47 protein-coding genes (2 of these 47 only partly in view) are annotated in these 57,009 nt (G+C 70.3%); 21 read left to right on the forward strand and 26 right to left on the reverse strand.

The genetic code is table 11. The features are described from left to right. Positions 1–562 carry the beginning of an amino acid ABC transporter substrate-binding protein gene (locus Pmi06nite_RS12235; RefSeq protein ID WP_203953038.1) on the reverse strand. Its footprint begins 641 nt before the window's first position, so 562 of the gene's 1,203 nt are visible here — the first part of the coding sequence; it begins with the start codon at positions 560–562; the stop codon falls past the left edge of the window. Positions 563–838: 276 nt separating this feature from the next. Here Pmi06nite_RS12235 and Pmi06nite_RS12240 point away from each other — a divergent pair, with 276 nt between their 5' ends. The 11 genes from Pmi06nite_RS12240 (at position 839) to Pmi06nite_RS12290 (ending at position 13,538) form a co-directional block, all read left to right on the forward strand. Further along, entirely contained in the window at positions 839–1,762 is a 924-nt protein-coding gene (locus Pmi06nite_RS12240) for an ABC transporter substrate-binding protein (protein WP_203953039.1), read from the forward strand. Then, the gene (locus tag Pmi06nite_RS12245; RefSeq protein WP_203953040.1) at positions 1,759–2,937 is read left to right on the forward strand and encodes an MFS transporter; all 1,179 of its coding nucleotides are present in this window, start codon (positions 1,759–1,761) and stop codon (positions 2,935–2,937) included. Before Pmi06nite_RS12240 ends, Pmi06nite_RS12245 begins: the two co-directional genes overlap by 4 nt. Next, the gene (locus tag Pmi06nite_RS12250) at positions 2,934–4,013 is read left to right on the forward strand and encodes a LacI family DNA-binding transcriptional regulator (protein WP_203953041.1); all 1,080 of its coding nucleotides are present in this window, start codon (positions 2,934–2,936) and stop codon (positions 4,011–4,013) included. The genes Pmi06nite_RS12245 and Pmi06nite_RS12250 overlap by 4 nt, the downstream gene beginning before the upstream one ends. 374 nt (positions 4,014–4,387) lie before the next feature. Continuing rightward, entirely contained in the window at positions 4,388–5,158 is a 771-nt protein-coding gene (locus tag Pmi06nite_RS12255) for a GNAT family N-acetyltransferase (protein ID WP_203953042.1), read from the forward strand. Positions 5,159–5,559: 401 nt separating this feature from the next. Beyond that, positions 5,560–6,447: an NAD-dependent epimerase/dehydratase family protein gene (locus Pmi06nite_RS12260; protein ID WP_203953043.1), complete on the forward strand. Its 888-nt coding sequence runs from the start codon at positions 5,560–5,562 to the stop codon at positions 6,445–6,447. Between the two features lie 48 nt (positions 6,448–6,495). Beyond that, positions 6,496–8,214: a substrate-binding domain-containing protein gene (locus tag Pmi06nite_RS12265; RefSeq protein ID WP_203953044.1), complete on the forward strand. Its 1,719-nt coding sequence runs from the start codon at positions 6,496–6,498 to the stop codon at positions 8,212–8,214. Positions 8,215–8,400: 186 nt separating this feature from the next. Then, positions 8,401–9,468, forward strand: a complete 1,068-nt coding sequence (locus Pmi06nite_RS12270) for a glycoside hydrolase family 99 protein (protein ID WP_203953045.1) — start codon at positions 8,401–8,403, stop codon at positions 9,466–9,468. A gap of 28 nt (positions 9,469–9,496) precedes the next feature. Next, positions 9,497–10,879, forward strand: coding sequence for an extracellular solute-binding protein (locus Pmi06nite_RS12275; protein WP_203953046.1), 1,383 nt, complete (start codon positions 9,497–9,499; stop codon positions 10,877–10,879). Next, positions 10,876–11,841 carry a carbohydrate ABC transporter permease gene (locus Pmi06nite_RS12280; RefSeq protein WP_203953047.1) on the forward strand — a complete coding sequence of 322 codons (966 nt, stop codon included), beginning with the start codon at positions 10,876–10,878 and terminating at the stop codon, positions 11,839–11,841. Before Pmi06nite_RS12275 ends, Pmi06nite_RS12280 begins: the two co-directional genes overlap by 4 nt. After that, positions 11,838–12,659 (forward strand): carbohydrate ABC transporter permease, encoded by an 822-nt coding sequence (locus tag Pmi06nite_RS12285; protein ID WP_203953048.1) that lies wholly within the window; start codon positions 11,838–11,840, stop codon positions 12,657–12,659. Before Pmi06nite_RS12280 ends, Pmi06nite_RS12285 begins: the two co-directional genes overlap by 4 nt. Positions 12,660–12,719: 60 nt before the next feature. After that, entirely contained in the window at positions 12,720–13,538 is an 819-nt protein-coding gene (locus tag Pmi06nite_RS12290; RefSeq protein ID WP_203953049.1) for an SDR family NAD(P)-dependent oxidoreductase, read from the forward strand. On the opposite strand, the gene hpnH is transcribed toward Pmi06nite_RS12290, so the two are convergent. From hpnH to Pmi06nite_RS12330, 8 genes are all read right to left on the reverse strand, one after another. Next, positions 13,504–14,508, reverse strand: coding sequence for an adenosyl-hopene transferase HpnH (hpnH, locus tag Pmi06nite_RS12295; RefSeq protein WP_203953050.1), 1,005 nt, complete (start codon positions 14,506–14,508; stop codon positions 13,504–13,506). The genes Pmi06nite_RS12290 and hpnH overlap by 35 nt on opposite strands. Beyond that, the gene (locus Pmi06nite_RS12300) at positions 14,508–15,527 is read right to left on the reverse strand and encodes a nucleoside phosphorylase-I family protein (RefSeq protein WP_203953051.1); all 1,020 of its coding nucleotides are present in this window, start codon (positions 15,525–15,527) and stop codon (positions 14,508–14,510) included. The genes hpnH and Pmi06nite_RS12300 overlap by 1 nt, the downstream gene beginning before the upstream one ends. Beyond that, on the reverse strand, positions 15,524–17,572 hold the full coding sequence (gene shc, locus Pmi06nite_RS12305; RefSeq protein WP_203953052.1) for a squalene--hopene cyclase: 2,049 nt from the start codon (positions 17,570–17,572) through the stop codon (positions 15,524–15,526). Before shc ends, Pmi06nite_RS12300 begins: the two co-directional genes overlap by 4 nt. A gap of 1 nt (position 17,573) precedes the next feature. Then, positions 17,574–18,587, reverse strand: coding sequence for a polyprenyl synthetase family protein (locus Pmi06nite_RS12310; RefSeq protein WP_203953053.1), 1,014 nt, complete (start codon positions 18,585–18,587; stop codon positions 17,574–17,576). Further along, positions 18,584–19,909: a hydroxysqualene dehydroxylase HpnE gene (gene hpnE, locus Pmi06nite_RS12315; RefSeq protein WP_203953054.1), complete on the reverse strand. Its 1,326-nt coding sequence runs from the start codon at positions 19,907–19,909 to the stop codon at positions 18,584–18,586. Before hpnE ends, Pmi06nite_RS12310 begins: the two co-directional genes overlap by 4 nt. Next, a complete protein-coding gene (hpnD, locus tag Pmi06nite_RS12320; protein WP_203953055.1) occupies positions 19,906–20,754 on the reverse strand; it encodes a presqualene diphosphate synthase HpnD in 849 nt (282 codons plus the stop codon). Before hpnD ends, hpnE begins: the two co-directional genes overlap by 4 nt. Before the next feature lie 4 nt (positions 20,755–20,758). Continuing rightward, complete coding sequence (gene hpnC / locus Pmi06nite_RS12325) at positions 20,759–21,706, reverse strand: squalene synthase HpnC (RefSeq protein WP_203953056.1); 948 nt, start codon at positions 21,704–21,706, stop codon at positions 20,759–20,761. 301 nt (positions 21,707–22,007) lie between these two features. Next, complete coding sequence (locus tag Pmi06nite_RS12330) at positions 22,008–22,718, reverse strand: polysaccharide deacetylase family protein (protein WP_203953057.1); 711 nt, start codon at positions 22,716–22,718, stop codon at positions 22,008–22,010. A gap of 32 nt (positions 22,719–22,750) precedes the next feature. Between Pmi06nite_RS12330 and Pmi06nite_RS12335 the strand changes: the two genes are divergently transcribed. Then, positions 22,751–23,845 carry an MGDG synthase family glycosyltransferase gene (locus tag Pmi06nite_RS12335; RefSeq protein ID WP_203953058.1) on the forward strand — a complete coding sequence of 365 codons (1,095 nt, stop codon included), beginning with the start codon at positions 22,751–22,753 and terminating at the stop codon, positions 23,843–23,845. Here the strand turns inward: Pmi06nite_RS12335 and Pmi06nite_RS12340 are convergent. From Pmi06nite_RS12340 to Pmi06nite_RS12360, 5 genes are all read right to left on the reverse strand, one after another. After that, the gene (locus Pmi06nite_RS12340; RefSeq protein WP_203953059.1) at positions 23,799–24,689 is read right to left on the reverse strand and encodes a DMT family transporter; all 891 of its coding nucleotides are present in this window, start codon (positions 24,687–24,689) and stop codon (positions 23,799–23,801) included. The genes Pmi06nite_RS12335 and Pmi06nite_RS12340 overlap by 47 nt on opposite strands. Before the next feature lie 659 nt (positions 24,690–25,348). Further along, positions 25,349–26,179 carry an ABC transporter permease gene (locus tag Pmi06nite_RS12345; RefSeq protein WP_203953060.1) on the reverse strand — a complete coding sequence of 277 codons (831 nt, stop codon included), beginning with the start codon at positions 26,177–26,179 and terminating at the stop codon, positions 25,349–25,351. Further along, complete coding sequence (locus Pmi06nite_RS12350; protein ID WP_203953061.1) at positions 26,139–26,945, reverse strand: ABC transporter ATP-binding protein; 807 nt, start codon at positions 26,943–26,945, stop codon at positions 26,139–26,141. Before Pmi06nite_RS12350 ends, Pmi06nite_RS12345 begins: the two co-directional genes overlap by 41 nt. Next, complete coding sequence (locus tag Pmi06nite_RS12355) at positions 26,942–27,400, reverse strand: MarR family winged helix-turn-helix transcriptional regulator (RefSeq protein ID WP_239113849.1); 459 nt, start codon at positions 27,398–27,400, stop codon at positions 26,942–26,944. The genes Pmi06nite_RS12350 and Pmi06nite_RS12355 overlap by 4 nt, the downstream gene beginning before the upstream one ends. Before the next feature lie 53 nt (positions 27,401–27,453). Beyond that, positions 27,454–28,419 carry an NAD-dependent epimerase/dehydratase family protein gene (locus tag Pmi06nite_RS12360; RefSeq protein ID WP_203953062.1) on the reverse strand — a complete coding sequence of 322 codons (966 nt, stop codon included), beginning with the start codon at positions 28,417–28,419 and terminating at the stop codon, positions 27,454–27,456. Positions 28,420–28,727: 308 nt separating this feature from the next. Between Pmi06nite_RS12360 and Pmi06nite_RS12365 the strand changes: the two genes are divergently transcribed. From Pmi06nite_RS12365 to Pmi06nite_RS12375, 3 genes are all read left to right on the forward strand, one after another. Beyond that, entirely contained in the window at positions 28,728–29,690 is a 963-nt protein-coding gene (locus Pmi06nite_RS12365) for a glycosyltransferase (protein WP_203953063.1), read from the forward strand. Between the two features lie 246 nt (positions 29,691–29,936). Further along, entirely contained in the window at positions 29,937–31,127 is a 1,191-nt protein-coding gene (locus tag Pmi06nite_RS12370; RefSeq protein WP_203953064.1) for a sensor histidine kinase, read from the forward strand. Positions 31,128–31,244: 117 nt separating this feature from the next. Then, on the forward strand, positions 31,245–32,048 hold the full coding sequence (locus Pmi06nite_RS12375; RefSeq protein ID WP_239113850.1) for an SAM-dependent methyltransferase: 804 nt from the start codon (positions 31,245–31,247) through the stop codon (positions 32,046–32,048). A 19-nt stretch (positions 32,049–32,067) separates the two neighbouring features. Here the strand turns inward: Pmi06nite_RS12375 and Pmi06nite_RS12380 are convergent, their stop codons facing one another. Beyond that, positions 32,068–33,018 carry an MBL fold metallo-hydrolase gene (locus Pmi06nite_RS12380; RefSeq protein WP_239113851.1) on the reverse strand — a complete coding sequence of 317 codons (951 nt, stop codon included), beginning with the start codon at positions 33,016–33,018 and terminating at the stop codon, positions 32,068–32,070. Positions 33,019–33,254: 236 nt separating this feature from the next. Here Pmi06nite_RS12380 and pgm point away from each other — a divergent pair, with 236 nt between their 5' ends. Continuing rightward, positions 33,255–34,892 (forward strand): phosphoglucomutase (alpha-D-glucose-1,6-bisphosphate-dependent), encoded by a 1,638-nt coding sequence (gene pgm, locus Pmi06nite_RS12385; protein ID WP_203953067.1) that lies wholly within the window; start codon positions 33,255–33,257, stop codon positions 34,890–34,892. A gap of 121 nt (positions 34,893–35,013) precedes the next feature. Here pgm and Pmi06nite_RS12390 read toward each other — a convergent pair whose 3' ends face one another. Both Pmi06nite_RS12390 and Pmi06nite_RS12395 read right to left on the reverse strand, forming a co-directional pair. Continuing rightward, on the reverse strand, positions 35,014–36,861 hold the full coding sequence (locus Pmi06nite_RS12390) for an AMP-dependent synthetase/ligase (RefSeq protein ID WP_203953068.1): 1,848 nt from the start codon (positions 36,859–36,861) through the stop codon (positions 35,014–35,016). A gap of 879 nt (positions 36,862–37,740) precedes the next feature. Then, the gene (locus Pmi06nite_RS12395) at positions 37,741–38,127 is read right to left on the reverse strand and encodes a nuclear transport factor 2 family protein (protein WP_203953069.1); all 387 of its coding nucleotides are present in this window, start codon (positions 38,125–38,127) and stop codon (positions 37,741–37,743) included. Between the two features lie 131 nt (positions 38,128–38,258). Here Pmi06nite_RS12395 and Pmi06nite_RS12400 point away from each other — a divergent pair, with 131 nt between their 5' ends. Further along, positions 38,259–38,858, forward strand: coding sequence for a TetR/AcrR family transcriptional regulator (locus tag Pmi06nite_RS12400; RefSeq protein WP_203953070.1), 600 nt, complete (start codon positions 38,259–38,261; stop codon positions 38,856–38,858). A gap of 49 nt (positions 38,859–38,907) precedes the next feature. Here Pmi06nite_RS12400 and Pmi06nite_RS12405 read toward each other — a convergent pair whose 3' ends face one another. Then, positions 38,908–40,320 carry a sensor histidine kinase gene (locus Pmi06nite_RS12405; protein ID WP_203953071.1) on the reverse strand — a complete coding sequence of 471 codons (1,413 nt, stop codon included), beginning with the start codon at positions 40,318–40,320 and terminating at the stop codon, positions 38,908–38,910. 723 nt (positions 40,321–41,043) lie between these two features. Here Pmi06nite_RS12405 and Pmi06nite_RS12410 point away from each other — a divergent pair. Next, on the forward strand, positions 41,044–41,964 hold the full coding sequence (locus Pmi06nite_RS12410; RefSeq protein WP_203953072.1) for a hypothetical protein: 921 nt from the start codon (positions 41,044–41,046) through the stop codon (positions 41,962–41,964). After that, positions 41,961–43,409, forward strand: a complete 1,449-nt coding sequence (locus Pmi06nite_RS12415) for a PQQ-binding-like beta-propeller repeat protein (protein ID WP_203953073.1) — start codon at positions 41,961–41,963, stop codon at positions 43,407–43,409. The genes Pmi06nite_RS12410 and Pmi06nite_RS12415 overlap by 4 nt, the downstream gene beginning before the upstream one ends. A gap of 25 nt (positions 43,410–43,434) precedes the next feature. Here Pmi06nite_RS12415 and Pmi06nite_RS12420 read toward each other — a convergent pair whose 3' ends face one another. Then, a complete protein-coding gene (locus tag Pmi06nite_RS12420; RefSeq protein WP_203953074.1) occupies positions 43,435–44,601 on the reverse strand; it encodes a F420-dependent hydroxymycolic acid dehydrogenase in 1,167 nt (388 codons plus the stop codon). A gap of 227 nt (positions 44,602–44,828) precedes the next feature. On the opposite strand from Pmi06nite_RS12420, the gene Pmi06nite_RS12425 reads away from it, so the two are divergent. Then, on the forward strand, positions 44,829–46,799 hold the full coding sequence (locus Pmi06nite_RS12425; protein WP_203953075.1) for a S41 family peptidase: 1,971 nt from the start codon (positions 44,829–44,831) through the stop codon (positions 46,797–46,799). 156 nt (positions 46,800–46,955) lie between these two features. Here the strand turns inward: Pmi06nite_RS12425 and Pmi06nite_RS42570 are convergent, their stop codons facing one another. Both Pmi06nite_RS42570 and Pmi06nite_RS12435 read right to left on the reverse strand, forming a co-directional pair. After that, on the reverse strand, positions 46,956–47,666 hold the full coding sequence (locus Pmi06nite_RS42570) for a phage tail protein (RefSeq protein WP_203953076.1): 711 nt from the start codon (positions 47,664–47,666) through the stop codon (positions 46,956–46,958). A 127-nt stretch (positions 47,667–47,793) separates the two neighbouring features. Next, positions 47,794–48,222, reverse strand: a complete 429-nt coding sequence (locus Pmi06nite_RS12435) for a pyridoxamine 5'-phosphate oxidase family protein (protein ID WP_203953077.1) — start codon at positions 48,220–48,222, stop codon at positions 47,794–47,796. A gap of 440 nt (positions 48,223–48,662) precedes the next feature. Between Pmi06nite_RS12435 and Pmi06nite_RS12440 the strand changes: the two genes are divergently transcribed. Beyond that, on the forward strand, positions 48,663–50,588 hold the full coding sequence (locus Pmi06nite_RS12440) for a LamG-like jellyroll fold domain-containing protein (protein WP_203953078.1): 1,926 nt from the start codon (positions 48,663–48,665) through the stop codon (positions 50,586–50,588). A gap of 46 nt (positions 50,589–50,634) precedes the next feature. Here the strand turns inward: Pmi06nite_RS12440 and Pmi06nite_RS12445 are convergent, their stop codons facing one another. The 5 genes from Pmi06nite_RS12445 to egtB form a co-directional block, all read right to left on the reverse strand. Beyond that, entirely contained in the window at positions 50,635–51,681 is a 1,047-nt protein-coding gene (locus Pmi06nite_RS12445) for a serine hydrolase (protein ID WP_203953079.1), read from the reverse strand. 361 nt (positions 51,682–52,042) lie between these two features. Further along, positions 52,043–54,379, reverse strand: coding sequence for an N-acetylmuramoyl-L-alanine amidase (locus Pmi06nite_RS12450; protein WP_203953080.1), 2,337 nt, complete (start codon positions 54,377–54,379; stop codon positions 52,043–52,045). Positions 54,380–54,694: 315 nt separating this feature from the next. After that, positions 54,695–55,666: an L-histidine N(alpha)-methyltransferase gene (gene egtD, locus Pmi06nite_RS12455; RefSeq protein ID WP_203953081.1), complete on the reverse strand. Its 972-nt coding sequence runs from the start codon at positions 55,664–55,666 to the stop codon at positions 54,695–54,697. Continuing rightward, entirely contained in the window at positions 55,663–56,421 is a 759-nt protein-coding gene (gene egtC / locus Pmi06nite_RS12460) for an ergothioneine biosynthesis protein EgtC (RefSeq protein ID WP_203953082.1), read from the reverse strand. Before egtC ends, egtD begins: the two co-directional genes overlap by 4 nt. Continuing rightward, a protein-coding gene (gene egtB / locus Pmi06nite_RS12465) for an ergothioneine biosynthesis protein EgtB (RefSeq protein ID WP_203953083.1) crosses the window boundary here: on the reverse strand, positions 56,421–57,009 show its final stretch. It continues 722 nt past the right edge of the window; the window shows 589 of its 1,311 coding nt (coding positions 723–1,311); the start codon falls outside the window, past its right edge; the stop codon is at positions 56,421–56,423. The genes egtC and egtB overlap by 1 nt, the downstream gene beginning before the upstream one ends.

Below are 57,009 nucleotides of genomic sequence, written 5' to 3' on the forward strand. Positions count from 1 at the left end.
CCGGCTTGGCGAAGGGATCGTCCTGGCTGGGGTAGGCCGCCGTCTTGGGGCGGTCGGCCTCGGGGAGCGACTTGATCCAGTTCACGAACACGTCAGCCTGGTGGGGGGCGGTCGCGGGCTGGGCGAAGAAGAGGTACTTGAAGTTGCGCTCGAACATGTTGGGGGCGCCGCCGGCCGGCTCGACGAAGACCATGCCGTTCTTCTCGGCCACGGCCGAGGCGGCGTAGTTGAGCAGGGAGGAGAACGTGCCCAAAAGCAGGTCGACCTTGTCCTGCGTGATCAGTTTGGTGTAGTCGGCGACGACGGTGTCCTGGTTGCTCGCGTCATCGGTGATCTTCAACTCGACCTTGCGCCCCATGATCCCGCCCTTGGCGTTGACCATGTCGCGCCACACCTCGTAGCCGCGCTTGGCCTCACCGCCAGGCTGGGCGAAGTCGCCGGTCAGGGGGAGGGAGATGCCGACGACGATCGGCTTGCCGGTGTCGCCGCCGGCGGCGGCCGATTCCGACGGCCGCGTTCCGCAGGCCGCGAGCGCCAAGGCCGCCACGACGCTCAGCGCCACCGTCCTCAAACCTCGACCGCGACGGCGGGAAAGGGGGAGGCCGGATTTACCATGGGTCTCTGTGCCGCTGGGGGATGAAGCGGTCATGAGCCCTCCTCTGTGAGCTTTTTGCCGCATAGATTTAACCGCAAACGATTGCGATGGCCAGCAGCATGCGGTTTCATCCTGTCAGTGTCAAGAGGTCGGGCAGGACTCGCCGCGTGGACTGCAAACGAGTGCGGGCTATCATGGGCGGGTCCGTCCAGCTGAATCGAGCCGAACGGGAGCTATCAAATCGTGACACGGCACCTCGTGGTCGGGGCCTTCAGCCCGTCCGTCCTGCTGCGCGTCGGCCGACGGGTCGGCCTGCTCGCCGAGCATGACCTGGACGTGGTGGAGAAGCCCGTTCCGTCGTCGCCCGCGCAGTTCCGCGCGCTGATCGACGGCGAGCTCGACGCGGCCCTCACCAGTCCGGACAACGTGGTCGCCTATCGCTTCGACCCGGGCAACCCACTCGGTGAGACGGCCGACGTCCACATCGTCTCGGCGATCGACCGCGGCCTCGGCCTCGGTGTCTACGCCCGCCCCGGGCTCGCCTCCGCGGCGGACCTGAAGGGCGCGACCATCGGCGTCGACGTGCCCGGTTCCGGGTTCGCCCTCGGCCTGTACGCGCTGCTCGAGTCCCTCGGCCTCGACCGCGGCGACTACGAGATCGCGACCCTCGGCTCCACTCCTCGCCGCCTGGAGGCCCTGCTGGCGGGCGACTGCGACGCGACCATGCTGAACGCGGGCAACGAACTGCGGGCGGAGGCCGCCGGTTCGGTACGGCTCGGCCGGCTCGTCGACGTCTGCCGGCCGTACCTGGGCACGGTTCTGAGCGCGGCGGGAGACCGTAAGAGACCGCTTGTCGAGGCGCTGGCCGCCGCGCTCCTCGCGACCGCCCGCGAGATCGGCGCCGGACGCGCCGACCAGGTGACCGTGGAGGAGGCCGTCGAGGCCCTGCGGCTGCCGGAGGCCCTGGCCGTACGGTATCTGGAACGGCTCAAGGACCCCGAAGAAGGCCTGGTCGCCGACGGCGTCGCCGACATCGCGTCGATGGAGACGATCGTCGTGCTGCGGCGCAGGTACGTGCCGGCCCTCGTCGACGGGGCCGACGTGCTGGCCACCGCCCTCGACCCCGCGCGCGGCCTCATCGATCCGGCTTCGGCGACGAGGCGATGACCGCGCTCGCCACCCGGGAACGGTCGCCGCGGCTGCTGCAGTACATCTCGTTCGTCAGCACCCTCGACCGGTTCTCGATGCCCCCGATGCTGATCGCGATGGCCCGTGATCTCGGGGCGCCCCTGTCGGCGGTGGTCAACGCGGCCGGCGTCTACTTCCTGCTGTACGGGCTCATGCAACCGCTGTGGGGCATGGTCTCCGACCGTCTGGGCCTGGTCAGGACCATGCGGATCGCGCTGCTGCTCGCGGCCGTCTGCTCGACGGCCGCTGCCTTCACCGAGTCGGCGCTCAGTCTCGGCGTGGCCAGGGGACTGGCGGGAGCGTGCTTCAGCGCCGCGGTCCCCGCGAGCCTGATCTACATCGGCGACACGGTCCCCGCCCACCGGCGGCAGCGGGAGGTCACCGGCCTCATGACGGGCGTGGCGCTGGGCACGGCGATCGCCTCGACGGGCGCGGGGGCGCTGGCCCAGTTCGCGAGCTGGCGGATCGCGTTCGTCCTGACCGGGGTCATCTCGCTGCTGCTCGTGTTCGCGCTCGGACGGCTTCCGCGACCGGCGCTCGTCCGGGCGCACGCCGGCCTGCTCTCCCCGCTGGTCGCCGTCGCCCGCTCCGGGCCCACGCGGCTCGTGCTGGTCCTGGCCTTCATCGAGGGAGCCGTCCTGCTCGGTTCGCTGACGTTGCTCCCCCCGGCCGTCGAGGCCGCGGGAGTGAGCGCTTCCGTCGCCGGTGCCGTCACCGCCGTGTACGGTGTTGCCGTACTGGGGTTCGCCCGTGTGGTCGGTGTGTTGTCGCGCCGCACGCACGCGTCCCGGCTCATCGCACTCGGAGCGCTCGCCGCCGCGGCCGCATGCGGGCTGACCGCCCTGTCCCGCTCGCCGGGCATGGCACTGGTCGCCGCGGCTCTACTCGGCCTCGCCTGGGCCTCGATGCACTCGTCGTTGCAGACCTGGGCGACCGAGGTGTTGCCGGAGGCTCGTGCGACGGTCGTGTCGGCCTTCGCCGGGGCGCTGTTCCTCGGCAGTGCCGTCGCCGCGGTGCTCGTCGGGGGCCTCGCGGAGAGCCACAGGTACACGGAGATCTTCGGCCTGGCGGCGGCTCTCGCCGTACCGCTCGGCCTGTTCGCCACGCTGGGACGCAAGCGATGGATCCGACCTGAAGGAGAACCCGGTCGATGAGACCCAACCAGCCTTCGTTAACCCCTGCCGGGGAGGTCAAGCGGGCTCAGCCTCCCACGCTCCGGGACGTCGCCGAGGCGGCGGGAGTGCACGCCGCGACCGCCTCACGTGCCCTGAACCCGAGCACGCGGCGGCTCGTCAGCGCGGAGACGGCCAGGCGGGTGATCAAGGCGGCCAAGACGCTCGGCTACCAGCCCAACCCCATCGCGCGGAGCCTGAAGACCGCCAAGTCGAGCACGGTCGGGCTGGTCATCCCCGACCTGACCAACCCGCTGTTCCCGCCGATCGTCCGGGGGATCGAGGACGTCCTCGAGGCCGAGGGCTTCAGCGCCTGGATCGTCAACACCGACAACGATCCCGAGCGTGAGCGCGTCCGCATCGACTCCCTGCGCTCCCGTCAGGTCGAGGGCCTCATCATCGCCACCGCACGGGTCGACCACCCCTTCCTCGAGGCGCTGCACGAGCAGGGCGTCAAGATGGTGCTCGTCAACCGGCGGGTGGAGAACCTCGAGGTCCCGTATGTGACGGCCGACGACGCGACCGGCATCGCGCTCGCCGTACGGCATCTGGCGGATCTCGGGCACAGGCGGATCGCCCATCTGGCCGGCCCGCAGGGCACCTCCACGGGTGTCGTGAGGTCGAGGGCGTTCCGGCACGCCATCCGTGACCACGGACTGGAGGACGATCCGTCCCTCATCGTCGAATGCGCCCGCTGGAACGAGGCCGACGGGGCCACCGCGATGCGCGAACTGCTCGACAAGGACGACCGGTTCACGGCCGTCGTCGCCGGCAACGACCTGATCGCGCTCGGCTGCTATGACGTGTTCGCCGAGCGGGGCATCTCCTGCCCGGACGAGATGAGCGTGGTCGGCTTCAACGACATGCCCTTCATCGACAAGCTGCGCCCGCCGCTGACGACGGTGGGGGTGCCGCACCACGACATCGGCGCCGAGGCCGCACGCATGTTGCTCGACTGCATCGAGGAGCCTGAGAGGCGTCCGAGGTCGCTTCTCCTCCCCGTGACGATGGTCGTCCGCGACTCCACCACCCACCCCCGCCCCCTCCCTTCCCCGTGATCATGCACACCTTCGTGAACGTGGGCTCTGACGTGCCCATATCCCGCGCGTGATCATGCACACTTTCGGCCGCATCACCTCTGACCTGGGCGCATCCTGTGCGTGATCATGCACGGATTCGTGTGCGGCGGCGCTGACCTGGGTGTGCGTCGCGCGTGATCATGCGTGGATTCGCGGAGGAGGCCGCTCGCCTGCGGATCCTTCTTTCGTGATCATGCATTCGGGGGCCGCCCTCCGCCGCCCTCGGCGCGCGAGGTAACCGTCCATCCAGCAGTGACGTCAATGGTGTGAAATATGGCGTTTTTCCAGATCTGCTACTTTTGTCCGCCCATCCGCCTTGTGCATCTCACTACGTGAAAGCGGTGTGGTCTCCCATGGGTGACATCGGTGTGGACGGCCTGGCCGATGGAGCGGCGAAGGCGCTCCTGCTGGCCTTCGATCAGTTGCTCACGGCAGGCTGGGGGGTGGACAGCCCGCGAGGGGAGCACGGCACCCGTCTGATCACCTCCGGCATTCCGCTGCCCCATCTGAACGGCGTGTTCACTGAGAGCCGCGACCCCGATGTCGACGAGGTGGCCGAGTTCGCCCACCGGATGACGGCGAGTGCCGTCCCGTGGAGCATCCAGGTGCGCGGCGAGCCCGCTCCGGAGCTCGTCGAGGTGGCCGCGCGTTTCGGGCTCACCCACCGCATGCGCCTTCCGCTCATGACGATGCCGGCGACACCGGTGGCGCTCACTTCGGGGGACCACTCGATCCGGACGGTCGACGGGAAGGATCACGAGATCTACCGTGACTCTCTCGCCGCCGGTTTCGAGGCTCCCGTGGACATCATGGCGACGCTGGCCCAGCCGGAGATCCTGGACATGCCGGGCGCGACCGCCTATCTCGTCGAAGCAGACGGAGAACCGGTCTCAACGGGATTCGGCATCCTCGTGGGGGACCACGTCGGGGTGTTCAACGTCTCGACCCCGCCGCGCCACCGGCGCCGCGGGTACGGCAGGGCCGCCACCGAGGTGGTCATGCGGGACGGATTCGCCGCCGGCGCGCGTGTGGCGTTCCTCCAGGCCAGTTCGGACGGCCAGCCCCTCTACGAACTGCTCGGCTTCCGCGTCGTCGAGACGTGGACCTACTTCGAGCACGGCTGAGCCCTCCGGCCCGCGTGCAGGGCGTCAGCGCCCGATTCGGCCGGCCGGGTCGTACAGGTCTGCTCGCCGGAGCCGTGCCGCTGCCTTGCCGTACGGTCACACGTGCATGATCACGCATGCCGTACGGCCAGGCCAGGATGGGTTTTCACGAAGGTGCGCATGATCACGCAGGGGATGCGGCCAGGTCGGGATGGGTTTTCACGAAGGTGTGCATGATCACGCCCGGGGTGTGGGCAGGTCAGGGGGGATGCACCCGAATCTGTGCATGATCACGAGCAGGGGGGCGGGCGGCATTGACAGGGCAATCCGTCGGGGTCATTCTGCTCGGGCTGGGCAAATCGTTTTGCGAAAGACCAGGCGGAGAAGGCCGGGTCTGACGAACAAAGGTGAGAGGAGAACGCATGACCGACCAACCGCGTCGCGTTCTGGTGACCGGCGCGGCCGGCAGGCTGGGGCGGGCGGTGCTCGACCTGCTCGCCGCGCGCGGCGTGCCCGCGACCGCGCTCGACCTGCGGGACCCGGGAGGGCTCCCCGCCGACCGCGTGGTGGCCGCCGACGCGGGCGATTCCGCGGCCGTGCGCGAGGCGCTCGACGGGGTGGACGCGGTGGTGCACCTGGCGGCGATCCCGGCACCCAGCCTGGGCACACCGGAGGAGGTCTTCTGCGGGAACACGAGGGCGACGTTCGTCGTGCTCGAGGAGGCGGGCGCCCTGGGCGTGCGCAGGGCGGTCATCGCGAGCAGTTTCTCCGCGCTCGGCCTGCCGTGGGCTTCCACGCTCCTGCACCCGGAGTACGTGCCGATCGACGAGGCGCTTCCCCTCCAGGTGGAGGACCCGTACGGACTGTCGAAACAGGTGGACGAGGCGACGGCGGCGATGGTCGCCAGGCGCCACGGCATGGCCGTCGTGGCCCTTCGCTTCCCGCTGCTCGGCGGTCCCGGAGACAAGTTCGACAAGACCGTCGCCCGCTATGCCGAGGATCCGGGCTCGGGCGCCAAGGAGCTGTGGACCTACCTCGACACCCGTGACGCCGCCCTCGCCTGCTGGCTGGGACTGACCCGTCCCTTCGAGGGATATCACGCGGCCTTCGTCGCCGCCCCGACCACGTTGGCCGCCCAGCCGACGGAGGAGCTCATCGGCCGGTTCCACCCCCAATCCGAGCGGCGCGCGCCGATGCCCGGCCGGGCCGTGCCCATCGACCTCGGGGTGGCCGAGCGCCTGTTGGGCTTCGCCGCCCAGCACCCCTATCCCGTCGCCACGGCGAAGGAGCAGGAGGCCGAGGCCTCCTGAGGACTTTTTCAGTGAGCATAAGGAGTCATCGACTGTAAGATCCCGGACATGTCCCCCGAAGGCCGATCGGTCGCGCGGCGCGAACGGAAGAAGGCACAGACCCGCGAGGCGATAGTCGCGGCGGCCTTCGGGCTGTTCGCCGAGCGTGGGTTCGACGCGGTGACCGTCGCTGAGATCGCCGACGCGGCGGACGTCTCGGCCAAGACGGTCTTCAACCATTTCGCGGCCAAGGAGCAGTTGTTCTTCGAGGACGAGCCGCTCCTTCGCGGTGAGCCGGGCGCGCTGGTCGGGAGTCGCGCGTCCGGCATCACCGTCGGGCAGGCACTCGAGGGCGTGTTGCCCGGCCCGGCGGACCCCGTGTCCGACGCCCGTGACCAGGCGACATGGGCGCGTGTCTACGCGGGCAGCCCCGCACTGCGCGCGTACGCCCGGGAGTCGTTCTCCAGGTGGGAGGGCGACCTGGCCGGTGTGATCGAGGCCGAGTTCGGCGCGCGTCCCGGCACGCCTTCGCCCGGGGTCGTGGCGACGGTCGTGCTCGCCGCGGTCCGCGAGGTGTGGGAGTCGACCCTGGCGGCCATCGCTGGGGGAGCCCCGCCCGACGAGGCGGTCGCGGAGGGGAGGGGGCGCCTCTCCGCCACACTCGTCACTCTCGCGCCCGTCATGCCCGAACGGGTCTCCCCCGTGACCCCGGCGCCCGCCCAAGGTGACGCGGCCGTCGTGACCCCGGCGCCCGGCCATGGCGCGGCCGCCGCAATGCCCCGTTACCCCCGGGGGGAACGGCCCAGCATCACCCGCGTGGCCGAACTGGCCGGAGTGAGCGCGACCACCGTGTCCCACACGTTGAACGGCCGCAGGCCCGTCGCCGAATCGACCCGGCGGCGTGTGCTCGATGCGATCGAACGGCTCGGCTACCGCCCCAACGTGCTCGCCCGTGGCCTGCGGACCAGCAGGAGCCAGACGATCGGGCTGGTCATCCCCGACATCACCAACCCGTTCTACCCGGCGCTCGCCCGCGGTCTGCAGGACGTCCTGGGCCCGGCGGGCTACGACGAGATCATCAGCAACACCGACGGCGACCGGGACCTGGAGCGGGCGGCGATCGAGCAGATGATCGCCAGGCAGGTCGACGGGCTGGCCTTCGCGGTGTTCCACACGCACGCCGAGGACCTGCTGCCCGCCATAGAGGCGGGCATCCCGGTGGTACGGCTCGGCGGCCGGCTCGTCCAGGAGGGCGTCGACGTGGTTCACAGCGACGACGAGGGCGGGGCCGCCGAGGCCACCCGCTACCTGTTGGCACGCGGCTACCGCAGGATCGGGTTCGTCTGCGGCCCGCAGGCCGAGGGGCCGGCGGCCGAACGCGTGGCGGGTTACCGCGCCGCGCTGGCGGAGGCCGGAGCGCCCGCGGACCCCCGCCTCGTCGTGCACACGCACTTCAGCAGGGCCGGAGGGCAGGAGGGTGCGGCCGTGTTGCTGGACCTGTCGGAACCTCCCGACGCGGTGTTGTGCGCCAACGACATCATGGCGATCGGCGCCCTCGAGACGGCGGCCCTGCGCGGGCTGCGCGTTCCGGACGACCTGGCCGTGATGGGGTTCGACGACATCGAGGCCGCGGGTCTCATCTCGCCCGGCCTGACCACGATGGCGAACCCGGCGCGCGAGATCGGCCAGGCATGCGCCCGGCTGCTCCTCGACCGGTTGTCCGGGCGGGCCGAGGGATATCGCGAAGTGGTCATCCCCGCGCGGTTCGTCCGGCGCCAGTCGGCCTGAGGCGCCGCCGCCCCTTACCGAAGCGCACACGCACTCTTGACACTCCCTGTGTTGCGTGTAGATTTCGGGATCAATCTTAACGATTTGCGCGAAGAAACTCGCCCGGTGCCAAGGGCCAGGCCGGTGCCTTCCGCGTCCCGCCGGCACGCGTGATCGACCCCCCAGGCCAGTGACGAAAGGACGCCGATGTCAGCCGGTGCAAAACGTCGAAACCCCGTGTTCGTCGCGACGCTCGTGATGATCCTCTGCGCTCTGTGGGCGCAACCCGTGCCCGAGGCCGAGGCCGCGAAGCTCTCGACGAACGTCCAGCTCTTCTACTACCCGTGGTACGGCAACCCCGAGGTCGGCGGGGAATGGCGGCACTGGCAGCAGGGCGGCCACACACCGCCGGAGGACATCGGCGCCGACCTGTACCCGAAGCTCGGCGCCTACGACTCCGGCGACGTCAGGGGCACGGTCGCCCAGCACATGAAGTGGGTCCAGCGCAGCGGCGCCGGGGTCATCGTCTACAGCTGGTGGGGCCGGGGCAGCTACGAGGACCGCATGGCCAGGGGAGTGCTCGACGCCGCTGCCAAGAGGGGCGTCAAGGTGGCCTGGCACATCGAGCCGTACGAGGGCCGCACCGCCGAGTCCGTCGTCGCCGACATCGCCTACCTCAACGCGGCCTACGGCGACCATTCGGCCTACTTCCGCGCCCCCGACCAGGGAAGGCGCCCGGTCTTCTACATCTTCTGGAGCCTGCAGATCGCCGACTGGACGGCTCTCGACCAGGTCAACCGGGACAACGTCATCCTGGCGCAGACGACGGACACCTCCAAGATCGCGCACTTCTCCGGGATGTACACCTACGACGGCATCGCGGGAGCCACGGCTCCCGGATGGAAGGAAGCCGGCGCCTACGCCAGGGAGCACGGCCTGATCTGGGCGCCTTCGGTCGCGCCCGGCTACGTCGACGACCGCGCGGTGCCGGGCAACACCACCCCGACGCTCGGCAGGGACGACGGCGCCACCTACGACAAGGAGTGGTCCAACGCCCTCGACCCCGCGATCGGCGGATCGCCCACGTGGGTCTCGGTCACCTCGTTCAACGAGTGGCACGAGGGCAGCTCCATCGAGCCCGCCTCCAGCAAGCCGCCGGCGGGCTTCGGCTACCAGACCTTCGCCGGCGCGTACGGCAAGCGGGGCAAGGCGGCCGAGACGGCCTATCTCGATCGGACGAACTACTGGGTCAAGGCGTTCGAGAAGCGGCGCTAGCCGTACGCGAGCAGAAGGAGAGACGAAGATGAGTTCAGTGCGGAAGCGGGCGCTCGGCGCGGCCGTGGCGCTCGTCGTCGGAGTGGTCGTGGCGGGCTGCGGGGGCGGGGCGGAAGAGCAGCAGCAGGGCGGCGAGCAGACGCTGAAGATGTGGACGTTCAAGAAGTCACACGCCGACGCGCTCAACAAGGTCGCCGCCCAGTTCAAGAGCGAGACCGGTATCACCGTGAGCGTGGAGGCGGTCACCCCGGACGACGTGTTCGTCAGCAAGGTGCAGAGCGCGGCGCAGACCGACGGCCTGCCCGACGTGCTGGAGGTGCACGCGGGCGGCGAGGACCTCGAGATGGGCGCCTCGGGCCTGCTGCAGGACCTGCAGGGTGACGTCGACGCCACCTGGAAGCAGCGGCTGCTGCCCACCACTCAGGAGAGCGGAGTGATGACGCAGCAGCGGATCGACGACGCGGCGAGCGACTCGCCGTTCAAGAGCACCAAGGCGGGCCAGCGCTTCAGCGTCGGCTTCACCGCGGGCGCCTTCGGCATCGTCTACGCCAACAAGGACAAGCTGCAGGCGGCGGGCCTCGACCCGAACACGCCCCCGAAGACCTGGGAGGAGTTCCTCGACGCGCTGAAGGCCACCACCGGCAAGGACTCCCAGCAGGGCGGCCTGTCCCTCGGGCTGAAGGTGAGCCAGACCGGCTACAACTGGGTCTACCAGCCGCTCGCGCACGCCTATCTGGGCAAGGACCGGTTCCAGGCACTGTTCGCCAAGGGCGCCGCGCAGGGCTTCGCCTCTCCCGACGGGGTCAAGACCCTCGACGTCTTCAGCAGGCTCACGCCGTACTGGATGCCGGGGAGCACCACGCTCGGCATCGACGAGGCGGACATCGCCTTCGCCCAGGGCAAGTCGGCGTTCGACGTGGGCGGCACCTTCACCCTGGCGTTCCTCGCCCAGAACGGCTTGACGCCCGACAAGGTGCTCACCTTCCCCATCCCGCCGTCGGCCGAGGGTGTGAACAAGGAGATCTCGATGTCCCCGCTGGCCCTGACGGGGCTCGGGGTCACGGCCACCACCAAGAACCGGGCGGCCGCGGTGAAGTGGCTCGACTGGCTCACCTCGCCCAAGGGGGCCGGAGCCGTCGCCAAGGAGTCCCTCGACCTGCCGGCGACCGATCTCGGCGCCGACGCCGAATCGCTGCTGGGAGCCGACCTCGCCGCGCTGCAGAAATACTTCACCGGCCCGCCGGAGAGCGCCTACGACGCCGCGGACGTCAGCTTCTTCCCTTCGGACTACGACCAGGTCAAGCCGGGTGACCTGATGGTCAGGCTGTCACCGCTCCAGGAGGTGTCGCCGCAGCAGGCGGGAACCGAGCTCGACAAGATCATGGGCTCCATGTGGAAGGCCACCGAGTGAGCTCGCTCGCCCTGAAGGATCGCCCCGGACGGCTTCGGAAGGAGCCGTCCGGGGGCCGGTCCCCCCGCCGCTGGCCCGGCTGGCTGACCGGATGGGCCTTCGTGTTCCCCGCGGTCGCGCTCTTCGCGGTCATGGGGGTCTACACGATCGGCAGCGGCCTGGCCCTGAGCTTCGCCAAGTGGAACGGCTTCACCCCGACCTGGAACTGGGCCGGGGTGCAGAACTACCTCGACCTGCTCTACGCCGACCCCGTGCTGGCCCCCGAGCTTCGCCGGGCCGGATGGAACACCCTGCAGGTCATGATCTTGGCGCCGCTGCTCACCGTGGCCATCTCGCTGCCGCTCGCCGTCGCGCTCAACTCGATCCGGCGGCTGCGTGCCGTGCTGCGCTCGGTCTACTTCCTGCCCTATGTCACCACCGGGGTCGCGATCTACTTCGCGTGGCGGTACGTCCTCGAGCCCGACGGCGCGATCAACACGCTCCTGCGCTCCCTCGGCCTCGGCACGCTCGCCCAGCCGCAGGGTTTCCTCGGCAACCCCGACACCGCGCTGCCCACGCTGATCCTGATCCTGGTCTGGTCGAGCGTCCCGGTGGCGACGCTGCTCTACCTGAGCGGGCTCCAGGCCGTCGACCCCAACCTGTTCGAGGCCGCGCAGATCGACGGGGCCGCGCCCCGCCACGTCCTGCGCCGGATCATCTGGCCCCTGCAGCGGCCCATCACCGCCGCCATCGTCCTGCTCGGCGTGCGCGACACGCTGCACGGATTCCAGATCTTCCTGGTCATGACGCGGGGCGGCCCTGGTGGGCACACCGACGTGCTGGCGCTGATGGCCTACCGGCTGTCGTTCTTCAAGGGGCTGGCCCAGACCCTCGGCCTGGCCAGCGCGCTCGGCTGGCTGCTGTTCGCGGGGGCCGTCCTGCTGACCCTGGTGAACGCGCGCATGTTGCGGAGGGTCCATTGACCGGGCGGCGCGTGGTCAGGGCGGTCGTCTTCGTCGCCCTGTTCGTGTACGCGCTGATCAGCCTGTACCCCTTCCTGTGGATGATCTCGGGCGCCTTCAAGAGCAGGAGCGAGATCCTGGAGGGCGGCTTCCTGCCTCGCACGTTCACCCTCGACACGCTCACGCAGACCTGGGGCCGGCTGCACTTCTTCGACTACTTCCTCAACAGCCTCAAGGTCACCGGGCTGACCGTGCTCGGCGTGCTGGTGGTCTACAGCCTGGCGTCCTACGCGTTCGCCGTGCTCGACTTCCCCGGCCGGCGGATCCTCTTCTGGTTCTTCGTGGCGCTGCTGTTCGTGCCGGGCATCACGATGTTGCTGCCGGTGGTGATCCTGGAGAAGCAACTCGGGGTCCTCGGCACGCACATCGGCCTCGTCCTGCCCTTCGTGAACGGCACCGCCCCGCTGACGGTGCTCCTGCTCACCAACGCCTACGGATCGATCCCCAGGGAGTTGCGTGAGGCGGCCCGCTCCGACGGCGCGAGCGAGGGGCGGATCTTCTGGTCGGTCCACCTGCCGCTGGCCAGGCCCGCCCACGTGACGGTCGCCGTCCTCACGGCGGTGCCGACCTGGAACGAGTACGTCCTGACCCGGGTGTCGATCTCCGATCCTTCGCGCTACACGCTGCCGCTGGGGCTGGAGTCCCTGATCTCCAGTGAGGTCCCCCGGTACAACGAGGTGATGGCCGCCTCGCTGATCATCGTCATTCCGGTCATCGTGCTGTTCCTGTTCCTCCAGCGGTACTTCGTCAACGGCCTGGTGGGGGCGATCAAGGGCTGACAGACGGCGTGACCTGGGTAGACCCTGGACAGGGTCCGCCGAGGAAGCCGGGGAGCGCACATGAGACTCGCGGGAGCACGCGTGCTCGTCACGGGTGCGTCGTCGGGCATCGGCGCGGCGACCGCCCTGGCGATGGCCGGACGGCACGCGCACCTCGTCCTGGCCGGCCGGGACAGGGGCAGGCTCGCCGCCGTCGCGGCGCGCACGGGCGGTGAGGCCCTCGCCGGCGACCTCCCCGCGGGCGCGGCCCGCCTCGCCGCGGACGCCGGCCCCGTCGACGTGCTGGTGAGCAACGCGGGGGAGGGGTGGTGCGGGCCGTTCACGGAGATGCCGGGAGAGGCGGTCGAGCGCCTCGTGGGCGTCAATCTGGCGGCCCCGATCCAGCTGACCCGCCTGCTGCTGCCCGGCATGATCGAGCGCGGCCGCGGGCACCTCGTCTTCGTCGCCTCGATCGCCGGGGCCGTGGGCGTGGGAGAGGAGGCGGTGTACTCCGCGACGAAGGCCGGGCTGATGGCCTTCGCCGAGGCGCTCCGGTACGAATTGCGCGGATTGAAGGCGTCCCGCGCCGGCGGACGCACCGCGGCGCCGCGGATCGAGGTGACCGTCGTGGTGCCCGGGGTGGTCGACACGCCGTTCTTCGACCGGCGGGGCATGCCGTACGGACGCCGTCGCCCCGCGCCGATCCCACCGGAGCGGGTCGCGCGCGCGGTCGTCGCGGCGGTGGAGCGCGGCCGGGCCGAGTGCTACGTCCCCGGCTGGCTCCGCCTGCCCGCCCGGATGCGGGGGGCGTTGCCCGGTCCCTTCCGGGCGCTGGCCGGGCGGACGGCGATGCGGGGACGGCCGGTCAGCCGCCGCGCAGCGCCCGGATCGACTCCTTGAGCGAGCCCAGCGTGGCGAAGACCGCCGTGGGCTCGTAGCCGCAGTGCGCCATGCAGTTGGCGCACCGGGGGTCGTGGCCACGGCCGTAGGAATCCCAGTCGGTGTCCTCGACCAGCTCACGGTAGGTCTCGGTGTAACCGTCCGACATGAGGTAGCAGGGCCGCTGCCAGCCGTACAGGGAGTAGGACGGGATGGCCCACGCCGTACACGGGAAGTCGGTCGCGCCCTCGAGGAAGTCGAGGAACAACGGCGTGTGGTTGAACCGCCACCTGCGGCGGTTGCCGTCGGCGAACGCCTTGTGGAACAGCTCCCTGGTCTCGCGCACGCCGAGGAAGCAGTCCTGGTCGGGAGCCTTCTCGTAGGCGTAGCCCGGAGAGATCATCATCTGGTCGACGTGCAGGTCGTCGTTGAGGTAGTCGAGCACGTCGATGACGGTCCGCGGGCTGTCGGTGTTGAAGAACGTCGTGTTCGTGGTGACGCGGAACCCGCGGCGCTGGCATTCGCGCACGGCCGCGACGGCCTCGTCGAACACGCCCTCCTTGCAGACGGACGCGTCGTGCCGCTCGCGCAGCCCGTCGATGTGCACCGTCCACGCGAAGTACTCCGACGGCGTGAACTGGTCGATCTTCCTGGGGATCAGCAGCGCGTTGGTGCAGAGGTAGACGTACTTCTTCCGGTCGATCAGCTCCTCCACGAGCTCCCCGATCTGGGGATGCATGAGCGGCTCGCCGCCCGCGATCGACACCATGGGCGCGCCGCACTCTTCGATGGCGGCGACCGCCTGCTCGACGGGCATGCGCTGCTTGAGCACGTCGGCGGGATGCTGGATCTTGCCGCAGCCCGCGCAGGAGAGGTTGCAGGCGAACAGAGGCTCGAGCTCGACCAGCAGCGGGAACTTCTGGCGCCCGCGCAACTTCTGGCGCAGGATGTAGCCGCTGACGCGCAGGCTCTGACGGATTGGCATGGGCATCAGGGCCAGGCCTCCTTGGGTAGGGCGGCCGCTTCCGCGCTCGCCCGCCGCTTCTCGACCACGATCGGGCCGAGTCCTTCAAGGGCCGTGAGGACGGCGCTCACGAGCGCGGGCGGGCCGCCTGCCAGCCGGATCGTCCGGGCGCCCGCCAGCCAGCCGAGTGCGACGTCCTCCGGTGCCCCGACGGCGTGCAGGCCGCCGGGCTCGTGCGCGTCGGACCGCAGAGGGTGCGGAGGCCTGGCGTCCGGCCTGACCAGGAGCGTCAGGTCAGGCGTGGGACGTGTGCCGGGGTCACCCTCCATGTCGCCCGTGGGGGCGCCGAGGAGCACCCGGCGCGTGCCGGTCGCCGCGGCCCAGCGCGCCAGGACGGGGCCGAGCCGCGTCAGGACGCGGCGGGCGGCCAGGCCGTGGGCGATGGTCGCGGGGCGGAGCAGGGGCCGGGAGGGGGTGTCGACGACCACCCGCACCACCGCGAACGGCAGCCCGGCGCGAGCCGCGGCCACCGGCCCGCTCTCCATGTCGGCCGCGCGCGCCAGCTCACCTTCCCCGTGATCCGCGTGCTCTGTCTTCTCCGCGCCGTCCGTTCGAGTCTTCTCCGCGCCGTCCGTCCGATCCGGCGTGCGTTCGGCGGCCGCCGAACGCATGCCTTCGCGGGCCGCCCTCCGGCGTGCCCCGCCGGTGACGACGTGCCGCGTCGTGACGACAGGCCCGGTCTGTACGGCCAGGCCCGCGCGGACCAGGTCGCCGGCGATGAGCGGAGCGGAAGGACAGGGCCAGACCTGCCCGTCGTACCGGACCTCGCTGGCCACGAGGACCTCACCCGGGCTCAGCCCGTCGTCGAGGGCGCCCGCGAAGCCGGTGACGGCCAGCGGGACGTCGGGCGGCAGCCCCGCCGCGGCACGCGCCGCGCGCCGGGGTCCCATCCCGAGCCTGATCACTTCGTCGTGGCCGGAAGGCAGACCGCGGCGGAGCGCCCGGGCCTCGATCCCCAGCGCGACGCAGACGAGGGGTCCGGTCATGCGGACCTCACCCGGATCACCCGGAGGCGGTCGCCCTCCTGGTCGTCGTCCCGCTCCTGGTCCCGGCCGCCGTCTCGCTCGCCGTCTTCCTCGTGGTCCCGCTCCTGGTCCTGGCCGCCGTCCGAGCCGTCGTACCGGTCGTCGTCCCGATCGTCGTACCAGTCGTCGTCCCGGAGGCGCAGGTAGCGTCCGAGCGCGCTGATCGGGAAGACGAGCCGGTAGAGGTGGTAGTTGATGTAGAAGTCGCCGGGGAAGCCGGTCCCGGTGAAGAAGTCCTCGTCCCAGGTGCCGTCGGGGCGCTGTTGCTCGACGAGCCAGCGGACGCCCCTCTCCACGGCTCCGTCCGGATCACTGGCAGGCCGGTCGGCGGCCAGCAGCCCGATCAGGGCCCAGGCCGTCTGTGAGGGCGTCGACGCGCCGCGCCCGATCCAGGCGGGGTCGTCGTAGGAACGCAGGTCCTCGCCCCATCCGCCGTCGCCGTTCTGGTGCCGTTCCAGCCAGGCCACGGCCCGCCGCACGCAGGCCGCGTCCTGCCGTACGCCGGCGGCGACGAGGGCGGGCAGCACGGCTCCGGTGCCGTAGACATGATTGGCGCCCCAGCGGCCGAACCACGATCCGTCCGGCTCCTGTGCCTTCAGCAACCACAGGACGGCACGGCGGGCGACGGCAGACCTCGCCTGGCCCTGCGCCGCCAGCGCCTCGACGACGTGGGCCGTGACGTCGGCGGTCGGCGGATCGATGACGGCGCCGAAGTCGCAGAAGGGCAGCCTCTTGCACAGCTCCCGGGTGTTGTCGGCGTCGAAGGCGGCGAACCCGCCGTCCCTTGACGCCATGCCCGTCATCCAGCGCATGCCCCTGTCGACGGCCGGGGACGCGTCCGGATGGGGCACCCGCCTGAGCGCGAGGATGACCTCGGCCGTGTCGTCGATGTCCGGGTAGCCGTCGTTGTCGAACTCGAACGCCCAGCCGCCCGGCGCCAGCGACGGCCGCCGCACCGCCCAGTCGCCGGGGCCCTTGACCTCCTCGGCGAGCAGCCAGTCCGCGCCACGCGACACGGCGGGATGGTCGCCGGGCACTCCCGCGTCGAGCAGGGCGTTCATCGCGAGTGCGGTGTCCCACACCGGAGACTGGCAGGCCTCGAGCCTGCGGCCGGTCTCGTCGTGGATCGTGAACCGGTCGAGCCCCTTGAGGCCCTTCATCATCACCGGATGGTCGAGCCGGTAGCCGCACAGGTCGAGCGCCATCAGCGAGTAGACCCAGGGCGGCTGAATTCCGCCCCACGACCCGTCGAGTTCCTGCCGCGCCACGATCCAGTCGGCGGCGCGCCGGACGGCCGCCTGGCGCAGGCCGGGTATCGGCCGCCGCTGGTAGCGGTGGAGGACCCCGTCGAGGGCGGTGAACACGGCGTCCCAACCGCCACGGGGCCGCCGCGGCGCGGGACGGCCGGTGCGCAACTCGGCGAGGTCGACGGGGAGCGGCCGCACCGGGCGGCGCGCGCTCACGATCGTCAGCGGCACGATGGTCTGCCTGGCCCAGCACGCCCAGTCGTAGACGTTGAGGGGGAACCACGAGGGCAGGAAGATCATCTCTGGGGGCAGGACCGGCAGGTCGTCCCATGGCCACTGCCCGGCCGTCGCCAGCCAGATGCGGGTGAAGACCCTGCTGGCCTCGATCCCGCCTGCCTGCCGTACGAACTCGGCGGCGTCCTTCATGTGCCGCGCGTCGGCGGGGTCGCCCGCGAGGCGCAGGGCGGTGTAGGCCTCGATGGTGGTGGACAGGTCGCCGGGGCCGCCGTGGAAGTTGGCCCACGTTCCGTCGTCCCGCTGCTGGGACCGGATCCAGCGGGCCGCCTCGGCCGTCTCCTCCTCCGTGCGGATGCCGAGGAAGTGACGCAGCAGGAGATCCTCGGCGTCCATGGTCACGTTCGTCTGCAGCTCGCCCTTCCACCATCCTTCCGGCGCCTGGAGGCCGAGCAGGTGGTCGCAGGCCGCGTCGAGGGCGCGTTCGACGCCGGACGCGGGCGGTGCGGCGGGAGCAGTGGTCATGTCAGTGATCCCTGGACGTGATGAAGTGGGCGATGTCGAGGAACTCCGCGCGGACGGCCGCGGGCATGTCCGCCTGCGCGAGGTGGCGCTCGGCGGCGTCGAGCCGGTGTTTGGCCTCGGCCTCCGCCCAGTCCCGGCCGCCCGCCTCGTCGACGAGCCGCGCGGCCTCGCCGAGGTCGGTCTCCGCGAGCGGTCCCGGCCTGGCGAGCAGGGCCGCGAGCGCGTCGCCCGCCGCGGTGCCGCTGGTCAGGGCTGCCACGACGGGCAGGGTCTTCTTGCGGCTGCGCAGGTCGGACAGCACCGGCTTCCCCGTCGTCTCCGGGCTGCCCCAGATGCCGAGCAGGTCGTCGACGAGCTGGAATGCCAGCCCCGTCTCCGCCCCGAAGGACGCGAGGGCCGACACGAGCCGGTCCGGCGCGCCCGCCGCGATCGCGCCGATCGAGCAGGCGCACGCGAGCAGCGAGGCGGTCTTGTCCGCGGACATCCGCCGGCACTCCTCCAGGCTCACGTCGTCCCGCCGTTCGAAGTCCAGGTCGAGCCCCTGGCCGGCGATCAGCCGCCTGGTGGCCGCGAGCAGGCGGACGGCGGCCCGTGTCCGCGCCGGATCCGCCTCGTCGAGGATGAGCTCGTGGGCCAGCGCGAGCAAGGCGTCCCCCGCGAGGAGCGCCGCCGATTCGCCGAACACGGTCCACGCGGCGGGGCGGTGCCTCCGCGTCGGGTCGCGGTCCATGACGTCGTCGTGGAGCAGGGAGAACGCGTGCACGAGTTCGACCGCGGCGGCGACCGGCAGGCAGCGCTCCCCGCCGCCTCCCGCCGCACGCGCGGACAGCACGGCCAGAGCCGGCCGCAGTGCCTTGCCGCCGCCCTCGGTACGCCGCCCCGAGGCGTCCGTCCACCCCAGGTGGTAGGCGGCGACGCGAGCCGACAGCGGGTCGAGGCGGGCGACGGCGTCGCGCAGCACGGGCTCGACCAGCTCGCGTGCCTCGGACACCGACGGCGGGGTCACACCTGTCATGGCCTCGCCTCTTTCAGGTGGCGTCTGGCGAGGCCGGCCGCGGTGAGTCCGCTCCGCACGGCGCCCTCCATCGTGTCGGGCCAGCCCGTGGCGGTCCACGCGCCGGCGAGATACAGCCCGGGCAGCAGGGTGGCCGCCCGCGGCCGGAGCGCGCCGCTGCCCGGGCTCTGGCGGAAGGTGGCACGCCGTTCCCTGGTGACGAAGAAATCCCTGATCCTGGCCTCGCGCGCCCGGGGGAGCAGTCGCTCGACCTCCGGGACGAACGCGGCGCGCACCTCGGCGGTCGAGGCGTCGATCCACCGGCGGGCGGCCGAGACGGAGATCGTCAGGTACTGCCCCTCACGGACTCCTCCGGCTCGCGTCTTGTCGAAGAACCACTGCACCGGTGAGCCGGTCACCGCGGCGAACGGCAGGTCGGTGACGCGCCTGTCGTAGACGATGTGGACGTTGACGATCGGGCTGGAGTCCAGTGCGCTCCACCGGTCCCTGTCGGGCGCCGCCTCGACGGGGACGAGTTTCGCGGCCTGCTCGTGCGGCGTCGCGACGATGACGGCGGACACCTCGATCCTGGTGCCGTTCACGACGATGGTGGGCCCCGGTTCGATCGCCTCGACCTTCGCCGACAGCCGTACCTCGCCGCCCCCGCGCTCGATCGCGGACCTCGCGGCCGTTCCGTGGAGCTCCCGGAGCGGGATGGCGGGGATGCCGATGTCGGCGGCGTCGGCCCGGCCGAGCAGCGCGGTCTGGAAGACCATCGCCGCGGGGCCCAGCGCGGCGTCCTCCGTGTGCATGTTGAGCGCGGCCACGGTGAACAGGTCCCAGAGGTCGCGCCTGGCGGCGTCGCCCTGCCCGTGCGCGGCCAGCCAACTCCCGAGGTCGGTCCGGTCGAGACGCGGATCGGCGGGGTCGAGCCTGCGGAGGGCGAGCGAGCCGCGCATCGCGCGCAGCCGGTCCGCCGGGGCGAGCAGCGAGTACGTCGCCAGAGCGGGCAGCAGGTGGAACGGCCCGGGCAGGGCCGAGCGGCGCAGCCGTCCCGCTCGCCCCTCGGGCGTGAGCACCCGCACGTCGAACCGGTCCTGGATGCGCACGCTCCCGCCGTGTCCCAGCCGGTCGAGCAGCCCCCGGTACGCCGTGCAACAGCGGAGGAAGACGTGCTGGCCGTTGTCGGCGAGCAGGCCGCCGCGCTCGAACGAATGCGTCGCCCCACCGAGCCGGGGGCGTGCCTCGAAGAGGGTCAGCGGGATCCCGGCCTTCGACAGGGCGACGGCCGCGGCGATGCCCGCGAGCCCGCCGCCGACGATCGCGACCCGCGCGCCCGTCACCGGCCGGCCCCGGCGACGGCGCGTGCCGCGACCATCGCCTTCATCCACGGAGCGAGGGACAGCCGCCGGGACAACGCGCCCGCCGGGTCCGCCGCGATGCGGCCGAGCAGCCGCCGGTAGATGCCCGCCATCGCCGCGGTGCAGGCGGCGCTGCGCCGGTCGAGAAGGGGCACCAGGCGCATCCCGTCGTCGTACCAGCCGAGTGCGCGATGCGCCTCGAAGCGCACCAGGTTCGCCAGCCGTTCCGGCGGATCGGTGAACCGCCCCGCGTGGTCGACGTCGAGCGTGCACCCGAACCGGTCGAGATCCTCGGCGGGCAGGTAGATGCGCCCGGCGAGCCGGTCCTCCGACAGGTCACGCAGGATGTTCGTCAGCTGGAGCGCCACCCCGAGCGCATCCGCCAGCTTGGGCGCGGCGGGCTCCTCGGATCCGAAGATGCCGAGAGACAGCCGGCCGATCGATCCGGCGACGTGCCTGCAGTACGTCAGCAGGTCGTCGAAGCGTTCGTAGGTCGCGCCCCGGACGTCGGCGGCGCAGCCGTCGATGAGCTCGTGGAACGCGGGGAGTGGGATGGGGTACCGGCCTGCAGCGTCGTGCAGCGCCACGAGGACGGGGTCGTCGGACGACGTCGCCCTGAGGGCGGCCCGCGCGTCGGTCAGGGCCGTCAGCCGCTGGTCCACGGGTCCGGTGCTGTCGCCGATGTCGTCGATCCGGCGCGCGAACGCGTACACGGCGCTGAGCGCGCGCCGTTTCTGCGGCGGCAGCAGCAGGATGCCGTAGGCGAAGTTCTGTGCCCTGGCCCGGACGATCTGCTCGCACTGCCGATAGGCGTCGGACGGCTCCACCGGCTCACCTCCCTCTCGCGAGGACGCGCAACCACTCGATCAGCAATCGGCCTCGGTGAGGCCGGATGGTGGTTCCGAGGACGTCGTGCCGGCCGTGCTCCAGCGCCGCGACGGTGGCGCGCCCGCCCGCGACGTAGCCGGCCACGGCCAGCCGGGCGAACCCGTCGAGCGTGCCGACGAGCGGCGCGCCCTCGTCGAGCAGGGCCGCCGCGCGCCGCACCTCGAACGCGATGACCTGGCGCAGACACGGCGAGGCCGAGGGGGCGGCCAGGTCGGCCTCGACGCAGCCGAAGCGCCGCAGGTCCTCGCCCGGCACGTATATGTGACCCCGCGCGAAGTCCTCGCCGACGTCCTGGCAGTGCTCGATGACCTGGAGCGCCGAGCAGATCCGGTCGGACAGGCCGAGCCGTTCCGGCACGGCCAGGCCGAAGACGTGCAGCACGATGTGCCCGACGGGGTTGGCCGACAGTTCGCAGGAGGTCAGCAGATCTTCGAAGGTGTCGTACCGCGTGACCGTCTGTTCTCGCCGGTTCGCCTCGACGAGCCGGTGGAAGGGACCCGCGGGGATGGCGCAGGCCTCGATCGTGGGAGCGAGCGCCCGGATGACGGGCAGTCGCGGCTCGCCGCCGTCGTACAGGCGAATCAGGTCCGCGTCGACGGCGTCGAGAAGACGGAGGCGGTCACGTGGGTCGCCCGGCTCGCCTGGGTCGCCTTCCGAGCCGGCGTCGCCGATGTCGTCGACGCGGCGGGCGAACCCGTAGACCGCGATGAGGTGGCGTCGGTAGCGAGCGGGCAGCAGCCGGGAGGCGACCGGGAAGTTCTCCCGGCGGACCGGCGCCGCATCGCAGGCATCGCTGACATCGCCAGCACTCCCAACGTTTCCAACATTGCCGATATTGCTGACATTGCGGACGTTGCGAATGTGGCGGAGAACGCCTCCCCCCGACAACATGACAAGAGGATCTCCCTCGCGATTCACCACAAAACATGGCATGAGCTCGGCAGACTTTACGCACGTGGCCTATCGGGCAGACGAAATGTTTGATCACGACCGGCGAGGTCGAGGGAATTCAAAATCCTTATTGTCGGGAGAGGTCGGTTAATGGGTGCGCTTTCCCATGCTTTTGCCGTAATGGCGTGAGGTAAAAGCTTGGCGCGCCTGAACGGCCCCGGCTCGTACGGCCAGGCGCGGCCGGGTAGGAGCCCGGCGGAAGTCATCCGGTGGTGAGCCGGAGCCAGTCGCAGTCTCAGTCTCAGTCGACGCCGTGCTCGGCCAGTGGGCCGACGCGCAGTCCCGCGGAGCGGCAGTGGCCGACCAGTTGCCCGAGCGCGCCGAGCGCCGAGCGCCACGCACCCGGGGCCGAGGTGTGGTCGGAGTCGTGCAGCAGGAGCGTCGCGCCGCCGCGCAGGCCGGGGGCCATGCTCGCCAGCACGGACGCCGGGGTCGCACGCTCGGTCCAGTCCCGTCCCCATGCGGTCCACAACACGGGGCGCAGCCTCCACCACCATGCCGCGACCAGCGTCTCCGCGCTGAGCACCCCGTACGGCGGGCGGTACCAGACCGGGCGCACCCCCGTGACCGCGCTCACGAGGCCGGTCGCCCGGCCCATCTCGGCGGCGACCCGGCCGGGAGGCGTCGTGAGGGCGTTCTGGTGGCGCCAGCCGTGCACGCCGATCTCGTGTCCGGCCTCCACGATTCGGCGGCCGACTTCGGGATGGCGTTCGAGCATCTCGCCGAGCACGAAGAAGGTCGCACGGCATCCCAGCCGGTCCAGTTCGTCGAGGAAACGCGGTGTGGACCTCGGGTCGGGCCCGTCGTCGAAGGTCAGGGCGACGTGGTCGGGCGCCCCCACACCGGCCAGCCCGGGCAGCAGGCGGCGGACGGCGGGCAGCCAGGTCGCGCCGGGGCCGGCGTGCAGCAGGGCCGCACCACCGAGTCCGAGCGCGAAAGCAGCGCGAGTCACCCCCTCAAGTGTTCTCAGGGAAGGCGCTCGTGATGCCGAAGGGGCGAAAAATCCTCATTCTGAGCGCCGCCATGGGGGCGGGGCACGACGGCGTCGCCGCCGAACTCGGCCGACGGCTGGCCGCCGAGGGCGTCGAGGCCGAGGTGGTCGACATCCTGCGCCTGCTCCCGCTGGGCCTGGGATCGTCGTTGCGCCGGGGCTACGGCTGGATGATCCGTTCGGCGCCGTGGTTGTACGCGGCGATCTACAAGATCTTCTTCGTGTCGGAGAGGGCTCCGTCGACCTCGCCGCTGACCCTTCTGGCCGCCGGGCCGCTTCGCGAGCTCGTACGGCTCCGCGCCCCCGAGGCGGTCGTCTCGACGTTCCACCTGGCCGCGCAGGTCACCGGTCACCTGCGCGAACGGGACCGGCTCACCGTTCCGAGCGTGGTCATCGTCACGGACTTCGCCGCCCACCGGTTGTGGCTGCATCCCGGGAACGACAGGTACCTGTGCGGCGACGCCGTGACGGCGCTCACCGTCGCGGAGGCGACAGGTCGTCCCGCGTTCTGTCACGCCCCGCTCGTCCGGCCCGAGTTCCTGAAGCCGGATGCCGACACCGCGCGGGCCGGGGCGCGGGCGCGTGAGCGGCTCGGCATCCCGGACGGTGACCGGCCGGTGCTCGTCTCCGCCGGAGCCTGGGGTGTGGGGCGGGTCGAGGAGACGGCCCGCGTCCTGGCGGCGTCCGGCCGCTATCTGCCCGTCGTCCTCTGCGGGCGAAGCGACCGTCTCCTCCGCCGGCTCCGGGACGCGGGAACCGGGCTGGCCCTCGGCTGGTGCGACGACATGCCCGACGTGTTCGCCGCGGCGTACGCGATGGTGGACAACGCGGCCGGCCTGACCTGCAGGGAGGCGTTCGCCGCCGGGGTGCCGGTCGTCTCCTACCGGCCCATCGCGGGTCACGGGCGCGACGGCGCGCTCGCCATGGCGCGGTCGGGGCTGAGCGTCTACGCGCGGAACGCGGCCGAGCTCATCGAGGCGCTCGACCGCCTCGACGGCACACCCGAGCGTGCCCGGATGATCGCCAGAGGGGCCGCGCTGTTCAGCGCTGCGTCCGCCGAATCTCTTCTGGGTCGTCCACCCGGATGACGTCGTGGGCGAGGATGGCGGTCGAGCGTGAGAGCAGCACGCTGCCCAGGAGGATCACGCCGATTCCCACGAGTTCCGGCACCACCCAGGGGCCCGTCCTGATGTCCTCGCCGAACAGGGCCACGCCGTAACCGGTGCTCGCCACCGGATCGGTCACGGTGAGAGCCGGCTGGACGGCGACGAGCGACGAGCGCTGCAAGGCGTTCTGCAGGAGGAAAACGCTGCACAGGCCCGTGGCGATCATGGTGTAGAGGGACCACGTGGTCAGCACGGCGGGCGGATTCCGCTCCAGCACATCGATGGTCCGCTTCATCAGCACCGCGGTGTAGGCGAAGCTGAGCCCGGCCGCGATCCCGAGTGCCACGCCGCGAAGCCGGCTGCCGGCGACCATCCCGACCGCGACCGCCAGCGTCACGAGCCCCGCCGTGACCGCCGCGGAGATCACCCAGCCCACGAGGCCGGGCAGCCGATCGGCGTTGGCTGGGGCGGCCGCGATGAGGAAGATGGCGAGGCCCACGGTCAGGGCGCCGACGGCCAGCCACGACTGCCGCCCGAGCCGGATCTTGAACATCCACGCGGCGATGAGCATCGTGACGGGCAACTCCACGACGAGGAGGGGTTGCACGAGCGCGAGCCCGCCGAAGCCGAGCGCGGTCGCCTGGAAGAGGAAGCCGCCGATGAGGGCCAGGATGCCGAGGAGCCACGCCGGGCGCCGGATCAGATCCCACATCAACGCCAGGCGGAACGCCTCGCTCGCCGGGACGGATCGGGCGGCCTTGCGCTGCAGCACGGAGGCGATGGCGTTGCACACCGCCGCCAGAAGTGCGAGAGGAACAGCGATCATGACGTGGCCCCCGGATTCCGCGTCCGCTGAGGGAGCAATACCCCTCGAATGGTCCTCCCACGAGCAGATACCCCACGACCTGCCCAAACCCCCCAACCCACCCCAAAACCCCAGCCGTGATCATGCGCAGGTTCGGCATCATGCCCCTCGACCAGCCCTGACGTCGGGCGTGATCATGCACAGGTTCGTGGATACGCGTGCTGACCAGCCCTGATGCCGGGCGTGATCATGCACGGATTCGTAAAGGTGCGGGCTGACCAGCGCGGACGGAGTTCGTGATCATGCACGGATTCGTGAAGATGCGCGCCGACCAGCATGGACGGTGTTCCCGATCATGCAATATCTCGGGCCGGACGTGCCGGTTGACGTGCGGGGTGGGCGATCGAGGCGTGGAATGCGGCACGCCGGGATGGTGCCGCCCCCTCGTGCATGATCACGACGCTCGTTCGAGCAGGTGAGAGGGCGTGCCGCCGAATTCGTGCATGGTCACGATGTGCGTATGCGCAGGTGGGACGGTGTTTTCCCGAAAGTGTGCATGATCACGGCTGGGGTTTGGGCTGGTCGGGGGGCATGATCCCGAACCTGTGCATGATCACGCCGGGGTGGATCACGCCGGGGGGTCACGCCGGGGGTGGGTCACGCGGGGGGGTGAGGTGGGGTCAGCCGCGGGCTAGGCGGGGGAGTAGGGCCGAGGCGATGGCGATCATGACGATGGCCGACGCGAGCAGCACGCCGAAATCGAGCAGGAGCCGGGCGGAGGTGCCGACCAGCAGTCCCCGCAGGGCCTCGACCTCGTAGCTCAACGGGTTGATGTGGTTGACCACCTGCAGCCAGCCCGGCATGAGCTGTACGGGATAGAGCGCGTTCGACGCGAAGAACAGCGGCATCGTGATGGCCTGCCCGATGCCCATGAGCCGGTCTCTGGACAACACCAGGCCGGCGATGGTGATCGACAGGCAGCAGAAGAACGCCGACCCCAGCAGCAGCGCGGCGACCAGAGCGATGATCTTGAGCGGGTTGGTCGCGAGATGCACGCCGAGGATCAGCGCGAGGACGAGCACGACGACGGCCTGGGCCACGGCGCGAACGCCGGCCGCGAACGCCTTGGCCCCGACCAGAGCGATCCGCGGCGTCGGCGTCACCAGCAGCTTGGCGAGCACGCCCGCGTCGCGCTCCCAGATGATCTGGATGCCGTAGAAGATCGCGATGAACAGCGCGGACTGCGCGAGGATGCCGGGAGCCAGGAAGTCCAGGTATGGCGTCGAGCCGGTCGGGATCGCCCGGATCCGGGTGAACACCTGGCCGAACACGAGCAGCCACAGAGCGGGCTGGACGGCCCGGGTGACCAGTTCCGTCCGGTCGTGGCGGAGCTTCTGCAACTCGACCAGGCAGGTCGTGGCGATCCGCGAGGCGACGGTGCGGGCCAGGGCGAGTGGCCCGGGCTCGGTCTCAGCCGACGCGGCGGGCGGTGCGACGGGCAGCGCGGACATCGCGCATTCCTCCGTTTTCGTTGTCGCCGGTCAGGGCGTTGCCGGTGTGGTGGCGGAAGACGTCGTCGAGGGTGGCGCCGGGACCGAGGGCGTCCTTCAGGTCGTCGGGGGAGCCCTGTGCGCGGATGCGGCCCCGGTGCATGAGGGCGACGCGCTCGCAGTGCTCGTCGGCCTCCTGCATGGCGTGCGTCGTGACGAGCACGGTCATCCCGGTGGCGGCCCGGATCGAGGCGATCTTGTCCCACACGCTGTCGCGGGCCACGGGGTCGAGCCCGACGGTCGGCTCGTCGAGGATCAGCAACTGTGGGGCGCTGACCAGGGCCTGGGCCAGCTCCAGCCGGCGGACCATCCCGCCGGAGTAGGTCTTGCTCGGACGGTCGGCCGCCTCGGTGAGGTCCATCGCGTCGAGGACGGCCGCGACCTGGGCGGCGCGGCCGACGCGCGGCACGTCGTACAGCCGGGCGAACAGGGCCACGTTCTCCCTGCCCGTCAGCGTCCCGTCGGCGGACAACTGCTGGGGGACGTAGCCGATCAGCCGGCGCACGGCGGTCCGCTGCCGCGCGACGTCGCGGCCGAGCACCTGGATCGCGCCGGGCGGTGCGGGGAGGAGCGTGGTGATCATCCGGATCGTCGTGGTCTTGCCGGCCCCGTTCGGCCCGAGCAGGCCGAACACCTCGCCCCGCTCCACCTCCAGGTCGAGTCCGTCGACGGCGACGGTGTCGCCGAATTTCTGGCGCAGCCCGACGCAGCGCAGTGCCGGTGTCATGGGAGATCCTCCGCGAGTTCCGTGAGCAGGTGGCGCAGGGCGGGCAGAGCCGCCGCGACGGTGGCGGCCTCGCCGTCGCTCAGCTGGGCGAAGGCGTCGCCGACGAGCCGGCTGCGGGTTTCGCGCCAGCGGGCGAGCCGGGCGACCGCCGCGTCGGTGAGGAAGAGCCGGGCCGCCCGACGGTCCGCGGGGTCGATCTCCCGGCGCAGGAGCCCGGAGGCGCCGAGTTGGTTGACGAGCGTGCTCACCGAGTTGCCCGCGAGATGCAGGGCCCGCGCGGCCGCCGCGACGCCGATGCCGGGCTCGGTCTCGACGAGTTGCAGCAACTCCACCTGAGCGCCGCGCAGCGGTGGGCCGGGCAACTCGGCACGCAGGCGGCGGCGGACGACACGGCGCAGCGCCAGCATGACGCCCATCACCTCGTCGGCCGTGGCGGGAGTCCTCATCGGAGTCATGAAACGCACTATACCTCTTAGTAAGAGGTAATTTCAGGACAAAAGCCTCAAAGTCAAGAGACGGCCGCGGCGTCGGTCCTGCCGAGTTCCCGCTCGAACCAGGCGATGGTCCGGAGCAGCCCGGTCTCGGGGTCGATCCGCGGCCGCCAGCCGAGCCTGCGGGCCGCCAACGAGGTGTCCGGCCGGCGGACGTCCGGGTCGTCCACGGGCCGTTCCACGAACCGGATGGGGGAGGAGGACCCGGTCAGGCGGCGGATCGTCTCCGCCAGTTCGACGACGGACATCTCGACGGGATTCCCGATGTTCACCGGTCCGGGGAAGTCGCTCGCCGCCAGTGCGAGCACGCCGCGCACCGTGTCGTCGACGTAGCAGATCGATCGCGTCTGGCCGCCGTCGCCCGACACGGTGATGGCCTCGCCGGTGAGAGCCTGCCGGATGAATGTGGGAATCGCCCGGCCGTCGTGGGGCCGCATCCGCGGGCCGTAGGTGTTGAAGATGCGGACGATGCCCGTGTCCACCCCGTGGAACTCCCGGTACGCCGTGGTGAGCGACTCCGCGAAGCGCTTGGCCTCGTCGTACACGCTGCGCGGTCCGACCGGGTTGACGTTGCCCCAGTAGCTCTCCCGTTGCGGGTGTTCCAGCGGGTCGCCGTACACCTCGCTGGTCGAGGCGAGGACGAAGCGGGCGCCCTTCTCCCTGGCGAGCCCGAGCGCGTGCAGGGTGCCGAGACTGCCGGCCTTGAGCGTCTCGATCGGGTGCCGCAGGTAGTCGGCGGGGGATGCGGAGGAGGCGAAATGCAGCACCAGGCCCACCGGCCCCGGCACGTGGACGAACCCGGTGAGGTCGCACTCCAGCACACGGAAGGCCGGTCGGCCCATCAGATGTTCGACGTTGCGCGGCGATCCGGTGAGGAAGTTGTCCATGCAGGTCACCGAGGCGTCCAGGTCGAGGAGGCGCTCGCACAGATAGGAGCCGAGGAACCCGGCGCCACCCGTGACCACCGCGTGGAGACCCGTCATCGTGCGTCCACCTCCAGCGGCCCTGGGCCGCGTTCGCATCGGATCGCCTCCGTCGCGCGTGTGGTGGTTGGTTACCGCGACCGGCTCCGCTAAACGGACTTTTATTGATAATTCAACTTAAATGGGGCACGGTCTCGCGAAATTGTCACGCTGCGTAGTCATTGGAGCTGTTTGCTCCAGTCGCTCCCGGGTAGCCGAGGGGGCCCGGGAGATGGCGCGCTGCTGGATGCCGTGAAGACGCCGTGAAAGACGCCGCGAGCAGGCGAACAGGCCGGGCGGGATGGCCGATCGACGGGGAGCGAGGATCGATGAGAATCCTGGTGTGGCGCGTGCACGACTCGTGGACCACTTCGTTCGTTCAGGGAGGCCATGACTACCTGATGCCGCTCACGCCCGGCCGCGGGCCCGACGGCAGAGGCCGGTCAGGCACGTTCCCATGGCCGGACAACGTGCGTGAGGTGCCCTGCGACCTGCTCCGGGACGCCGAGGTGGACGTGGTCGTCTTCCAGCGGCCGCACGAGATCGCGCTGGCCCGCGAATGGCTCGGGCGCGACGTTCCGGGGGTGTACGTCGAACACGACACCCCCGTGGGCGACGTGCCGGAGGCCGTGCATCCCGTGGCCGGCCGAGACGACATCCCCCTCGTCCATGTCACTCACTTCAACGACCTGTTCTGGGACTCGGGCGACGCGCCCACCCGGGTGATCGAGTACGGCGTCATCGATCCCGGTCACCTCTACAGCGGCGAACTCCCGCGTGCGGGCGTGCTCGTCGACGATCCGATCAGGCGATGGCGTGTCGCGGGGACCGACCTGCTGCCCGCCTTCGCGGTGTCCGCCCCCCTCGACGTCTTCGGCACGCGGGTGAGCAGCCTGCCCGCCGCTCTCGGCCTCCCCGGCAGGATGGCCGCCTTCGAGGACCTGGCGCAGAGGGAGGCGCACGCCGAACTGGCCAGGCGGCGGGTCTACCTGCACCCGTATCGCTGGACGTCTCTCGGGGCGTCGCTCATCGAGGCCATGATGCTCGGCATGCCGGTCGTCGCCCTCGCCACCACCGAGGCGGTGGAGGCCGTCCCGCCGGAGGCGGGGGTCGTCTCCACGCGCGTCCCCGCGCTCATGGCCGCGCTGAAGTGGTTCGCCGCCGAGCCGGAACCGGCCGCTCAGGCCGGCAAGGCGGCCCGGGCCGCGGCTCTCGCACGCTACGACCTCGGCCGCTTCCTGGCCGACTGGGACCGGATGTTGCTCGACGTGGTCGCGGGCAGGGCCGGCTGATCTCGATGGTCGGTCCACCCGCGCCGGGACGGCTCACCCGAGGTCGATCTACCTGGCGGCCCGCACGATGAGGCCTGCGTTCTGACGGCCTGTCGCCTCGGGAGCCGGAGTGTCGATTAAAGAGGCCTTTGTGCGGGTTAGACCTCCACGCTCCCGGGTAGCGCTAACCGGACGAAAGTATTTAAATGCCGCAAAAGTCGCGCTTGGGATCGAGGTCGCCGAATCTCCCGGAGCGGAGGCGGCGCCATGGAGGCCGGAATCAGGTACGCGCAGGGTGGATTCACCGAACGTCACCGAGACGTTCTCGTCGACGTGTCGCTGGCGGTGGCGGTCCTGGTCTGCAGCCTTCCTCCGGCGCTCGTGGAACTGGCCGCTCCCGCGTCATGGGTGTCGGCCCCCCGCTGGTTCACCATGCTGTCCGCCGTCGCCGCGTCGCTCACCATGCTGGTACGGCGTCGCAGGGCCTGGCCGCCCCTCGCCGCCGCGGTGATCTGCCTGGCGGTCACAGGGGAGTTCCTGCCTCTGACTGTCGCGGTGTACTCGATGACGGCCCATGCGACCGTACGCAGGTGGGAACGGGTGGCCGCGGTGGCGTCGGTCGCCTACCTGGCGATGAGCCTGCTGGCCCGGCCGCCGTCGCATCTGCTCTGGGCCGAGGCGATCCGTGCCGTGGCGCTGGTCTACCTCCCCGCGATGATCGGGGCCTGGGTCAGGGGCTACCGCACGATACGGTCGGAACAGTGGCTGCGGGAGGAGCGGGCCGCGTGTGACGAACGCCGCCGCCTGGCGGGGGAGTTGCACGACACCGTCACCCACGCGGTCACGGTGATGGTCCTCAACGCCGGCATCATCCGGGACACCGAGGACCGGACGGAGGTCGTGTCGCTGGCCAGGATCATCGAGGACAAGGGCGTGCGGGCGCTGTCCGAGCTGAGGGACCTGCTGACGGTGGTGCGCCGCGGGGACATCCCCGCGTCGGCCAAGGGGATCGACGCGATCCCGCAGTTGATCGACGAGTGCGCGGCGATGGGCCTGCGGATCGACCTCCGGCTCGACACGGGGACGCTCTCCAGGGAGACCGGCCACGCGTGCTACCGGATCGTCCAGGAGGGGCTCAACAACGTCCGCAAGCACGCGCCGGGATCCGAGGTCCGGGTGCTCTGGGAGACCGCGGGCGAGGTGACCAGGGTGTCGGTGATCAACGGCGAGCCCGACGGCGAGCCGCGCCCGGCCAGGATGATTCTCCAGCCCGCGGGGACCGGCTTCGGGCTGGAGGGGCTCAAGGAACGCGTCGTCCTCTTGGGGGGCCTGCTCGCCTGGGCTCCGACGGAGGAGGGGGGCTTCGTGCTGACCGCCCGCATCCCCCGGACCAAGGACATGGGGTATCCGCCGCCGGCCAGGTGGGGGGCCGTGGGCGCCGCCGTCGGCCCTCCGTGAGCTCGCCGGAACGTCACTCCAGCCGTACGGCGGATGATCCGCTTCCATTTCCGCATATATCCGGGTTTGTTGGCTACGTTGAGATCAACATCGGATGCGGGCGAGGGGCGGATGGACATGGAACAGGCACCGTTGGGGATCGATCCGGCGATTCCGAGCGTCGCCCGGATCTACGACTACCTCCTCGGCGGCACGGACAACTTCGCCTCCGATAGGGCGGCGGCGGACAAGCTCGCCGAGCTGACCCCCAACATCCGGGAGGGCGTCCAGGCCAATCGGCGCTTCCTCAGCCGTGCGGTGCGCTTCCTCGCGGAAAGGGGTGTCCGCCAGTTCCTCGACATCGGCGCGGGCCTGCCCACCCAGGAGAACGTCCATCAGGTCGCGCTGAGGGTCGCGCCGGACTCCCGGACCGTCTACGTCGACAACGACCCGATCGTGCTCGCCCAGGGCGGCCGCCTGCTGGCGGACGACCGGCAGTCGATCGTCGTGGACGGCGATCTGCGCGAACCCGAGGCCATCCTGAGCGACCCGCGGATCCTCGCTCACATCGACTTCGACCAGCCGGTCGGGCTGCTCATGCTCGCCGTGCTCCACTTCGTCCCCGAGGACGACGTCGCCGAGAGGGCGGTCCGCACGCTGTGCTCCCGGCTCGCTCCCGGAAGCGGCCTGGTGATCAACCACCTCTCCTTCGGCGACATCGACGACGGGAAGCTCCAGGAGGGCCGCGAGGTCTACCGCCGCACCGCCACCGGCTCCGTGACGCCCAGGACCCGGACGGAGATCCTGCGGTTCTTCGACGGATTCAAGCTGGCCGAGCCGGGCCTGGTGTCCACGGGGGAGTGGCGCCCGGAACCGGACGAGCCCACGATCCCCAAGCTGCCCGGCATCGACGGTTTCAGCGGGGTGGGCCTTCGGAGCTGAGACCGGCTGAAGGCGCTCGTCAGACGGCACTCGCCATCGGGCCGCCGTTGTACCGTACGGCGTCGCCGATGGCTTCCAGGAGGTCGAACGGCGTGCCCGTGGCGTCGGCGTACGCGCGGTGCAGGTTGAGCGCCAGCCGCTCGGCGTCCGGCATGCCCGCGAACTCGCCGAGGTCGCAGCGCTGCGCGGCCTCGAGCGGCGTCAGGCCCTCAGCGAGCCCGGCCTGCGCCGTGCGCAGCACGAGCTGGAGATAGCGCTCCATGCCGGCCAGCACCCCGGGCAACTCGGCCCCCGCGATGAGGGGGCCGTGACCGGGGACGACGTGGTCGGCGCCGAAGTCGGCGAGCCAGCCCAGCGACGCGATCGCCCCCTCGACCGAGCCCATGAACACCAGCGGGGTGACGCCGTGGAAGATCAGGTCGCCGGTGAACAGGACCCGCTCCTCGGGCAGCCAGGCCACGACGTCGCCGGTCGTGTGCGCGGGATGGCCGGGGTGCAGCAGGTCGACGCGGCGCGAGCCGGTGAACAACGTCAGATCCGAGCGCAGGACCACCGAGGGGACCCGTCGCGTGACCCGGCCCCAGTCCGGCACCGGCTGCCAGACGGGCGGGCAGCCGTCGATGATCGGATCGACCAGCAGCCCCTCGCGCATGGCCTCGTGGCCGATCAGCACCGTCGTGCTCGGAAGCAGGCTGTTGCCGTAGGTGTGATCGCCGTGCAGGTGCGTGTTGACCGCCATGGTCAGCGGCGCGTCGCCGGTGGCCGCGCCCACGGCGGCCAGGAATCGGCGGGTGCGCTGCTCCGTGGCGCAGGTGTCGACGACGATGGTGCCGTCGAGGCCGTTCACCGCCCCGGCGTTGTTGATCCACCAGGTGCCGTCGGGTTGCACCCAGGCGAAGACGCCTTCGACGATCTCGTGCAGGGCCGCCGCTTCGGGCGCGGAGCCGGCTCCGTCGTGCGTCGATGTCACCGTTGTCATCCCTCTGTTCGTGCGCGGATCACGGGTTCGCGGGCAGGTCGCGGGACCATCCGGTACCCGCGTGCTTCGGTTACGATACGACCCCTTTGGGTGATTCGATGAAGCGGTCCTCTCGTACGGCACGGCCGCCGGTGACCAGGGCGCCTCCCGGAGGGGAGAGCCGGAAGATATGGGGCAGACTGGCGGATGCCCCCGTCTGACGGCGAACCGCAGGAGCATGAGAGCCCATGGCCGACCAACGCGCCGGACAACCCGCCGGCCCCTCCGACCTCGTTGACGTGGCCCGTCTGGTCACGGCCTACTACGCCTTGCACCCCGATCCCGGACAGGCCGGCCAGCGGGTCGCGTTCGGGACATCGGGTCACCGGGGATCGGCGCTCAACGTCGCCTTCAACGAGGACCACATCCTCGCGACCAGCCAGGCCATCTGCGAGTTCCGGGCGAGCAGGGGCGTGGACGGGCCGCTCTTCCTCGGCGTCGACACCCATGCCCTCTCCGAGCCGGCCCGTGTCAGCGCGCTGGAGGTCTTCGCGGCCAACGGCGTGTCCGTGCTGATCGACAGCCGTGACGGGTACACGCCGACGCCTGCCGTCTCCCACGCGATCCTCACCTTCAACCGCGGTCGCGAGACGGGGCTCGCCGACGGCGTCGTGGTCACTCCGTCGCACAACCCCCCGGCGGACGGCGGCTTCAAGTACAACCCGCCGAACGGCGGCCCGGCGGACACCGACGCCACGTCGTGGATCCAGGACCGGGCCAACGCGCTGATCGCCGGTGGCCTGAAGGAGGTCAGGCGCGTCCCCTACGCCCGCGCGCTGTCGGCGTCCACGACCGGGCGGTACGACTTCCTCGGGGCGTACGTCGACGACCTCGGATCGGTGGTGAATCTCGAGGCGGTCCGGGACGCGGGCGTCCGCATCGGAGCCGACCCACTGGGCGGTGCCAGTGTGGCCTACTGGGGGGAGATCGCGGATCGGTACGGGCTCGACCTGACCGTGGTGAATCCCCTGGTCGACCCGACCTGGCGTTTCATGACGCTCGACTGGGACGGCAAGATCAGAATGGACTGCTCCTCGCCGTACGCGATGGCGTCCCTGATCGGCAAGCGCGACGCCTTCGACGTCTCGACGGGCAACGACGCGGACGCCGACAGGCACGGCATCGTGACCCCCGATGCCGGGCTGATGAACCCCAACCACTTCCTCGCCGTCGCGATCTCCTACCTGTACGGCAACAGGCCCGGCTGGCGGCCGGACGCGGGAGTCGGCAAGACCCTGGTCAGCAGCAGCATGATCGACCGGGTCGCGGACGATCTGGGCCGGCGCCTGGTCGAGGTTCCCGTGGGGTTCAAGTGGTTCGTGTCCGGGCTGCTCGACGGATCGCTGGGCTTCGGCGGTGAGGAGAGCGCGGGCGCCTCCTTCCTCCGTCGTGACGGCTCGGTGTGGACCACCGACAAGGACGGCATCGTCATGGCCCTGCTGGCGTCGGAGATCATCGCGGTCACGGGCCGCTCGCCGAGCGAGCACTACTCCGGTCTGGTCTCCCGGTTCGGGGACCCCGCCTACGCGCGGGTCGACGCGCCCGCGACGCGCGAGCAGAAGGCGGTTCTGAGCCGGTTGTCGCCTGAGCAGGTCACCGCCGCCACGCTCGCGGGGGAGCCGATCACCGAGGTGCTCACGTCCGCTCCCGGCAACGGCGCGGCCATCGGCGGGCTCAAGGTGTGCACGGAGAACGCCTGGTTCGCCGCACGCCCTTCCGGTACCGAGGACGTCTACAAGATCTACGCCGAGTCGTTCCGCGGCCGGGACCACCTCGGCGAGGTGCAGAAGGAGGCCAGGGCCCTGGTCGACACGGCCCTGGGATGAGGGACGGGCGCTTCGCGAAGAGACTCGGCGAAGCAGTTCGGCGAAACCGGAGTCGCGTGTTCCGGAGAGTTCCGACGCGTGAGCCGGTGTCCGTGACGGGCCGGCTCACGCGCTGGGGCGATCAGTCTCCGTAGAGCAGGTCGATCGCGTCGGAGTACTTGCTGTGGATGATCCGGCGGCGCAGGGAGAACTTGGGCGTGAGTTCCTCGGTCTGGGTCGACCACTCCACGGGCAGCAGCTTCCACTTCTTGATCTGCTGAACGCGTGCCAGGCGCTCGTTGGCCCTGGTCACGATGGTCTCGACCGCGGCCAGCACCTGGGGGTGCTCGGCGAGGTCGGCGAGCCCGGTGAAGGTGAGACCCTGGGTGCGGGCCCAGGCCGGGGCGGCCTCGCCGTCCAGCGTGATGAGCGCGACCGGGTAGGGGCGGCGGTCGCCGAACGCGAGGGCCTGGCCCACCAGGGGATGCTCCTTGAGAAGGTTCTCGATGTTGGCGGGGGAGATGTTCTCGCCGCCCGCCGTGATGATGAGCTCCTTCTTGCGGTCGATGATCCGGCAGAACCCGTCCTCGTCGAGGGTGCCGACGTCACCGGTGTGCAGCCAGCCGTCCTCGTCGAGGAGGTCGGCCGTGGCCTGGGGCAGGTTGAGATAGCCCGACGTCCCGATGGGGCCGCGCATCAGCACCTCGCCGTCGTCGGCGATCTTCAGCTCGACGCCGGGGAGCGCCGGGCCCACCGAGCCGAGCTTGTACCTGGTGGGGGTGTTGACCGTGCACGCGCCGGTGGTCTCGGTCATGCCGTAGACCTCGAGGATGTTCAGGCCGAGGCCGGCGAAGAAGCGCTGCACCTCGATGGAGAGGGGCGCCGCACCCGACGACAGCCAGCCCGCCCGGTCGAAGCCGATCAGCGACCGGACGAGTGACAGCAGGGCCGCGTCGGCCTGCTCGTAGGCCTGGACGATCTCAGGAGGAGGCGTCGCGCCGTTCTGGCCCGCCTCGATGTAGGCCACTCCCGCGGCCATCGCGGCCCTGGCCTGTGCCTGCTGCTCCTCGGGCTGGGTGTCCATGACCCCGAGCAGCCCCGCCATGATCTTCTCCCAGACCCGGGGGACGCCGAAGAACAGCACGGGCCGCACCTCACGGAGCACCGTGCTGAGCTGCGTGAGGTCGGGGCAGAAGTGGACGTGCGAGCCCTTGAACAGGGGCAGATAGAGGCTCAGTACCCGCTCGGCGATGTGGGCGTAGGTGAGGTAGGAGATCTGCGTCCCCAGGTTGGGGAGCGAGGAGGTCATCTCGATCGCGCTGACCTCGTAGCTGATGTTGCGGTGGCTCAGCGGCACGCCTTTGGGGTTGCCGGTCGTGCCCGAGGTGTAGAGCACCGTGGCGGTGTCGCCGGGCCGTACGGCCCGCAGGCGGCTCTCGACGAGCGCGGGGTCGGCCGCGTGCCGCTCCCTGCCGAGGGCGACGAAGGCGTCCCAGGTCATGAATTGGTCGCCGGAAGGGCACGCCTCCGGGTCGAGCACGATCACCTTGGTCAGGTGCGGGAGTTGGTCCAGGGCGTGCTGCCAGCGCGCCAGTTCGTCGGCTCCGCCGATTACCGCGATCTTCGCGTTCGAGTCTCCCGCGATGTACGTCACCTGCTCGGGGGCGAGCGTGGCGTAGACGGAGATCGGGGTCGCCCCCGCGTGGACGGCCCCCAGGTCGGCCAGCACGTGCTCGGTGCGGTTGACCATCATGAGCGTCACGGCGTCGCCCGCCTCCAGGCCCAGCGCGGCGAAGGCGGCCGCGAGTGCCAGCACCTCCGACCTGGCCTGGGCGAAGGTCAGCGTCTCCCAGCCGTCGCCGGCGCGCATCGAGTACGCGGGGGCGTCGGGGTGAGCCTCGGTGATGTCCTGAAGCCGGCTGCAGAGGGTGTATTCACGAATCTGGTCCTCTATCAGGGAACGCTCGTGCAGAATGTCGGCTTTAGTCATAAATAAGCCTTTTTGTGTGGGGGATGGCATCTGACTTGGGACGTATCGCATCACGCGGTCAAATCGGTTACAAGAGGTTCACCTGAATGCCTTCTTCGAAGTGCGCTCAGGAGTGCGTCCTTCGAGATGGGACGCCTTTTCCCGTACGCACGAGAAGGGGGATTCCCATTGGCCTAGACCATTCCCGGCGCCGTCGGGAAATCCGACTCGGACCGTTGATGTCTTCGACGGTCGGCGGAGAAGGGGGGCGGCCGTTCCGAAAGGCTCATCCGGCTCAGGGCGTCGGGCGGGGCCGTACCGTCAGGCGACGACGCGCTCTTCGGCCGTGAGAGCAGGTTCCCCCCGCGTGATCCGAGGGTGAACCCCGGCCCGGCGGTCGCCACTGCGCTAATGGCGCCGCTTTTCAATTCTCACGGAAGTCGCTCACGATTCCGTGAGAATTGAAAAGCGATCACCGATAACGCCTGGACCGACCGCCGCTGCCCTGACTTCCGCGCAGCCGTCACCCGACTGGTGGAGCACCCAAGGTTCATCCAGCCGCCTGCCGGAACAGCAAAGGTCGAATGGTTCGCGGAAACCTCGTCGGGAACTCGTGGGCGGTCTCGCCGACACGGCTGCGCGCAGCGCTCGGCCCTCTCGGTGACGCGATGAACGCCGGGCAGGACTCGAGGCATGTGAGAAGAACTGGACCCACCGAAGGAGTGGATCGTGAGCAACGCCGCCGACACGTCCGTGCCGCGCGACCGCGCGGCTGCGGGAAGTCCACGACCTGCTCGGGGGGCCGGACCGGCCCCCCGGCGGAGAGGTGTCGCTGAACGGCCGGCCGCGCCGGCCTGACCGCCTGGTTCAGCCCTGAGTCAGCCCTGAGTCAGCCCTGAGTCAGCTCAGTGCCTTGAGCATGAGCGGGACGTCGACGTAGGACTCCATGCGGACGATCCTGCCGTCGCGCACCTGCCACACGTGGACCTCGGGGACGTCGAAGGGGACGGAGCCGTTCGTGGTCGTGCCGACGGTGCGGCCGACCTCCACGACGCGATCGCCGGCTTCGACGATCTGCTCGACGGTCACCTTGGAGTCGATGTGCTGGAGAAGCCCGGTGAAGAAGGTGACCGCTCCGTCGTGCCCCTTGTAGTCCCCGCCCCAGGGCAGCAGTTCCGACTGGTAGATCTCGACGTCGGGGTCGAAGAGCTCGGCGATCACATTGAAGTCGTGCGTCTCGAAGGCGTCGTAGAGCCGCCTGATAATCTCGACGTTGTTTTCGGTCATGGCTGTCCCCCAGAGAAAACGGGCTGAAGAGGCGACGGCGGACGGGCCCGGCGAAACCGTCATGAGAAGTCTTCAGATCGCCACCCAGGACGCACAAGTGGGCTCGGGATTGTCGGAAGGAAGCTGCCGCCATGTTCGGAAAACCTGGGCGACCGGCCGAGGATCGGGTCGGGCGTCAGCAGGAGATCTTCCTCGCGGTGGCACCGCTGATCAGTGCGTCCGGTGTCAAGGAGATCACCATGGCACGGGCGGCGCGGGCCGCGCGGATGTCGGTCGGGGGCCTTTACCACTACTTCCCGAACAAGCGGGAGCTCCTGCTCTTCGGCCTCTCGCCCGCCAATCTCGAACGCCTCTGCGCGAGGTTCCGTGACCGGCACGGCCACCTGGCTCTGACCGATCCGCAGGCCTACCTCGCGGCCAGCCTGGACTCGCTGACCGCGGCCGCCGGCGCCTTCGTCGCTCCCTCGGTGCTCGCCGCCACCCATCTCGGGGTCGACACGTTCCGCGCGCTCCTCGACGAGGCGCTCGAGACTGAGATCGTCGGTCTGGTCGACACCATCCGGATCGCTCATCCGGGCATCGGTGACGAGTCCGCGGTCGCCCTCAACCGCGCCCTGCGCCGTCAGTGCGTCAGTGCGCTACTCGATCCCCAGATCACCGCGGCGGAGCTGCGTGCCCAGATCGAGGGCCTGGTCGTCGGATTCACCGGCATGGCCGGATCAGCCGTGTGACGCCCACGTCGGGGCGGAAGATCTCAGGGCCGATGTGCGATGGAGCCGCTCAGGCCGCCGTCAGCGGATCGCTTCTCTGGTCGAGGAGCCGCAACCGGAGAACCAGGCGGGCGCCCAGTGGCGCGTCCTCGCAGCAGAGGGTCCCGCCGTGGGCTTCGGCGATCTCGCGGGAGATGGCCAGCCCGAGGCCGCTGCCACTGGGATCGCGGCGCCTGCCGGAGTCCAGCCGCGTGAAGCGTTCGAAGACGCGCTCACGGTCCCGGGGCGCTATGCCGTCGCCGTCGTCCGACACGGTGAGGACGACCTCGCCGCCCACCGTCTCGATGGTGACGTCCACCCGGGTCTCCGCATGACGCTGGGCGTTGTTGAGCAGGTTCTCGATGACCCGCGTGAGCTGGACGCACGTGCCGTTGACGCGGGCGCCGCCTGATGGATGGACGTGCACGGGCACGCCGCCGTCCCGCCGCTCCACGGCGTCGCGGACCAGATCGTCGATGTCGACGGCGCCGGGTGGGGCCGGTTCGGCGCCGTTGATGCGGCCCAGGACAAGCAGATCGTCGACGATCGCCTGGAGGCGGTCGACGCCCATGAGCGCCGATCTGATGGCATCGTGCGCGTTAACATTTTCCGGATCGAGAAGGGCGCTCTCCAGTTGGAGGCGCATTCCGGCCATCGGAGTCCGCAACTCGTGAGAGGCGTCGGAGGCGAACCGGCGGTGGTGCTGCACCGCCGTCTCCATCCGGTCGAGGACCTCGTTGGCGGTGCCGACAATCTGGGAGATCTCGTTGCGGCCGGGCGGCTGAGGCAGCCGCAGGCTCAGGTCGTTCGGAGTGATCTCCGACATCTTGGCGCGGCTCAGTGTCACCGGGCACAGGGACCTGCCGAGCAGAGCCCAGGTCAGCCGGGCGATCGCCGCCAGCAGCGGCAGGGCCGCGGCCGTGATCAACAACTCCAGGCGGTGCTTCATCAGGATGGACGGCGCGGGAAGCGCGGCGTAGACGAAGGTGGAGTCCGCCTCCCGGGAGGTCCTGATGGCCGTGAGAAGAGAGCATCCGCCCGGGCCGCACTCGGTCAGCTTCTGGATCGGATTGTCGGGCGGCGGCCGCACCGCGGACAGCGGCGGCAGACCGGCGGCCGGCTTGCTGGCCTCGACGACGCGGTCCCTGGAATCCACGACCTGGACGAGCTTGACCTGATTGAAGACAGGGATCGTGTGCGGCACGTCGCCGTTGCGCATCGCCGTGCTCCACAGCCCGGCGACACGTCTGGTCTCGGCGCACGCGTCGGTCTCGAGCTTGTGGCGGATGACCATGTCCAGGCTCGCGCCCGCCCCGGTCAGGACCAGGAACGACAACGCGGTCGCGGCCATCGTGTAACGCGCCCGCAGTGACTGCGGCCGGTACATGGTCCAGCGGAATCTCCTGCCGCCGGTCGTGCCGTGGGAGATGGCGCGGGTCACCACGTCGCCCTCCGATGGGCCGGTGCGAGCGGGTCGGTGGCGGCCCTGGGCGTGGGTGCCCGGTTCGGGAGAGGAGGCCGCGATGGGCTATGAGTCACCTGCGCCCTCCACTGAACAGTCGGTATCGCCGGGGCTGGGGACGGGCCCGGACCTGGAGGTGACCGAGGTCTTCCGCGTCGGGGCGATGCCGGTCGGCGCGGGATCGCCCTTGCGTGCGAAGCCCAGAGCCTGGTGCGCGGCACGGCGGATATCTCCATGGAGTCCGTTGAAGTCCATTTCGTAACTGTATGAACAAAATGTGGCATTTGGGTGGCTGCGTTACACCTAGCCTAGGTGTCGGGTTATGTGAACATTGTGTAGGACCGTGCACGTTGGGGAGACTGTGCGCTTCGCATGCCCTGTGTCCACGGAGGTTCGGCCGCCTCGTGTTCTCCCGGCGGACGGCCGGGAACGCCGGTCGCGGGGTGGCCATGCCAGATGGGCCGCCGTGGCGCTTTGTAAAAGTAAAAAATGCAACGATCTACGGTTGAGTCCCGTCCGATGTGGCGGTCGCGGATCCGGATGGCTGAAGTGCAGGGGGCGATGCTCCATATTGGAGCCGGCATCCCCGAATCGGGTTCATTACGTTATTTGCGGATCTTTGGCGTTGGACTAATCTGCCCTTGGCATATCTCGATTTTCTGTGGGTTGTAGTCCTTGGAGGCCGTGCCGATGTCGTCCGGGAGCATGGAGCCTGAGGACGGCGACGATGGGCCTGCCGACAAGCCCCTCCCGCCCCTGAAGACCACACCGTCCGAGGACTCGTCCCCGGACGCCTTGGCCGCGAAGGCCCCGGCGCGGAAAGGTCGCCGGCTCTCCTGGGAGGCCGTCGGGGGCATCACGGCGATCGCCGGTGTCGTGGCCGCCGTCGTCTTCGGCGTGTTGCAGGTGGTGGCGCCCACGGAGTCGTCGGAACCCAGCCCTGGTGTTTCCGCCGTTCCCGCCGACGAAAGGCTGGAACTGGTCGGCATGCAGGCCTCGCGCGACCCGGTCGCCGTTCCGGTGAGGTCCATCTCCGACGGGGATGTGAGCACGGTCCCGACCGGCGGCGAGACCGAGGAGCGTCGCGCGCTCGTGGTGACCCTTCGCAATTCCGACCAGGATCCGGCGATATTGACCGGCGTGAAGCTCGTGGTGCACTCGACCCTCCGGCCGATCGGGTGCGGTCCCGGTGAGGGCGATGCGGTCCTTCCGAGCCTCGCCTATGACTTCCGGTTCCCCGCGACGCTCTCGGAGCCGTGGACGCACGTTGATCCTCAGGTCTTCGAAGTGGCGCCGCACGAGGCGGACGCCCTGTCGATCACCATGGGCCCCGAGAAGGGTGCCGGTATGTCGTTGATGTGGCGGTTCTCCGTCTACGGAGTGTCCAAGGGCGGCAAGGAGGCTTACTGGGGAGACGGTGTTTGGACCGACTACTACGAGGCGTCAGAGGCTGATTACGCCCGCTATGTCCGGGGCGAGTCTCCGAAGCCCATCGACGACGAGGTACGGTCCTGCGCGGCCGGGGTCCTGCGTGGCTTGAAGAGTTTCACGGCGGATTCGTCTCTGATCGTTCATCCGGGGGTCACCGCGATGATCGATTACTACCAGCGGCTGGCGCAGTCGTGACGGAGGACGAGCCGGCCGACCGGCCTGCACTCTCGCGCCGGACGGTCATCCTGACAGGCGTCACCGCGGGCTTGGCGGCGGCCGGCATCGGCTGGTACATCCAGGGGCGAGCCTCGCAGCCGGGACCGCCCCCCAGACGCGAGTTCCGGTCTCCGTCGCCCTCACCGACGCCGTCCACAGCCGGATGGCACGCGCCCATCGAAATGGCGGATCTCTGCACGCCGCTGCGCAGTGGCAATGATCTCTACCTGTACGACACGTCCGGCTCGGTCTACGCCCTGGCCGCCGACACGGGTGCGACCGTCTGGAAGGGCGACTACGGCATCGCGGTGGACCAGGGCGTCATCTTGTCCGGTGACGTGGTGGTGGTCGCCGGAGGGCAGCCGAGCAGCGCCGTGCTCGGGCTGGACAGACGGTCGGGCAAGCAGGTGTGGCGCCACGACACCGTCGGGTACGTCCCGATCCACCCCGGCCCTCGGCCTGGATCGGTTCTGGTGCACGACGCCGAGGGGGTGCTTCTGCTTCTGGAGGCCGCCACCGGCAAGGTCGTCTGGCGGAGCGCGCTCCCGTCGGGCGATTTCCACTTCACCGATGTCCAGCGCCTGGCGGTCAGCGGCCCGGTCGCCCTGGAAACGTTCGGGGGCACCCTGCGGGCCGACATGGACGACCCGATCACGCACCCGAACACCCAGTGGCTCCGGGCCGTCGATGGCGCCGACGGCACACCGAGGTGGACGGCCGACGTCGCCGCCGCGGAGTGGACCGTGGTGCCGCACGCCGGAGGCGGACGGCCGGGGACCTCGGGCCTCATCGATTGGCTCAGCACCGAGGTCGCCGGTTTCGTGCATGTCGTCCGATCGATCGTCGCGCCTTCTGACGATCCGCAGTTCGCGCTTTCCACCACGTCGGAACTGGTCGGCATCGACGTCCAGACCGGTAAGAGCGGGTGGTCGTTCTCCGCGGGGATGATGTCGCGACCTGTGGTCAAGGAGGACGCGATCTACGTCGCGAGCGCCGAGACGCCTGAGGACCCCATGCGGATCCACGGATGGGATGCCCGTACCGGGCGAGAGATATGGACGTTCGCGCCCAGCGGCGACGACGCCGAGATCGTGAATTCCGGGGTGTCGCTCGCGGTCGACGGGGACGTCCTGTGCGCCGGGTCCGGTTACGGGATCCTTGCGCTGGACGTCCGCACCGGCACCAGGGTCTGGTCGGTTCATGATGGAGCGCAAAGTCTGGGCGGGACTCCCGTCGCTTGGCGTGACGTCGTCTACATGACCACGCGAAGCGGCACGGCCGGAATTCGCAGTTGGCGGGTCAGCGACGGAATGGAGCGTCCGGCCGCCGGTCCGCAGGGGGAGCGCCCCCTGCTGTTCCTCGCGGATGACATGCTCCTGCTTCGTACAGGTGACGCACTGCGCGCGATCCCCTTCCGCTCGTGATCACTCTCTGTGTGATTCCGCCGGGTCATCGGTGGACGTGGGGGAGCACCTCCCGGGCGTAGAAGTCGATCACCTTCTCCTGGTCGTCCTGGCCGGAGTGGATGAACGGCGTGGCGCCGATGTCGAGCAGGTGCTGGACGGCCTTGATGTGCACCTGGGGATCGGTGCCGCGCGGCCACGAGGCGTAGACCTTCGACAACGGCCAGCGCTGCTCGGCGATGCGCTGGATGGTCACCGGATTGGGCTGGTAGAGCAGGTCGCCGAAGCCGTGGACGGTGAACCGCCACTTCCGCGCCGCCTGGTCGGCCTCCGCCTGGCCGCCCACCACGACCCAGGTCTCGACGAGTTTGGGCATGGTATCGGGGTTCTTCCCGGCGGCGCGCGCGCCCTCGTTGAACGCGTCGACCATGCGCTTGTCGGTGACGTCGTGTGTCTGAACCACCCAGCCGTCGCCGTACCGCCCGGCCAGGTAGGCGCTCTTCGGGCCGCTGGCCGCGACGTGGATCGGCACGGGAGTGGCCGGCACGTCGTACAGCTTGAACTCCTCGGTCTGGTAGTAGCGGCCCTTGTGGGTGACCCGCTCGCCGGTCCAGAGCTTGCGGATGAGCCCGATGGCCTCGATCAGCCGGTCATGGCGCTCGGGATAGCGGTCGAACCGGCCCGTCGAGGCCAGTTCGTTGAGCGCCTCTCCCGCGCCGACGCCGAGGAACACCCTCCCGGGCGTCAGGACGCCGAGGGAGGCGAACGCCTGCGCGACCTGGGAGGGATGGTGGCGGTACAGCGGGCAGGTGACACCCGTGCCGTACGTCAGCCGGGGTGTGCGGTCGCCGATCAGAGCCAGTGTCAGCCACGGGAACATGCTGTGGCCCTCGTTGTCCTGCCACGGCTGGGAGTGGTCGCTCGTCCATACGTATCCAAACCCGGCGCGGTCGGCCATCTCGGCGAAACGGACGAGGTCCGGTGTCCGGAACTGCTCGTGCCCGAGGACGAATCCGACCGGCGACGCCGGCGGTCTCGCACCGCCCGACGGCGACGGGCTGGGCGTGGGGCCCGCCGCCCCGCGCAGGACGCCCGTGCCCAGTGCCGCGCCGCCCACCGCCACGGCTCCCAGCATGGAGAACTGCCGCCGGGAAATCGCCTCTGATCCGCTCGGCTCCGTTCCGGTACGCCGTTCGCGCTCGTGTCCGCTCATCGTCGTTCTCCCCCCGAGATCGACACGAGATCGACCCTCCATACCCCTGCTTATGTCGTACAAACAGCATGAAAGGTGATATATCGCACCTCTGGCATTAAAGGGCGCGGCGCGGAAGGTGAGTAGGGGCGTACTCAGGACGGTCATGGCGACGTCGGCTTAGCCTCCCTCCATGAGGTGGTGATCCCACCGGGATGACCCTCGTGAGAGACCTCAAAGGGGGGCCCATGCCAGAGATTCCCGTTCTCGGCCTGGCGGACGACCACGCACTCGGCGACGTGCACGAGATGCCGCGGATGCGCGAGATCGTCCAGTCCAGCCCGCTCACCCCGGCCGACCGGGCGGTGCTGGTCGACCAGGCGGCCGTCGTCATCGACGGGCTCTACGCGCACCTGCTGCACAAGCGCGCGATGTACGCGATCGATCCCAGCCAGCGGCTGCGCCTGCTGCGCGCCAAGCTGCCCACGCTGTCCGACGCCGAGTTCCACGTCGAGCTCGTCAAGATCTTCAATCAGCTCCGCGACGGGCACACCGAGTACGTCCTTCCGGAGGCGTACCAGGGCCCGGTCGCATTCCTCGGCATCCGGGTCGAGCGGTGCTGGGACGGGGACGCATCCCGCTACCTCGTCACGAGCCGCTACGACAAGCTGACGGGCGACCCGCAACTCGTTCCCGGGGTGGAGGTCACCCACTGGAACGGCATGCCCATGGAGCTGGCCGTGGCCAGGAACGCCGAGCGCGAGTTCGGCGGCAACCCCGCGGCCCGGCTCGCCCGGGGACTGCAGGCCATGGCGATCCGCCCGTTCGTCACCTCGGCGCTGCTCGAGGAGGACTGGGCCGACATCAGGTACCGGACGCAGGCCGGCGTGACGCGTGACGTCCGCATCCCCTGGCGGGTCTTCGACTCCATCGGGGACCTCCGCGAGTTCCTCGGCCTCCGCCCGACCGTGGCGGGGGCGGTGCCGACCGCGGTCGGCTACGACCTGCGCACGAGCCTCGCGCAGCGGTTGCGCAAGCGGCTGTTCACCGCGTCGGGCGAGGAGCCCGGTGCCGGCGGGGCGGCGATGGGCGGCGATATCGCCACCACCCGGCCCGAGCTGAAGGCCAGGATCATCCGCACCGGGGACGGCCGCGAGTACGGCCATCTGCGGATCTTCTCCTTCCACCTCGAGGACCTGAACGCCGACGGAGACTTCGTCGACGACATCATCGGCTTCCTCAACGAGGTGGCGAGGGTCCTGACCCTGATGCCGGAGAACGGGCTCATCGTCGACGTCCGCGACAACGGCGGCGGCTTCGTCGTCGCGGCCGAATACCTGCTGCAGATGCTCACCCCCAACCGGATCGCCCCGGGACTGGCCCAGTTCGTCTGCACTCCGACCACCGCCGCATTCACCCAGGCCCGGGACGAGATGGCGGACTGGCGCGCGTCGATCGCCGATTCGGTGCAGACCGGCGCGCAGTACTCCAGTGGTGTGCCGCTGGACGCGGCCGACTTCATCAACACGGCGGGGCAGCTTTACCACGGGCCGGTCGTGCTCGTCACCGACGCCCTCTGCTACAGCGCCACCGACACGTTCGCCGCAGGCTTCCAGGACAACCGCGTCGGCCCGGTGCTCGGGGTGGACGAGGCGACCGGCGCGGGCGGCGCGGAGGTCCGCACCCACTCCGCCATCCTGCAGGACTGGCCGGAAGGCCCGCTCCGTCCGCTCCCCGGCGGAGCCGACTTCCGGCTCTCCATCCGCCGTACGCTCCGGGTCGGCGCCCACGAGGGCCAGGTCATCGAGGACTTCGGTGTCGTTCCCGACCACCTGTACCGACTGACCAGGCGTGACGTCCTCGAAGGCAACCTGGACCTGATGGACAGGGCCGTCGCGCTCCTGCGTGAAGGCAGGCCGCGCACCCTGGAGGTCGAGGACGTCGCCGTCGACGGCGCCCAGATCACGCTCACCCTGTCCACCCGCGCGCTCACCGGCGTCGACGCCTACGCCAACGACCGGCCGGTCGCGGTCGTCGCCGTCGCGGACGGGACGAACTCGATCTCCTTCGCCGTGCCCGAGGCGGAGCAGGTGACCGTCCGGCTGCTCGGTTTCGACGGAACCGTGCTGTCCGCCGCGAGGAACCTGCTCTTCCGGGCGGCGGACGGCGCGGACGAGGGAGGTAAGACCTCGTTCGTCCGCGAGCGGATCGCTCTCTAGTGGCCCGTCACGCAACCTTCGCCGGGCAACTGGTCGAGCTTCTGATGGGTGAGCTCACGGCGGTCGGCGAGTCAGGACCACCTCCAACGAGGCAGCCCGGCCTGACGAGTCCACCGTCGGAGATCGATCAGCCGTCCGAGGTTCGGTCGCGGGCCACTAGCTGTCGCGTCCGGGGAAGACGCCTTGCGTGCAGATCACGTAGGTCAGCCCGTTCGGGGCGGCACTGCGCAGGTCGGGCAGCTTGAACGTGGTCCGTCCGTCGCCTCCGTAGGAGGTGCCGAGCAACGCGAACAGCGCCTGGTTCTGGTTGATCGCCAACGTCTGTCCGGCGGCCGGGGTGCCTCCGGCGACGCTGCCGGCCACCAGCCACACGGACCCCATGGTGCACTCCGTTCCCCTGCCGGCCGTGGCGAGGCTGGTTCCGGTACCGAAACGCGGATCCGGAACGGAGTCGCCCTTGGGGCCCGCCGGGCCCGCCGGGCCCGTCGGGCCCGTCGGACCGGTCGCCCCCCGCGGACCTGTGGCACCCTTGGGGCCTTGAGGACCGGTCGCGCCGGTTTTACCCGCCGGGCCCTGGGCACCCGCTTTGCCTGTCGCGCCGGTCTTCCCCGTGGGGCCCTGGGGTCCCTTCACATTCCAGGAGAGCCGCGACTCGGTTGTCTTGCACTTGGTCGTCGAGGGAACGATCCGGGCGGCTCGGGTGGTCTTGCCGACGCAGGCGTAGATCGTGCTCGGTGCAGAAGATGCACTCACCAGGGCGATTCCGCCCGACGTGGCGAGACCGCCCGCTGCGGCGGCCACGGCCAGGATGGCCGCCAATCTCAGCCCGCGTCCCGCCGGACGGCGCCACCGTTCGTTATGTGCCATATGAGACCTCCTGGGTCCACGACCGTCATCTGCCGACGGTCGACGGTCGGGAGGGTCTCTGGGTTGGCGCATCCGACATCACGCTTCGGCACCGAAATACGGTGAGCGCCGGCGCGGTGACGAGCCACTAGCTCTGGTCCTCCGACAGCCACACCTCCGGGCGCATGCGAATTCTGATCATCCGGTCCGTCGCCTCCTCCGTGGAGGCGACGTAACGGTCGGCGCCCTCCTCACCGAGATGGCGCCGGGCGAAGTCGCGCCGCTCGTCCCGGGTCACGGACTCGTCGATCACGGTCACCGGCCCCTCCACCGAGACGTACCGGTAGGGCACCTCGGTGGACTGGACGCAGAGACTGAACCGGCCCGCCTGCCTGATCAACCGTGCCTTACGGCTGTCGCGTGCGGTGATCAGGACGATGTCGCCCCCGGGCGCGTAGTCGTACCAGATCGGCACGGTGAGCGGGCCGCGGTCGTCCCCGTCCACGACGCTCACCACCGCGACCCGCACCTCCGCGAGGAACGCCTCGCGCTCCCGGCCGCTCATCGCTCTCGACATCGTCAGCCCTCTTCCGCCGAAGACCGTCCGGTACGGCTCGCCGACATGAAGTCTCCCGCCGGAACAGGACCGGAGAGCCCCGGTGTCGAACCCTGTGTGACAAGCATCACAATCACCCTCGGCGCTCTCGCCCGACATGTCCACGTGTGCGTCTCAAGCCGTGAGAACAGTCATGCGTCCACGCAGGTGGTTCAGCGGTTCTCCCGGATTTCGGGCCATCCCTATCGGATCTCGCTGTCGAGGCGTTACATGGTGTCCGGAGGTTTACCGACTGTCAGCTTTCACGGTTTCGGCCATCTTCTTACGATCAGAGCGCTTTGGACCGATCTTTCCGTGAGGTTGAGATGAGATTCCTGTGGCCGGGAAAAACCGGCCGAAACCGCAGTCGTGAGCGCTCTCGACTGTGGAGTGCATCCGCCGCGTTCGCCCTGGCGGCGTCGTTGCTGGCGATTCCGCTCCCCGCGGCCGCCGCGGACGTGCCCCTGGCGCCGACCAACCTGATGTCGCACGGCAAGCCGTGCGTCACCGGGGACTCGCGACCGTCCGTGCTGACGGCCACGCCGGTTCTCGCGGCGAGGCAGCAGCACCCGACCCCCGGCAAGCAGTCGCTGACCACGTTCTTCTACTGGTGGCCCCTCGGCGGAACCCGCAACGAGACCGACGTGTTGTCCCAGGCGTCCGGCAACCCGTCGAACGTCTCGCAGGCCATCCCCGCGGGCAGGCTCACCGACGGCTCGTCGTACGTGTGGCAGGCGCGGACCTTCGACGGCACCGCCTTCGGGCCGTGGTCGGTCAAGTGCCAGTTCACGGTCGACCTCACACCGCCGCCTGCGCCGGCCGGCGTCACCTCGAGCGACTATCCCGCGGACGGCATCCATGGCGGCGTGGGCGTCCCCGGCGTCTTCGAGGTCACCGCTCCGGCCGAGGGCGGCGACGACATCGAGGGTTACGAATACAGCTTCGACTCCGGAACCCTCGGTGGCACATTCGTCGCCGCTCGCGCGCACGACCACGGCGCCACGATCACGGTCGCCCCGCCGCACGACGGTTCCAACAGGCTGACCGTGTGGTCCAAGGACCGGGCCGGCCGGTTCTCCACGCCGTTCACCTACTCCTTCAGCGTTCGGACACCGGCGGGCCCCGCGGCCGAGTGGACGTTCGACGAGACCGGCGACGCCGGCGACCTCACCGGGCACGGCAATACGGCCGTCCTCTCCGGCGGCGCCACCCACACCGACGGAAGGGGCGGCGTGGGCGCCGCCCTCTCACTGGACGGTGTCTCCGCCTTCGCCGCCACGAACGGCCCGGTGCGCGCGCCGAACCCGGACACCGGCACGATGACCAAGGTGCGCACCGACCACACCTTCACGGTCACCGCGCGCGTGAAGCCGTCCGCGATCGGGGGCGGCGAGGTGGCCGCGGTGTCCGTGGACGGCGCCGTCACCTCCGCGTACGTGCTGGGCCAGTCCGGCGACCGATGGACCTTCCGGATGGCGGGCTCCGACACGGACGCCCCCGTCTCGGCCGTCGTGTCCTCCGACGCCGCCGCGACGGCGGGGAAGTGGACGCACCTCGCGGGCGTCTACGACTCGTTCACCCATGAGCTGCGGCTCTACGTTAACGGCGTCAGGCAGTCGACCACCGCCACCCTCGAGGGCGGTTTCCGCGCCACCGGCCCGACGGCCATCGGGCGCGCCAAGGCCGCCGGAGTCGCGACCGGTTTCCTCGGCGGGGCCGTGGACGACGTCCGCGTGTACGACTACGCCGAGTCCGACTCCCACCTGGCGGCCTTCGCCGTGCCTCTCCAGCCGGGCGTCTCGTTCCCCGACGGGAACACCGTGACACAGGGAGAGAAACTGACCGTGCGGTTCGACGCGCGCGGCGACACGAACGTGGTCAGGTTCGACTACGACGACAACGGCTCGAACCGAAGCGTCCAGGCGACCGGAGGCTCGGCCACGGTCACGATCGACGCGCGCTGGGCGGGCACCGACTTCGTCAGCGTCGTCGCCGTGGACGAAGTGGGCCACAGGTCCCCGGAGGCCAGGGGCTGGTTCACGGTAGAAGGCGTGCCCAGCATCTCCGGCACAGTGGTGAACTACCCATGGTGGTCTCCGGTGGAGGGGGCCACCGTCACCCTGGAACCGGGCGGGATGTCGATGGTCACCGGCCCGGACGGCACCTACCGGTTCGACGGCTTTCCTGCGGGCCACTACACGCTGACCGCCACGAAGGATGGCTCATGCCCCCTGTCGTCCGGGGTCGTGAACAGAGACATCTCCGAGCAGCAACTGGGGGAGGACCTGATCCTGTTCGGTCCCATCGGCGACGACGGATGGCCCATCTGCGAGCCTGAGCAGGAGTAGGAGACCGTGAGATCGGCGCGGCGGCACGACATGTGCGCCGCGCCGGTCACGCGTTCTTCGGCGTGGACGACGTGGTGGACGTGGTGGACGTGGAGATCGCCTTGGAGAGCGCCTTGCGGACCATCTCGGCGACGTGCTCGACGGTGGCGATGCCGTCTCCCATCGAGCGGGTGCGGCTCGACAGCACGGCGATCAGGTAGTCATGGTCGTCGCCCTGGACCCGGCCGATGCTGTTGATGGTCCACAGGTCCCCGTCGATCTTGCGGGGCAGCCAGCCGTTCTTGAGCGCCGTCGTGTCCTTCCGGCCCGCGGCGGCGCTGACCCCCCAGTCCTGCGACGAGACGACGTCGCCCATCAGGCCCAGGGCGTATCGGCGGTTCTTGGCGGTGAGCGGACTCTTCTTGGACGTCAGGGACTTCAGCAGGCGGATCTGGTCGGCCACGTCGGTCAGGGTGGCGCCCCAGTAGCCTGCCGGACCCACCGTCGTGTGGCGCAGCTTGAGCTTCTTGTTGGCGGCCGCAACGCCGTATGAGCCGCCGACCCGGTACCACAACGCGTCGGCGGCGTTGTTGTCGCTTTCAGTGATCATGCGGGTGGCCAGGGCGCGCTCGTCGCGGCTGAGCCCGCGCTTCTCCCGCTGGGCGCGCAGGAGGAGCGTCACAAGGATGTCGACCTTGACGATGCTCGCGGTGGCGTGCCGCATGTCGGCGTTGTAGCCGTAGGACAGGCCCGTGGACAGGTCCTGGATCTGTACGGAGAGCTGGCCGGACCGGCCTTTCAGGTACGACCCGACGCGGCGGGTGAGGTCCTTGCGGGCCGACTTCGAGAAGACCGGCTTGGGAGTGGGGGTCGGCGTCGGACTAGGCGTGGGAGTCGGTGTCGGCGTCGGCGGCGGCACGGGGACGACGGCCTTGATCGTCGCAGAAGGGGAGGCCACGTGTGCCGCTCCGGAGCGCGCGGTGGTGGACCACGAGACGCCTCCGATCAGGGCCGTGACCGCCAGAACCGCCACTCCGGCACGGAGGACGCCCTGGTGCTTGGGCACAGGCCGCAGAGCGGCTCCGGGGGCGTCGCGGGGCCGCCTGAACGTCATGCCAGACAGGTTTATGCACGCATATTGGCCCAACCTTGGCCAAAGCTACAAATTTCCTGATCCAAATCACTCTGGTCCATGTGAAACCCCGGACACCCCCCGCCCCACCCCCACCCCCCCTCCGCGTGATCATGCACAAGTTCGGCGACACGCGTCCGACCTGGTCCTCAGCCACGCGTGATCATGCACGGATTCGGGCGCGCACCCTTTGACGTGCGCGAATCGCAAGCGTGATCATGCACGGTCAGGCGTGCCGAAAGGGCTCCGCACAGACGACAGAGGCTCCGTACAGACATCTGTACGGAGCCTCTGTGTGGCCTGAGCCATGTGGCGAGCGGGGCGATCGCCCCGCTCGCCCGGCCTACTTGACGTAGGCGATGCCGTCCGTGGCGACGGTGGGCCGCGTGGCGGTGCCCGCCACCACGATCTTGATGGTGTGCTTGGCGCTCGTGGTCCAGGACTTCGTCCAGATGATGTTCCGGTAGCTCGTCCCGGAGGCCTTGGTGTCGACCGTGGCGGTCTTGACGCCGTCCACGTAGACGTCGAAGGCGCCGGTGTTCGTCGCGCGCTTGACGATCAGGCCGACCGAGCGGCCGGTGAAGGTGTAGGTGGCGCTGGCGGTCTTCGCGGTGCTGTAGAGGATGCTGCCGCCGAGATAGGACGTGGAGGTCGTCGTCTTCCACGTTCCGACGCGCTTGGCGTTGGACTCGTAGAGGAGGGCGGCGGACTGGGTCACCGACGAGGTCTTCGTGTTCCCCGCCGCGTCGGACGCGCTCACCGACCACACGTTCCAGGCCAGGTTCTTCGACGTCGATGCCCACGAGGTCGCGGTCGCCGCCAGCGTGACCTTGGACGGCGAGGCGATCTTCATGGACTGCACCGACACGTTGTCCGTGGCCTTCCAGCGCAGGCCGACGGGGATCGTGCCTGTCGCGCCGACCGTGCCGGAGCTGATGCCGAGAGACGCCTGCGTGCTGAAAGTCGGGGCCGTCTTGTCCGTCACCACCGTGTAGGTCGGCGACGTCGCTGTCGTCCCGTTGATGTTGACGGCGCGCAACTGCACCTTGTGGGAGCCGGTCGCGAGGGTGACGCCGGCCGAGGTCGCCAGGTTGTAGGGCGTGGAGACGATGTTTCCGTCCACGAGGACCTCATACTTCGACAGCGCGGCCTGCTTGGCGGCCCAGGTGAGCGAGATCGTCCCCTTGGTGTAGTAGGTCGATCCCACCTTCGTGGCGCCCGTGATGCCGCTGAGGGCGATCGACGTGACCGGGGTCGTCCAGGTCTTGGCCGTCGTCCTGATGCCGGGGAGCGCCGCGTAGAGCTTCGTGCCTGGGCACGCCGTGGCGTAGCCGTCCCGGTGACCGGAGATCGTGTTGAAGGTGTAGGTACCCGGCTTGTACTTCCCGTTGTCGGCGGTGATCGTCATTGGGGTCGTGCCGGTCGGGTTACCGCCGGCCAGGCCGAGCTTCCACGCGGCGACCTTGGCGATCGCATCGAGGGCGGCCTTCGTCGGGGCGGGGTCGCTCGCCTTGTCGAAGCTGCCCAGCAGGGCGATTCCGGTGCTGGAGGTGTTGAAGCCCAGCGTGTGTGCGCCGATCACGGGCCTGTCGACCCCGCCCGCGCGACCCTCGAAGATCGTGCCGCACTTGTCGACCAGGAAGTTGTAGCCGATGTCGTTCCACCCGTTCGTCTCGACGTGGTACAGCATGATCCCCCTGATGATCGAGGGGGACTCGGAACAGCTGTAGGTGTTGACGCCGTCGGTGTGGTGGACGAAGACCGCCTTGACCGTGGGCGCGTACTCGGGCGGATCGGTGACGAGCTTCTCGTCGGCGCCCCACGACGCTCGGGTCTTGATGGTCGGGCGGGGCGCGGTGCTCGCCGGGGCGGCCGCGAGCGCCTTCGCCGTCGGAGCCTCCGTCGGAGTCGCCTTCGGGGTCGCCGTCGCCTTCGGGGTGGCGCTCGGGGTCGTCTTCGGGGTGGAGCTCGGCGACGGCGAAGCGGGGGGCGTGGGCGTCGGGGTCGAGACCGGCGTCGTGGCCGGCTCCACGGGCGCGACGTCCCCGGCCGAGGGGCTCGGCTCGGACGCGGGCTCGGACGGCGCGTCGGGTTCCGTGGTGCTGACGGCTCCCGCGAGCGTCACGTCGCCCAACTGCCCGCCCGCGGCCCGGACCCCGGTCTTCCGCTTGCCGTTCCCCGGGTCGACGAGTTCGACGCGGAGTCCGCGGGGCAGGGTGGCGCCCTTGCCCGTCACGCGGACCTCCACACCGTTGGAGGGCCCCACCCACAGGGGCGCGGTGGCGCCGCGAGTCTGTCGATCGGTCGTGCTGCCCACGTCGGGCAGATCGTCGCTCTCGGCCTCGACCGGACGCCACGACGACCAGGTCCCGGAGGCGGTGCCGCGGGTGCGCACCTCCACCGCGCCGTCGATGGCCTCGCGGGCGTTGTCCCAGCTCACGCCCAGCAGGCTGAACGGCTTGGTGGTCGCGGCCGGCAGGCCCTTGACCACCTGCTTGCCTGATCCGCCCGATTGGCCGGAGGGCACGTCGCGCAGCGCGAGCGTGTTCACCTGCCCCGGAGCGGGGGGCTGGGCAGCCGGCGCCGCGGTCGACGACGGCCCGCCGACCACCACGAAGGCCACGGCCGCGGCCGCCACAGGTACGACCGTGCTCAGCGCGACGATCATGCGCCTCTTCATGAATCTCCGATCATTTGGTGGATCGATCCCGTTCACCGCGCCATGCCGTCGCCGGGAGAGGCCGGGAGAGGCCGGGGGAGTCTGCGGCTGCGAGCCAGGCAGTGCCGCGCCTGGTTTATCACAGATAGACCGATCCTTCGCTTGGAAAGCGGCACCGCGCCTCACCGCTCGCAGGAGGAGGTGACACGCCGAGAGTGCGTCGGAAGGGTGGGGGTGGCGCGCCTGGGCTGGTGAGGGGCGAATCCGGACCAATTCAGAATGTTTCCTGTGTGATATAGCCCACATCGCCCCTCACGGCCGACCTCGGCGCCCCGATCAGCGCCGGAAGGAGAGCGACAGCCCGAACCTGCCCGCCCGGTCCGTCCACCAGTGGCGCAGGTCGAATCCGCTGGCGGCCAGCTCGTCCCGCACTCCCTCCGGACGGAACTTCGCCGAGATCTCGGTACGGATCTCCTCACCTTCGGCGAAGTGGGCGACCAGGTCCACGGCGGGAAGCCGTACCGACTGGCTGCGCAGGGAGCGAAGCCGCATCTCCATCCACTCGTTCCCGGCGTCCCACAACGCGTGATGGGCGAAGGCCGCCGGGTCGAAGTCGGCGCCCAGCTCCCGGTTGAGCACCCGGAGGACGTTGGCGTTGAACTCCGCCGTGACGCCGGCCGCGTCGTCGTAGGCCGCCACGAGGACGGCCGGATCCTTGACCAGGTCGGTGCCGAGCAGGAGGGCGTCGCCCGGCGACAGCGTGCCGTACAGATCGAGCAGGAACGCCGCCCGCTCGTCGGGAACGAGGTTGCCGATCGTGCTGCCGAGGAACGCCACCATCCGGCGTCCCATCCGGGGAAGCTCACTGAGGTGGGCGCCGAAATCGGCGATGACCGCGTGCACGGCGAGCTCGGGGTAGTCCGCCCGTAGCGCGTGCGCGGCGCTCATCAGCGCGCTCTCGCTCACATCCACCGGCACGTACCGGCTCAGTGTGCCCGCCGAACGCATCGCCCCGAGCAACAGCCTGGTCTTCTCCGAGGACCCCGATCCGAGCTCGACGAGCGTCTGCGCGCCGGCGGCCAAGGCGATGTCGCCGGCGTGGGCCACGAGGATCTCCCGTTCCGCCCGCGTCGGGTAGTACTCGGGCAGCCGGGTGATCTCCTCGAACAACTCGCTGCCCCGGGCGTCGTAGAACCACGCGGGCCGCAGCCGTTTGGGCTCGGAGGTCAGGCCGCCGAGCGCGTCGGCGCGCAGCGCGGCGTCGAGGTAGCCGGCGGACAGGTGGTTCTCGATGGTCAGCGTGGTCATGGTTCCTCCGTGGCCGCGGTTTCGATGGGGGTCACCGACACCTCGCCGCGGCGGGCGACGAGCAGGCTTCGGTCCGGGACGTCGACCCATCCCGCGGTGTCGTCGGACGGCTCGGAGGCCACCACGACCCCGCGGTTGTCCACTCGGTAGGTGAGGGTGTCGCCGTAGGCCGTCGCGGCGATCGACTCTCCGTCGGTGATGAGCAGGTTCAGCCGGCCGCCCGCGTGCGAGGCCACCTCACGGACCGTACGGGCGAGGGCGGCCGCCATGGTCGCCCCTCCGGCCAGCCTGTGTCTGACCAGCGCCCACACGAGCGCGGAGTCCGTGCGGGCCGGCAGGTCGAGGAGCATCGCGGCGGGCAGCAGCCCGGCCAGCCCGGCCGCCGAGCCCGGCCAGCCCGTCACGATCCCGTTGTGGCTGAACAGGTGACGCCCGTCCCGGAAGGGACAGGCGGCGGAGGCGCCGGGGGCGGTGCCCTCCGTCGCCGAACGGACGGCGGCGAGCAGCGCCCGGGTGCGGGTCACCCGCGCCACGTCGGCGAAGGACTCGTCCGCCCACATCGGGACCGCCTGACGGTACCGGGCGGGCACCGGGTCGCCCTCGGCGTACCAGCCGGCGCCGAACCCGTCGACGTTGACCGTGCCGTACCGCTGCCGCCGCGGGGCCCAGGCCTGACGGTGCAGCCCGAACGGCGGGTCGATCAACACCTCGCGCAGGGAGACGGGTTCGCCCAGGTAGGCCACATGACGGCACATCAGGCGCCCTCGCCGGGCGCCGCGTCACGCGCTGTGCGGAATCCCGAGAAGATCTGCCGACGGATCGGGTAGTCCCAGTTGCGGAACGTGCCCCGGCAGGCGACAGGGTCGGTGGCGAACGAACCGCCGCGCAGCACCTTGTACTCGTCGCCGAAGAACACCTCCGAGTACTCCCGGTAGGGGAACGCGGCGAAGCCGGGATATCCGCGGAAGTCGCTGGAGGTCCACTCCCAGACGTCCCCGATCAGCTGGCGCACGCCGTAGGCGGAGGCGCCGGCGGGGTAGGCGCCCACCGGGGCGGCCTGCAGGTGGCGCTGCCCGAGGTTGGCGTGCGCGACGCCCGGCTCCTCGTCACCCCACGGATAGCGCCGGGAGCGGCCGGTCGCGGGGTCGTGCCTGGCGGCCTTCTCCCATTCGGCCTCGGTGGGCAGCCGCCTGCCGGCCCACGAGGCGTACGCCTCGGCCTCGTACCAGCACACGTGCAGGACGGGCTCGTCCGGCGGGACCGGCTCGACGTGCCCGAACCGGCGCCGGAGCCACATGCCGTCTTCACGCCACCAGAACTTGGGACCGGTCAGCCCGGCGTCC

Source organism: Planotetraspora mira (assembly GCF_016863275.1).
In the GTDB taxonomy this organism is placed as follows: domain Bacteria; phylum Actinomycetota; class Actinomycetes; order Streptosporangiales; family Streptosporangiaceae; genus Planotetraspora; species Planotetraspora mira.

Excerpts from the sequence above, each read along its gene's own strand:
- Pmi06nite_RS12355 (WP_239113849.1), bottom strand. The coding sequence starts at position 27,400 with ATGACTCCGATGAGGACTCCCGCCACGGCCGACGAGGTGATGGGCGTC.
- Pmi06nite_RS12290 (WP_203953049.1), top strand. The coding sequence starts at position 12,720 with ATGAGACTCGCGGGAGCACGCGTGCTCGTCACGGGTGCGTCGTCGGGC.
- Pmi06nite_RS12435 (WP_203953077.1), bottom strand. The coding sequence starts at position 48,222 with ATGTCGAGAGCGATGAGCGGCCGGGAGCGCGAGGCGTTCCTCGCGGAG.
- Pmi06nite_RS12370 (WP_203953064.1), top strand. The coding sequence starts at position 29,937 with ATGGAGGCCGGAATCAGGTACGCGCAGGGTGGATTCACCGAACGTCAC.
- Pmi06nite_RS12425 (WP_203953075.1), top strand. The coding sequence starts at position 44,829 with ATGCCAGAGATTCCCGTTCTCGGCCTGGCGGACGACCACGCACTCGGC.
- Pmi06nite_RS12255 (WP_203953042.1), top strand. The coding sequence starts at position 4,388 with ATGGGTGACATCGGTGTGGACGGCCTGGCCGATGGAGCGGCGAAGGCG.
- Pmi06nite_RS12310 (WP_203953053.1), bottom strand. The coding sequence starts at position 18,587 with ATGACAGGTGTGACCCCGCCGTCGGTGTCCGAGGCACGCGAGCTGGTC.
- Pmi06nite_RS12360 (WP_203953062.1), bottom strand. The coding sequence starts at position 28,419 with ATGACGGGTCTCCACGCGGTGGTCACGGGTGGCGCCGGGTTCCTCGGC.
- Pmi06nite_RS12365 (WP_203953063.1), top strand. The coding sequence starts at position 28,728 with ATGAGAATCCTGGTGTGGCGCGTGCACGACTCGTGGACCACTTCGTTC.
- egtD (WP_203953081.1), bottom strand. The coding sequence starts at position 55,666 with ATGACCACGCTGACCATCGAGAACCACCTGTCCGCCGGCTACCTCGAC.
- Pmi06nite_RS12275 (WP_203953046.1), top strand. The coding sequence starts at position 9,497 with ATGAGTTCAGTGCGGAAGCGGGCGCTCGGCGCGGCCGTGGCGCTCGTC.
- Pmi06nite_RS12450 (WP_203953080.1), bottom strand. The coding sequence starts at position 54,379 with ATGAAGAGGCGCATGATCGTCGCGCTGAGCACGGTCGTACCTGTGGCG.
- Pmi06nite_RS12420 (WP_203953074.1), bottom strand. The coding sequence starts at position 44,601 with ATGAGCGGACACGAGCGCGAACGGCGTACCGGAACGGAGCCGAGCGGA.
- Pmi06nite_RS12265 (WP_203953044.1), top strand. The coding sequence starts at position 6,496 with ATGTCCCCCGAAGGCCGATCGGTCGCGCGGCGCGAACGGAAGAAGGCA.
- egtC (WP_203953082.1), bottom strand. The coding sequence starts at position 56,421 with ATGTGCCGTCATGTGGCCTACCTGGGCGAACCCGTCTCCCTGCGCGAG.
- Pmi06nite_RS12300 (WP_203953051.1), bottom strand. The coding sequence starts at position 15,527 with ATGACCGGACCCCTCGTCTGCGTCGCGCTGGGGATCGAGGCCCGGGCG.
- Pmi06nite_RS12400 (WP_203953070.1), top strand. The coding sequence starts at position 38,259 with ATGTTCGGAAAACCTGGGCGACCGGCCGAGGATCGGGTCGGGCGTCAG.
- Pmi06nite_RS12245 (WP_203953040.1), top strand. The coding sequence starts at position 1,759 with ATGACCGCGCTCGCCACCCGGGAACGGTCGCCGCGGCTGCTGCAGTAC.
- Pmi06nite_RS12410 (WP_203953072.1), top strand. The coding sequence starts at position 41,044 with ATGGAGCCTGAGGACGGCGACGATGGGCCTGCCGACAAGCCCCTCCCG.
- Pmi06nite_RS12390 (WP_203953068.1), bottom strand. The coding sequence starts at position 36,861 with ATGACTAAAGCCGACATTCTGCACGAGCGTTCCCTGATAGAGGACCAG.
- Pmi06nite_RS12395 (WP_203953069.1), bottom strand. The coding sequence starts at position 38,127 with ATGACCGAAAACAACGTCGAGATTATCAGGCGGCTCTACGACGCCTTC.
- Pmi06nite_RS12375 (WP_239113850.1), top strand. The coding sequence starts at position 31,245 with ATGGAACAGGCACCGTTGGGGATCGATCCGGCGATTCCGAGCGTCGCC.
- Pmi06nite_RS12270 (WP_203953045.1), top strand. The coding sequence starts at position 8,401 with ATGTCAGCCGGTGCAAAACGTCGAAACCCCGTGTTCGTCGCGACGCTC.
- Pmi06nite_RS12445 (WP_203953079.1), bottom strand. The coding sequence starts at position 51,681 with ATGACGTTCAGGCGGCCCCGCGACGCCCCCGGAGCCGCTCTGCGGCCT.
- Pmi06nite_RS12260 (WP_203953043.1), top strand. The coding sequence starts at position 5,560 with ATGACCGACCAACCGCGTCGCGTTCTGGTGACCGGCGCGGCCGGCAGG.
- Pmi06nite_RS12340 (WP_203953059.1), bottom strand. The coding sequence starts at position 24,689 with ATGATCGCTGTTCCTCTCGCACTTCTGGCGGCGGTGTGCAACGCCATC.
- Pmi06nite_RS12345 (WP_203953060.1), bottom strand. The coding sequence starts at position 26,179 with ATGTCCGCGCTGCCCGTCGCACCGCCCGCCGCGTCGGCTGAGACCGAG.
- hpnC (WP_203953056.1), bottom strand. The coding sequence starts at position 21,706 with ATGTTGTCGGGGGGAGGCGTTCTCCGCCACATTCGCAACGTCCGCAAT.
- hpnH (WP_203953050.1), bottom strand. The coding sequence starts at position 14,508 with ATGCCCATGCCAATCCGTCAGAGCCTGCGCGTCAGCGGCTACATCCTG.
- pgm (WP_203953067.1), top strand. The coding sequence starts at position 33,255 with ATGGCCGACCAACGCGCCGGACAACCCGCCGGCCCCTCCGACCTCGTT.
- shc (WP_203953052.1), bottom strand. The coding sequence starts at position 17,572 with ATGACCACTGCTCCCGCCGCACCGCCCGCGTCCGGCGTCGAACGCGCC.
- Pmi06nite_RS12250 (WP_203953041.1), top strand. The coding sequence starts at position 2,934 with ATGAGACCCAACCAGCCTTCGTTAACCCCTGCCGGGGAGGTCAAGCGG.
- Pmi06nite_RS12335 (WP_203953058.1), top strand. The coding sequence starts at position 22,751 with ATGCCGAAGGGGCGAAAAATCCTCATTCTGAGCGCCGCCATGGGGGCG.
- Pmi06nite_RS12350 (WP_203953061.1), bottom strand. The coding sequence starts at position 26,945 with ATGACACCGGCACTGCGCTGCGTCGGGCTGCGCCAGAAATTCGGCGAC.
- Pmi06nite_RS42570 (WP_203953076.1), bottom strand. The coding sequence starts at position 47,666 with ATGGCACATAACGAACGGTGGCGCCGTCCGGCGGGACGCGGGCTGAGA.